Source organism: Cupriavidus sp. FW305-26, from assembly GCF_058787975.1.
In genome coordinates, this window is record NZ_JBYTAH010000020.1 from 1 (window position 1) to 55,539 (window position 55,539).

At 66.3% G+C, this 55,539-nt stretch carries 55 protein-coding genes and 1 other RNA gene (1 of these 56 only partly in view); 13 read left to right on the forward strand and 43 right to left on the reverse strand.

What is annotated here, in order from left to right:
• The 4 genes from ruvB to AC3WQZ_RS13440 form a co-directional block, all read left to right on the forward strand.
• Positions 1-1,024, forward strand: a 1,024-nt coding sequence (gene ruvB / locus AC3WQZ_RS13425; RefSeq protein ID WP_492300709.1) for a Holliday junction branch migration DNA helicase RuvB, incomplete at its 5' end; no start/stop codon positions are given.
• Positions 1,025-1,226: 202 nt separating this feature from the next.
• Positions 1,227-1,820 carry a hypothetical protein gene (locus AC3WQZ_RS13430; protein WP_010813893.1) on the forward strand — a complete coding sequence of 198 codons (594 nt, stop codon included), beginning with the start codon at positions 1,227-1,229 and terminating at the stop codon, positions 1,818-1,820.
• A 44-nt stretch (positions 1,821-1,864) separates the two neighbouring features.
• The gene (locus tag AC3WQZ_RS13435; protein ID WP_010813894.1) at positions 1,865-2,449 is read left to right on the forward strand and encodes a BPSL1445 family SYLF domain-containing lipoprotein; all 585 of its coding nucleotides are present in this window, start codon (positions 1,865-1,867) and stop codon (positions 2,447-2,449) included.
• A gap of 166 nt (positions 2,450-2,615) precedes the next feature.
• Positions 2,616-3,341 (forward strand): queuosine precursor transporter, encoded by a 726-nt coding sequence (locus AC3WQZ_RS13440; RefSeq protein ID WP_010813895.1) that lies wholly within the window; start codon positions 2,616-2,618, stop codon positions 3,339-3,341.
• A gap of 2 nt (positions 3,342-3,343) precedes the next feature.
• On the opposite strand, the gene AC3WQZ_RS13445 is transcribed toward AC3WQZ_RS13440, so the two are convergent.
• From AC3WQZ_RS13445 to tyrS, 4 genes are all read right to left on the reverse strand, one after another.
• Positions 3,344-4,018, reverse strand: coding sequence for a histidine phosphatase family protein (locus AC3WQZ_RS13445; protein ID WP_010813896.1), 675 nt, complete (start codon positions 4,016-4,018; stop codon positions 3,344-3,346).
• A gap of 62 nt (positions 4,019-4,080) precedes the next feature.
• Positions 4,081-4,728, reverse strand: coding sequence for a YbhB/YbcL family Raf kinase inhibitor-like protein (locus AC3WQZ_RS13450; RefSeq protein ID WP_010813897.1), 648 nt, complete (start codon positions 4,726-4,728; stop codon positions 4,081-4,083).
• Positions 4,729-4,779: 51 nt separating this feature from the next.
• The gene (dtd, locus tag AC3WQZ_RS13455) at positions 4,780-5,241 is read right to left on the reverse strand and encodes a D-aminoacyl-tRNA deacylase (protein WP_010813898.1); all 462 of its coding nucleotides are present in this window, start codon (positions 5,239-5,241) and stop codon (positions 4,780-4,782) included.
• Between the two features lie 10 nt (positions 5,242-5,251).
• Positions 5,252-6,493, reverse strand: coding sequence for a tyrosine--tRNA ligase (gene tyrS, locus AC3WQZ_RS13460; RefSeq protein ID WP_010813899.1), 1,242 nt, complete (start codon positions 6,491-6,493; stop codon positions 5,252-5,254).
• Between the two features lie 245 nt (positions 6,494-6,738).
• Here tyrS and AC3WQZ_RS13465 point away from each other — a divergent pair, with 245 nt between their 5' ends.
• Both AC3WQZ_RS13465 and AC3WQZ_RS13470 read left to right on the forward strand, forming a co-directional pair.
• Complete coding sequence (locus AC3WQZ_RS13465; RefSeq protein WP_011614541.1) at positions 6,739-8,130, forward strand: M23 family metallopeptidase; 1,392 nt, start codon at positions 6,739-6,741, stop codon at positions 8,128-8,130.
• Between the two features lie 11 nt (positions 8,131-8,141).
• A complete protein-coding gene (locus AC3WQZ_RS13470; protein ID WP_492300710.1) occupies positions 8,142-9,272 on the forward strand; it encodes an anhydro-N-acetylmuramic acid kinase in 1,131 nt (376 codons plus the stop codon).
• Here AC3WQZ_RS13470 and AC3WQZ_RS13475 read toward each other — a convergent pair.
• Entirely contained in the window at positions 9,269-10,174 is a 906-nt protein-coding gene (locus AC3WQZ_RS13475) for a LysR family transcriptional regulator (protein WP_011614539.1), read from the reverse strand. The genes AC3WQZ_RS13470 and AC3WQZ_RS13475 overlap by 4 nt on opposite strands.
• 90 nt (positions 10,175-10,264) lie before the next feature.
• On the opposite strand from AC3WQZ_RS13475, the gene AC3WQZ_RS13480 reads away from it, so the two are divergent.
• Entirely contained in the window at positions 10,265-11,062 is a 798-nt protein-coding gene (locus AC3WQZ_RS13480) for a phytanoyl-CoA dioxygenase family protein (RefSeq protein WP_058697883.1), read from the forward strand.
• A gap of 60 nt (positions 11,063-11,122) precedes the next feature.
• On the opposite strand, the gene erpA is transcribed toward AC3WQZ_RS13480, so the two are convergent.
• The 4 genes from erpA to rplM all read right to left on the reverse strand — a co-directional run bounded on the left by erpA (position 11,123) and on the right by rplM (position 13,170).
• Positions 11,123-11,491: an iron-sulfur cluster insertion protein ErpA gene (erpA, locus tag AC3WQZ_RS13485; RefSeq protein ID WP_010813904.1), complete on the reverse strand. Its 369-nt coding sequence runs from the start codon at positions 11,489-11,491 to the stop codon at positions 11,123-11,125.
• Positions 11,492-11,592: 101 nt separating this feature from the next.
• Positions 11,593-12,081: a bactofilin family protein gene (locus tag AC3WQZ_RS13490; RefSeq protein WP_436220829.1), complete on the reverse strand. Its 489-nt coding sequence runs from the start codon at positions 12,079-12,081 to the stop codon at positions 11,593-11,595.
• A 255-nt stretch (positions 12,082-12,336) separates the two neighbouring features.
• Positions 12,337-12,729: a 30S ribosomal protein S9 gene (rpsI, locus tag AC3WQZ_RS13495; protein ID WP_010813906.1), complete on the reverse strand. Its 393-nt coding sequence runs from the start codon at positions 12,727-12,729 to the stop codon at positions 12,337-12,339.
• A gap of 12 nt (positions 12,730-12,741) precedes the next feature.
• Positions 12,742-13,170: a 50S ribosomal protein L13 gene (rplM, locus tag AC3WQZ_RS13500; protein WP_010813907.1), complete on the reverse strand. Its 429-nt coding sequence runs from the start codon at positions 13,168-13,170 to the stop codon at positions 12,742-12,744.
• A gap of 722 nt (positions 13,171-13,892) precedes the next feature.
• On the opposite strand from rplM, the gene AC3WQZ_RS13505 reads away from it, so the two are divergent.
• On the forward strand, positions 13,893-14,315 hold the full coding sequence (locus tag AC3WQZ_RS13505) for an OsmC family protein (protein ID WP_010813908.1): 423 nt from the start codon (positions 13,893-13,895) through the stop codon (positions 14,313-14,315).
• 54 nt (positions 14,316-14,369) lie between these two features.
• On the opposite strand, the gene rnpB is transcribed toward AC3WQZ_RS13505, so the two are convergent.
• From rnpB to AC3WQZ_RS13530, 5 genes are all read right to left on the reverse strand, one after another.
• Positions 14,370-14,710: RNase P RNA component class A (rnpB, locus tag AC3WQZ_RS13510), an RNA gene on the reverse strand.
• A 34-nt stretch (positions 14,711-14,744) separates the two neighbouring features.
• Positions 14,745-15,572 (reverse strand): DUF3025 domain-containing protein, encoded by an 828-nt coding sequence (locus AC3WQZ_RS13515; RefSeq protein ID WP_454749232.1) that lies wholly within the window; start codon positions 15,570-15,572, stop codon positions 14,745-14,747.
• A 20-nt stretch (positions 15,573-15,592) separates the two neighbouring features.
• The gene (pyrC, locus tag AC3WQZ_RS13520; protein WP_011614536.1) at positions 15,593-16,627 is read right to left on the reverse strand and encodes a dihydroorotase; all 1,035 of its coding nucleotides are present in this window, start codon (positions 16,625-16,627) and stop codon (positions 15,593-15,595) included.
• Between the two features lie 44 nt (positions 16,628-16,671).
• Entirely contained in the window at positions 16,672-17,979 is a 1,308-nt protein-coding gene (locus AC3WQZ_RS13525; protein WP_492300711.1) for a glycerate kinase type-2 family protein, read from the reverse strand.
• Positions 17,976-19,049 carry a tartrate dehydrogenase gene (locus tag AC3WQZ_RS13530; protein WP_492300713.1) on the reverse strand — a complete coding sequence of 358 codons (1,074 nt, stop codon included), beginning with the start codon at positions 19,047-19,049 and terminating at the stop codon, positions 17,976-17,978. Before AC3WQZ_RS13530 ends, AC3WQZ_RS13525 begins: the two co-directional genes overlap by 4 nt.
• A gap of 138 nt (positions 19,050-19,187) precedes the next feature.
• On the opposite strand from AC3WQZ_RS13530, the gene AC3WQZ_RS13535 reads away from it, so the two are divergent.
• Complete coding sequence (locus AC3WQZ_RS13535; protein WP_010813913.1) at positions 19,188-20,018, forward strand: class II glutamine amidotransferase; 831 nt, start codon at positions 19,188-19,190, stop codon at positions 20,016-20,018.
• A gap of 61 nt (positions 20,019-20,079) precedes the next feature.
• Here AC3WQZ_RS13535 and AC3WQZ_RS13540 read toward each other — a convergent pair whose 3' ends face one another.
• From AC3WQZ_RS13540 to AC3WQZ_RS13620, 17 genes are all read right to left on the reverse strand, one after another.
• The gene (locus tag AC3WQZ_RS13540; RefSeq protein ID WP_010813914.1) at positions 20,080-20,814 is read right to left on the reverse strand and encodes an amino acid ABC transporter ATP-binding protein; all 735 of its coding nucleotides are present in this window, start codon (positions 20,812-20,814) and stop codon (positions 20,080-20,082) included.
• Complete coding sequence (gene gltK / locus AC3WQZ_RS13545; RefSeq protein WP_010813915.1) at positions 20,811-21,494, reverse strand: glutamate/aspartate ABC transporter permease GltK; 684 nt, start codon at positions 21,492-21,494, stop codon at positions 20,811-20,813. Before gltK ends, AC3WQZ_RS13540 begins: the two co-directional genes overlap by 4 nt.
• Positions 21,495-21,503: 9 nt before the next feature.
• Complete coding sequence (locus tag AC3WQZ_RS13550) at positions 21,504-22,232, reverse strand: amino acid ABC transporter permease (RefSeq protein WP_010813916.1); 729 nt, start codon at positions 22,230-22,232, stop codon at positions 21,504-21,506.
• A 63-nt stretch (positions 22,233-22,295) separates the two neighbouring features.
• A complete protein-coding gene (locus AC3WQZ_RS13555; RefSeq protein ID WP_010813917.1) occupies positions 22,296-23,195 on the reverse strand; it encodes a glutamate/aspartate ABC transporter substrate-binding protein in 900 nt (299 codons plus the stop codon).
• 266 nt (positions 23,196-23,461) lie between these two features.
• On the reverse strand, positions 23,462-24,769 hold the full coding sequence (locus tag AC3WQZ_RS13560) for a Glu/Leu/Phe/Val family dehydrogenase (RefSeq protein ID WP_010813918.1): 1,308 nt from the start codon (positions 24,767-24,769) through the stop codon (positions 23,462-23,464).
• A gap of 103 nt (positions 24,770-24,872) precedes the next feature.
• Positions 24,873-25,856, reverse strand: a complete 984-nt coding sequence (locus AC3WQZ_RS13565; protein ID WP_011614535.1) for a LysR substrate-binding domain-containing protein — start codon at positions 25,854-25,856, stop codon at positions 24,873-24,875.
• A 60-nt stretch (positions 25,857-25,916) separates the two neighbouring features.
• The gene (locus AC3WQZ_RS13570; protein WP_492300715.1) at positions 25,917-26,375 is read right to left on the reverse strand and encodes a nuclear transport factor 2 family protein; all 459 of its coding nucleotides are present in this window, start codon (positions 26,373-26,375) and stop codon (positions 25,917-25,919) included.
• Between the two features lie 89 nt (positions 26,376-26,464).
• Entirely contained in the window at positions 26,465-27,715 is a 1,251-nt protein-coding gene (locus AC3WQZ_RS13575) for a DUF1329 domain-containing protein (RefSeq protein WP_492300716.1), read from the reverse strand.
• A gap of 24 nt (positions 27,716-27,739) precedes the next feature.
• On the reverse strand, positions 27,740-29,332 hold the full coding sequence (locus AC3WQZ_RS13580; protein WP_492300717.1) for a DUF1302 family protein: 1,593 nt from the start codon (positions 29,330-29,332) through the stop codon (positions 27,740-27,742).
• Between the two features lie 49 nt (positions 29,333-29,381).
• A complete protein-coding gene (locus AC3WQZ_RS13585) occupies positions 29,382-31,775 on the reverse strand; it encodes an efflux RND transporter permease subunit (RefSeq protein WP_492300718.1) in 2,394 nt (797 codons plus the stop codon).
• 40 nt (positions 31,776-31,815) lie between these two features.
• A complete protein-coding gene (locus tag AC3WQZ_RS13590; RefSeq protein WP_492300719.1) occupies positions 31,816-32,781 on the reverse strand; it encodes a YCF48-related protein in 966 nt (321 codons plus the stop codon).
• A gap of 138 nt (positions 32,782-32,919) precedes the next feature.
• Entirely contained in the window at positions 32,920-33,264 is a 345-nt protein-coding gene (locus tag AC3WQZ_RS13595; protein WP_492300720.1) for a YciI family protein, read from the reverse strand.
• Positions 33,265-33,354: 90 nt separating this feature from the next.
• Entirely contained in the window at positions 33,355-34,413 is a 1,059-nt protein-coding gene (locus AC3WQZ_RS13600; protein WP_492300721.1) for a maleylacetate reductase, read from the reverse strand.
• Positions 34,414-34,431: 18 nt separating this feature from the next.
• A complete protein-coding gene (locus tag AC3WQZ_RS13605; protein WP_492300722.1) occupies positions 34,432-35,091 on the reverse strand; it encodes an alpha/beta hydrolase in 660 nt (219 codons plus the stop codon).
• A 65-nt stretch (positions 35,092-35,156) separates the two neighbouring features.
• Positions 35,157-36,116 (reverse strand): VOC family protein, encoded by a 960-nt coding sequence (locus AC3WQZ_RS13610; RefSeq protein WP_492300723.1) that lies wholly within the window; start codon positions 36,114-36,116, stop codon positions 35,157-35,159.
• Positions 36,117-36,173: 57 nt separating this feature from the next.
• The gene (locus AC3WQZ_RS13615; protein WP_492300724.1) at positions 36,174-36,962 is read right to left on the reverse strand and encodes a citryl-CoA lyase; all 789 of its coding nucleotides are present in this window, start codon (positions 36,960-36,962) and stop codon (positions 36,174-36,176) included.
• Positions 36,959-38,458 carry a class I adenylate-forming enzyme family protein gene (locus tag AC3WQZ_RS13620; RefSeq protein WP_492300725.1) on the reverse strand — a complete coding sequence of 500 codons (1,500 nt, stop codon included), beginning with the start codon at positions 38,456-38,458 and terminating at the stop codon, positions 36,959-36,961. The genes AC3WQZ_RS13615 and AC3WQZ_RS13620 overlap by 4 nt, the downstream gene beginning before the upstream one ends.
• A gap of 203 nt (positions 38,459-38,661) precedes the next feature.
• Here AC3WQZ_RS13620 and AC3WQZ_RS13625 point away from each other — a divergent pair, with 203 nt between their 5' ends.
• Positions 38,662-39,432, forward strand: coding sequence for a GntR family transcriptional regulator (locus tag AC3WQZ_RS13625; RefSeq protein ID WP_492300727.1), 771 nt, complete (start codon positions 38,662-38,664; stop codon positions 39,430-39,432).
• 7 nt (positions 39,433-39,439) lie between these two features.
• On the opposite strand, the gene AC3WQZ_RS13630 is transcribed toward AC3WQZ_RS13625, so the two are convergent.
• From AC3WQZ_RS13630 to AC3WQZ_RS13645, 4 genes are all read right to left on the reverse strand, one after another.
• Positions 39,440-40,213, reverse strand: coding sequence for an ABC transporter permease (locus AC3WQZ_RS13630; protein ID WP_010813920.1), 774 nt, complete (start codon positions 40,211-40,213; stop codon positions 39,440-39,442).
• Between the two features lie 12 nt (positions 40,214-40,225).
• Positions 40,226-41,080 carry an ABC transporter ATP-binding protein gene (locus AC3WQZ_RS13635; RefSeq protein WP_492300729.1) on the reverse strand — a complete coding sequence of 285 codons (855 nt, stop codon included), beginning with the start codon at positions 41,078-41,080 and terminating at the stop codon, positions 40,226-40,228.
• A complete protein-coding gene (locus AC3WQZ_RS13640) occupies positions 41,077-42,219 on the reverse strand; it encodes an ABC transporter substrate-binding protein (RefSeq protein ID WP_010813922.1) in 1,143 nt (380 codons plus the stop codon). Before AC3WQZ_RS13640 ends, AC3WQZ_RS13635 begins: the two co-directional genes overlap by 4 nt.
• Before the next feature lie 204 nt (positions 42,220-42,423).
• Complete coding sequence (locus AC3WQZ_RS13645) at positions 42,424-44,322, reverse strand: ABCB family ABC transporter ATP-binding protein/permease (protein WP_011614532.1); 1,899 nt, start codon at positions 44,320-44,322, stop codon at positions 42,424-42,426.
• A gap of 108 nt (positions 44,323-44,430) precedes the next feature.
• Here AC3WQZ_RS13645 and AC3WQZ_RS13650 point away from each other — a divergent pair, with 108 nt between their 5' ends.
• Positions 44,431-44,835, forward strand: a complete 405-nt coding sequence (locus AC3WQZ_RS13650; protein WP_037025319.1) for an acyl-CoA thioesterase — start codon at positions 44,431-44,433, stop codon at positions 44,833-44,835.
• Positions 44,836-44,925: 90 nt separating this feature from the next.
• On the opposite strand, the gene AC3WQZ_RS13655 is transcribed toward AC3WQZ_RS13650, so the two are convergent.
• The 6 genes from AC3WQZ_RS13655 to AC3WQZ_RS13680 form a co-directional block, all read right to left on the reverse strand.
• Complete coding sequence (locus AC3WQZ_RS13655) at positions 44,926-45,702, reverse strand: enoyl-CoA hydratase (protein WP_492300731.1); 777 nt, start codon at positions 45,700-45,702, stop codon at positions 44,926-44,928.
• A 31-nt stretch (positions 45,703-45,733) separates the two neighbouring features.
• Positions 45,734-46,690 carry a DegV family protein gene (locus AC3WQZ_RS13660; protein WP_492300733.1) on the reverse strand — a complete coding sequence of 319 codons (957 nt, stop codon included), beginning with the start codon at positions 46,688-46,690 and terminating at the stop codon, positions 45,734-45,736.
• 117 nt (positions 46,691-46,807) lie between these two features.
• A complete protein-coding gene (locus tag AC3WQZ_RS13665; protein ID WP_037025321.1) occupies positions 46,808-48,007 on the reverse strand; it encodes an acetyl-CoA C-acyltransferase in 1,200 nt (399 codons plus the stop codon).
• Between the two features lie 21 nt (positions 48,008-48,028).
• Positions 48,029-50,452, reverse strand: coding sequence for a 3-hydroxyacyl-CoA dehydrogenase/enoyl-CoA hydratase family protein (locus tag AC3WQZ_RS13670; protein ID WP_492300734.1), 2,424 nt, complete (start codon positions 50,450-50,452; stop codon positions 48,029-48,031).
• Between the two features lie 76 nt (positions 50,453-50,528).
• Positions 50,529-52,316, reverse strand: coding sequence for an acyl-CoA dehydrogenase C-terminal domain-containing protein (locus tag AC3WQZ_RS13675; protein WP_010813929.1), 1,788 nt, complete (start codon positions 52,314-52,316; stop codon positions 50,529-50,531).
• A 76-nt stretch (positions 52,317-52,392) separates the two neighbouring features.
• On the reverse strand, positions 52,393-52,983 hold the full coding sequence (locus AC3WQZ_RS13680; protein WP_026201385.1) for a TetR/AcrR family transcriptional regulator: 591 nt from the start codon (positions 52,981-52,983) through the stop codon (positions 52,393-52,395).
• Positions 52,984-53,075: 92 nt separating this feature from the next.
• On the opposite strand from AC3WQZ_RS13680, the gene AC3WQZ_RS13685 reads away from it, so the two are divergent.
• Positions 53,076-53,351 (forward strand): hypothetical protein, encoded by a 276-nt coding sequence (locus tag AC3WQZ_RS13685; protein WP_144062269.1) that lies wholly within the window; start codon positions 53,076-53,078, stop codon positions 53,349-53,351.
• Here AC3WQZ_RS13685 and clsB read toward each other — a convergent pair.
• The gene (gene clsB / locus AC3WQZ_RS13690; protein WP_037025323.1) at positions 53,345-54,688 is read right to left on the reverse strand and encodes a cardiolipin synthase ClsB; all 1,344 of its coding nucleotides are present in this window, start codon (positions 54,686-54,688) and stop codon (positions 53,345-53,347) included. The genes AC3WQZ_RS13685 and clsB overlap by 7 nt on opposite strands.
• A gap of 92 nt (positions 54,689-54,780) precedes the next feature.
• On the opposite strand from clsB, the gene mobB reads away from it, so the two are divergent.
• Positions 54,781-55,296 (forward strand): molybdopterin-guanine dinucleotide biosynthesis protein B, encoded by a 516-nt coding sequence (mobB, locus tag AC3WQZ_RS13695; RefSeq protein WP_010813932.1) that lies wholly within the window; start codon positions 54,781-54,783, stop codon positions 55,294-55,296.
• A 2-nt stretch (positions 55,297-55,298) separates the two neighbouring features.
• On the opposite strand, the gene AC3WQZ_RS13700 is transcribed toward mobB, so the two are convergent.
• Positions 55,299-55,539: the 3' portion of an endonuclease/exonuclease/phosphatase family protein gene (locus tag AC3WQZ_RS13700; RefSeq protein ID WP_011614527.1), read on the reverse strand. 542 nt of this gene lie beyond the right edge of the window; the window shows 241 of its 783 coding nt (coding positions 543-783); its start codon lies off the right edge, out of view — the gene reads right to left on this strand; the stop codon is at positions 55,299-55,301.

Sequence of the window (55,539 nt, forward strand, 5' to 3'; positions counted from 1 at the left end):
CGTAATTGCCGCCACCCCCGCCTCGTCGCAGGAGGAGGCGTTCGAGCGCGCGCTGCGGCCCAAGCTGCTGGACGAGTACGTCGGCCAGGAAAAGGTGCGCGGGCAGCTCGATATCTTCATGCACGCCGCGCGCAACCGGCGCGAGGCGCTGGACCACGTGCTGCTGTTCGGCCCGCCGGGCCTGGGCAAGACCACGCTGGCCCACATCATCGCGCGCGAGATGGGCGTCAACCTGCGCCAGACCTCGGGCCCCGTGCTGGAGCGCCCGGGCGACCTGGCCGCGCTGCTGACCAACCTGGAAGCCAACGACGTGCTGTTCATCGACGAGATCCACCGGCTCTCGCCGGTCGTCGAGGAGATCCTGTACCCGGCGCTCGAGGACTACCAGATCGACATCATGATCGGCGAGGGCCCGGCGGCGCGCTCGGTCAAGCTCGACCTGCAGCCGTTCACGCTGGTGGGCGCCACCACGCGTGCCGGCATGCTGACCAACCCGCTGCGCGACCGCTTCGGCATCGTGGCGCGGCTGGAGTTCTATACCGCCGATGAGCTGGCCCGCATCGTCACGCGCTCGGCGCAGCTGCTGCATGCCCGTATCGACCCGCAGGGCGCGCTGGAGATCGCCCGGCGCGCGCGCGGCACGCCCCGTATCGCCAACCGGCTGCTGCGCCGGGTGCGCGACTACGCCGAGGTCAAGGGTGACGGGAACATCACTCGCGCCATGGCCGACGCGGCGCTGGCCATGCTGGACGTGGACAGCGTCGGCTTCGACCTGATGGACCGCAAGCTGCTGGAAGCCGTGCTGCACAAGTTCGGCGGCGGCCCCGTGGGCGTGGACAACCTGGCCGCGGCCATCGGCGAGGAGCGCGACACCATCGAGGACGTGCTCGAGCCCTACCTGATCCAGCAAGGCTACCTGCAGCGCACGCCGCGCGGGCGCGTGGCCACGGCTGCCGCCTACCGGCATTTCGGCCTGGCCAACCCGCAAGGCAGCGGCGCCAGCGAACTGTTCGGCGACGCCTGACAGCACGAAGCAGCAACAGCGCCTTGGCAGGGCCCCGGCGCAGCACCAATTAAACGTTTTAATTTCGCGCTCCAAATTTTTTCGAAGTGGATTGCTGGCCCGTGGCCGATTGTCCACAATGGCTTTATCGGCACCGGCCCGGTGCTGCGATGGCCGCGCCCCGCCAGGCACGGCACCTTCACAAATACGTCAAGGAAAGCCAATGATTCGCCATTCGTCCAGCCTGCTCGCCGCAGCCCTCGCCGCCACCGCGTTCGCCGCCGGCAGTGCCAACGCCCAGCGCCCGCCGGCGCCGGTCGGCGTGGCCGAAGAGGCGGTCATCAGCGGCAAGATCGTCGATATCGATCCCGAATCCAAGGCCGTGCTGGTCCAGGGCCCGCGCGGCAACGTGGTCGAACTGGTGGCTGGCGACGAGGCCCGCAACTTTGGCCAGATCCGCAAGGGCGACATCCTCACCGTGGCGCGTGGCGCCGCGCTGGTCGCCGCGCTTGAGCCGGTCGACAGCAAGGCCACCGCACTGGCCGAATCGGTCGACCGCACCACGCGCGCCGCCGAGGGCGGCAAGCCCGGCATCATGCGCGAGATCACCACCACAGTGACCGCACAGATCACCAAGGTCGACCCGGCCAAGCGCCTGATCACCTTCCGCGGTCCGCGCGAGACGCTGCGCACCGTGAAAGTGCAGGATCCGGCCATCGACCTGAACGGCATCAAGCAGGGCCAGATGGCCAAGATCGTCTACCGTGAAGTCGTGGCCATTACGGTCAAGGCACCCGCGGCAGCCGCAGCCAACTGAGCCACTGAGCCAGACGCGGTACTTTTCCCATCAGGAGGTTACCTATGAATCGTCGCCACTTTGTTACCCGGGTTGCCGGATCGGGCCTGCTCGTTGCCACCGCAATGGCGGCAGGCTGCACCACCACCGGCACCAGCGCCTCGAAGGACCCGGTCGCCAAGAAGCAGGAAATCGATGCAGGGGTGGACGGAGCGCTGAACCGGCTGTTCTCCGCCAACCCCGGCGCACGCGACCTGGCGCAGCGTGCGCAAGGAGTCCTGGTGTTCCCGCGTGTCATCTCGGCCGGCCTGGTGGTAGGCGGCGAGTACGGCGAGGGTGCGCTGCGATCGAAGGGCGCGACGGTCGGCTACTACAGCACGACGCAGGCCTCGGTCGGGCTGACCGCCGGCGGGCAGTCCAAGGCCGTCATCATCATGTTCATGACCCCGGAGGCCTACAACAAGTTTGTTGCCAGCAAGGGCTGGACCGCCGGCGCCGATGCCAACGTGGCGGTGGCCAAGGTCGGCGCGGACGGCAGGCTCGACACCCTGACCAGCCAGCAGCCGGTGATTGCCTTCGTGCAGACCAATGCCGGCCTGATGTTCGACGTCTCGGTAAACGGCTCCAAGATCAGCAAGCTGGATATCTGACCCGGCCACCGGCTGCGCCGCTCCACCTGAAATTCCCGGCTTCGGCCGGGAATTTTCATTTCAGGCGGCCGCAGCAACGCTTGCGCATGCCGCGGCAGAATCCGGGGTCCGCTGGCATAATCGCGCCCAAAACACCGCGCGCCAGCGCGTCCGACCGGGAGCCCCCATGTCCGCCATCCCCGCCAGCGCAGGCCCCGCTGGCCGCGTCTACCGTTACTATGACTTCGTCATGGTGGCCTTTGTCACCGTGCTGCTGTGCTCGAACCTGATCGGCGCGGCCAAGGCGGCACAGGTGACGCTGCCCGTGATCGGCACGGTGACCTTCGGCGCCGGCGTGCTGTTCTTCCCGATCTCCTACATCTTCGGCGACGTGTTGACCGAGGTCTACGGCTACGGCCGCGACCGGCGCGTGGTCTGGGCCGGCTTTGCCGCGCTGGCTTTCGCCACCTTCATGAGCCTGGTGGTGCTGAACATGCCGGTGGCGCCCTTCATGGCGGACTACCAGAAAAGCCTGCAGGACGTGTTCGGCAACACCTGGCGGATTGCGCTCGGCTCGCTGATCGCCTTCTGCTGCGGCAGCTTCACCAACAGCTACGTGCTGGCCAAGATGAAGCTGTGGACCTCGGGGAGGTGGCTGTGGACGCGCACGATCGGCTCTACGCTGGCCGGGGAGCTGGTCGACTCGTCGCTGTTCTACGTGATCGCGTTCTACGGCATCTGGCCGCTGGAGAAGGTGATCCAGGTGGCAGTGGCGCAGTACGTGCTGAAGACCGGCTGGGAAGTGGTGATGACACCGGTGACGTACAAGGTGGTCGGGTTCCTGAAGCGGGCCGAGAACGAGGATTATTTCGACCGCAATACCGACTTCACCCCGTTCCGCGTCCGCGTGTAGCGCTAAGGCACGCGCCGGTCCACCTCGTCCAGCGCCAGGTTTTCAAGGTGGCTGACATCGCCCCACTGCGCCAGCGTCAGGTGGCTGCTGTCGCTGCGTAGCCGGTTGACGCTGGCATTGAGCAGTTCATGCTGGCGCGGTGCTTCCAGCGTCATGCCGGTGGCCTCGCGGTACAGGCAGTCAAGCACGCCACCGTGCGCCACCAGCGCGATGCGCTCGCCGGGGTGCCGGCGCGACAGCGCCAGCACCACCTCGACCGCGCGCTCATGGAAGCCCAGCAGCGACTCGCCTTCAGGCGGCGCGTAGTCCGGCACGCGCGCCTGCCAGCGGGCGAAATCCTCGGGCAGGTGCTCGGCTACTTCGGCGTAGGTCTTACCCTGCAGCGTGCCGTAGCTGCGCTCGCGCAGGCGCGCATCGGGGCGCACCTGCAGCCCGAGCACCTCGGCCAGCGGCGCAGCGGTTTCCATCGCACGCGACAGGTCGCTGGCATAGACCGCATCGATCGGCTCGCCCGCCAGCGCCGTGGCCAGCGCGCGCGCCTGGGCGCGGCCGGTCTCGTTCAGGGGAATGTCGAGCTGGCCCTGCAGCCGGCGCTCCCGGTTCCAGGCCGTTTCGCCGTGGCGGATCACGATCAGGTGGGTATAGGCCAGCGAATGCGGCCCGGGGCTTTGCGACATGCCGTTTCCTTCGGGATTTCCTTTGAGGCCGGCGCCCCGCGGCGGGCGCCCCCGGCCAGACGTTATTTCGCCAGATTAGGGTTCAGCGTATAAGTGCCGGTGAGGCTGGCCTGCGCCAGCACATGGCCCTGGATCGCCTCGCGCACCTGCGCGCCGGTGAAGGTGCCATCGAGCGGCAGCCGGTCGATGTCCAGCGCATACAGCGTGAACACGTAGTGGTGCAGCAGCGTGTCGTTCCACGGGGGGCACGGGCCGTCATAGCCGTAGTAGTCGCCCTTCATGTCGGCATCGCCGGCGAACCAGCCGGTGTAGTCGTTGATGCCGTGGCGCAGGCCGCCCGCGGTGGCGGTGCCGCCGGTGGCTTCGGGGCCCGGCTTGCCGCGCGCGATCACGCCGTCGCTGTGCGAGCCCGCCGCGATCGAGGTCAGGCCCGGCGGGATGTCGACCAGCACCCAGTGGAAGAAGTCAACGCGCGGCAGCGCGGCCGGCACTTCGCGGCCTTCCTGGTTGACGTCGTCGCCCTTGCTGGGCACGTCGCGGTCGTGGCAGATCAGCACGAACGAGCGCGTCTCGGCCGGGGCGTCTTCCCAGCGCAGGTCGGGATTGCGGTTATTCGACAGGGCCACGTGGGCGGCGGCGTCGGGCACGCAGAAGGCGAACTCGCCGGGAATCGGCGCGTTGTCGTTGAAGGACTTGCTCCAGAGTTTCATTTGTCTCTCCTGTCTTGGTACCGCGCCGGGGCGCGGCAGCTTGGAATCTGTTCAGGCCGGCGGCACCCGCAGCCAGAAGGTGACCGGGCCGTCGTTGACCAGGCTGACCTGCATCATCGCGCCGAACTCGCCTGTCTGCACCTGCGGATGGGCGGCGCGCGCCTGCGCCACGAAATGCTCGTACAGGCGCCGGCCGTCCTCGGGCGAGGCAGCGGGCGTGAAACTCGGCCGCGTGCCGCTGTTGGTATCGGCCGCCAGCGTGAACTGCGACACCACCAGCAGCCCGCCGGCGTTGCCGTTGCCGTCCATGTTCTGAACCGGCAGGTTCATCTTGCCGGCAGCATCGGAAAACACCCGGTACGACAGCATCTTGGCCAGCAGCCGCTCGGCCTGCGCCTCGGTGTCGCCGCGCTCGGCGCAGACCAGCGCCAGCAGGCCGGCGCCGATTTCACCGGTGGTGCGGCCTTCGACCGTGACGCGGGCCTGGGCCACCCGCTGGATCAGCGCGATCATCCCGGCCGCCTCAGGCCAGCGTCACGCGCGCGAAACGGCGCTTGCCCACCTGCACGACATAGGTGCCCGCTGCCACCCTGGTGGCCTTGTCGCTGACCGTGGCGCCGTCGATCTTGACGCCGCCCTGCTCGATATTGCGGTTGGCTTCCGAGGTGGACGGCACCAGGTTGGCCTGCTTGAGCAGCTGCGCGATGCCCAGCGGCGCGCCAGTCAGGCTCACTGCCGGGATATCGTCCGGCACGCCGCCGCGGGCGCGGTGGTTGAAGTCTTCCAGCGCCTTCTCGGCATCGGCCTGGCTGTGGAAGCGCGCCACGATTTCCTGCGCCAGCAGCACCTTGCAGTCGCGCGGATTGCGGCCCAGCGCGATTTCCTGCTTCATCAGCTCGATCTCGGCCAGCGGGCGGAACGACAGCAGCGTGTAGTACTGCCACATCAGGTCGTCCGAGATGCTCATCAGCTTGCCGAACATCTCGTTGGGCGCTTCGGTCACGCCGACGTAGTTGCCCTTGGACTTGGACATCTTCTCGACGCCGTCCAGGCCCACCAGCAGCGGCATGGTCAGGATGCACTGCGGCTCCTGGCCGTATTCCTTCTGCAGCTCGCGCCCGACCAGCAGGTTGAACTTCTGGTCGGTGCCGCCGAGCTCCAGGTCTGACTTGAGCGCGACCGAGTCATAGCCCTGCATCAGCGGGTACAGGAACTCATGCACGGAGATTGGAATCCCGGAGCGGAAGCGCTTGGTGAAGTCGTCGCGCTCCATCATGCGCGCCACGGTGTACTTGGCCGCCAGCTGGATCATGCCGCGCGCGCCCAGCGGATCGCACCACTCGCTGTTGTAGCGGATCTCGGTGCGGGCCGGGTCCAGCACCAGGCTGGCCTGGCGGTAGTAGGTCTGGGCGTTGGCCTCGATCTGCTCGCGCGTGAGCGGCGGGCGCGTGCTGTTGCGGCCCGACGGATCGCCGATGGTCGAGGTGAAGTCGCCGATCAGGAAGATCACCTGGTGGCCGAGGTCCTGCAGCTGGCGCAGCTTGTTCAGCACCACGGTATGGCCGATATGGATGTCGGGCGCGGTCGGATCCAGGCCCAGCTTGATGCGCAGCGGCACGCCGGTGGCCTCGCTGCGCGCCAGCTTCTGCGCCCATTCGGATTCGATCAGCAGTTCGTCGCAGCCTCGCTTGGAGACTTCCAGGGCCTGCATCACCGACGGCGTCAGGGGGTATTTGGCCGTGGGGCCCGTGGCAACTTCAGTCATGACGTAAGTCTTTGAAATACTTGAAATTTTAGGAAATTTCCTGACAGCCGCCAGGGCCGGATTTTGGTATAATCCACGATTCCCGGCGCCTACGGAAGCCTTTCCAGTGCGCCACCCGCCACTTTATGCAGCAATGCAGGCGGCCAAATAACAGTGAAGAGCCCGCGCCGCACCTCGGGGGAGGAAGGCAGACGAGACACATCGTCCCCGGCAGCGGTGCTCAGACCAAGGTTGAATTTTACGTGATGTGGTCCAGACTCCGCGAAGTTTTCGCGCGTGAGCTGGTGGTTCTTGTCGATCCGACCAACCCCCAGCACGCGCGGCGGCGCAAACAACTGACGGCCTCGGTGGGCGCAATCTTCACGCTCGGCATGGCCGCGGCGATGGGCGTTGCGCCGCGCAGCGCCTTTGACGATCCGCTCGCACCGCGCACGCAGCAGGCGCTGCGCATGCCCGACGTGCGCGAGCAACTTGAACAGCTTACCGACAGCCAGGCCGTCTACGTGCGCGAAGAACGCATGCAGCGCGGCGACACCATCGCCAGCCTGCTCAAGCGGCTGGGCGTGGACGATGCCGACGCGCAGGCGTTCATCGTCAAGAACCCGACCGCGCGCGGCCTGTTCAACCTGAACCCCGGCCAGGCGGTGCAGGCGGAGATCGACGAAAGCAACACGCTGGTGTCGCTGCAGGCCAACCTGGGCGGCGACGCAGCCGCCTCGCGCGAGCTGGTGATCGAACGCGTGCGCGCGGCCAGCGACAACACCGCCGCCACCTACAAGGCCAAGGTGCAGCGCGTCGACAATGACGTGCACTATGAGATGGCCTCGGGCGCGATTTCCGCGGGCGGTTTCTTCAAGGCCATGGACGCGGCCAACGTGCCCGACGAAGTCGTGCAGCAGATGCTGTCGATCTTCTCCGGCGTGATCGACTTCCACCACGACATCGCCAGCGGCGACCGCTTCCGCATCATCTACGAAGCGGGCTTCCGCGACGGCACCTTCGTGCGCAACGGCCGCGTGGTCGCACTGGAGCTGATCAACCGCAACCAGCTGCACCAGGCGCTGTGGTTCGCGCCCGAAGACAGCAAGGACGGCGGCGCCTACTACACCTTCGACGGGCGCAGCATGAAGCGGCCGTTCCTGCGTTCGCCGGTGGAATTCTCGCGCGTGTCGTCGGGCTTCGGCGGCCGCGAGCATCCGCTGCATCATGACTGGGCGCAGCACAAGGGCGTGGACTTCGCCGCCCCGACCGGCACCAAGGTGCTGGCCACCGGCGACGGCGTGGTCGAGTTCGTGGGCCAGCAGAACGGCTACGGCAATATCGTCATCCTGAACCACGCCAACGGCTACTCGACCTACTACGCGCACCTGTCCGGCTTTGCCGGCATGCGCCAGGGCCAGCCGGTGCGCCAGGGCCAGCTGATCGGCTATGTCGGCTCGACCGGCTGGGCCACCGGCCCGCACCTGCACTATGAGTTCCGCTTCAACGACGTGCCGCAGAACCCGCTGACCATCACGCTGATGGAATCGCCGACGCTGACCGGCAAGTCGCGCCAGGAATTCCTGACCTACACCAGCGGGCTGCTCAGCCGCATCAATGCGCTGCGCACCTACAACGTGCTGACCGCCTCCAACTGACCGCGCCCATCGTGACCCAGCCCGTGCCTGGCAGCGAACGCTATATCGGCATCATGTCCGGCACCAGCATGGACGGTGCCGACGCAGTGCTGGTGGATTTCAGCGGCGCGCGGCCCGCCGTGCTGGCGGCCGCCAGCCGGCCTTTCCCCGACACGCTGCGCGCGGCATTCTCTGCCCTGCAGCAGCCGGGCGAGGACGAGATCCATCGCGAGGCGCTGGCAGCCAATGCACTGGCGCAGGTCTACGCCGACTGCGTGGCGGCACTGCTGAGCGAGGCCCAGGTCGACGCGGCCGCGGTGGCCGCCATCGGCGCCCACGGCCAGACTATCCGCCACCGGCCGGGCCTGTACGACGGCATCGGCTACACCCGCCAAAGCCAGCATCCGGCGCATCTGGCCGAGCTCGCCGGCATCGACGTGGTGGCGGACTTCCGCAGCCGCGACCTCGCCGCCGGTGGCCAGGGCGCGCCGCTGGTGCCGGCGCTGCACCATGCGCTGTTCGGCAGCGACGCCGAAACCCGCGTTGCCTGCAATATCGGCGGCATCTCCAATATCAGCATCCTGCCCGCGGCGGGCGGCGCCGTCAGCGGCTTTGACTGCGGCCCGGGCAATGCGCTGCTCGACTACTGGGTCGGCCGCCACCGCGGGCTTCCCTTCGACAGCAACGGCGACTGGGCCGCCAGCGGGCGGGTCGACGCCGCGCTGCTGGCGCAGTGCCTGGCCGAGCCCTACTTCAGCGCAGCACCGCCCAAGAGCACCGGGCGCGACCTGTTCCATCCTGGCTGGCTCGAAGCCCGTCTCGCCTCGTTCCAACACCTCGCGCCTGCCGATGTGCAGGCGACACTGGCCGCGCTGACTGCCGAGGCCATCGCGCGCGACATGCGCACCCATGCGCCTGATGCGCGCCGCCTGATCGTCTGCGGCGGCGGCGCCCGCAATGCGTTCGTGATGGCACGACTGACGCAGGCATTGCCCGGCGTGGCCATCGAGACCTCGGATGACTACGGCGTGCCGGTGTCGCAGGTCGAAGCCATCGCCTTTGCCTGGCTGGCACGCCAGTGCCTGCTGCGCCTGCCCGGCAACGTGCCCACCGTGACCGGCGCCGCCGGGCCGCGCGTGCTGGGCGCGATCTATCCGCGCTAAGGCAGGCGCATCGCGCCGCCCGCCTCCACCCAATCCATGAACGCTTGTGCCAGTGGCGAGGCCCGCATGGCCGGCGAGCGCGCCAGCACCACGCGCTGCGGCGTCACCGGCTCGCGCAGCGGCAGGCACGCGATCGGCACGCCGTCGTAGCTGTGGTCGCCGGCCGGGCGCGTGCACGACAGCGCCACGCCATAGCCGTGCGCCACCAGTCCGCGCTGCATCTCGAAGGTCTGCGTGTACTGGTGCAGCACCGGGTGCAGGCCATGCGCCCAGAACAGCGACAGGAAGTACTCGCGCGTCTGCGGGATGTCCTCGAGGATCAGCCGTTCGCCGGCCAGGTCGGCCAGGCTCACATCGGTGCCGCTTGCCAGCGGATGGCCGGCGGGCAGCAGCGCATAGGGTGCCAGTTCCGCAAGCGTGCGGCGCTCGGTGCGGGCATCGAGCCCCAGTTCATAGGTCAGCGCCAGTTCGGCCTTGCCCGCCTGCAGCGTGCGGTGGACGGTCGCCAGGTCGGCCTCGAACAAGGTCACCGAGATGCCCGGATGGTGCCGGCGCAGCCCCGCCAGCAGACGTGGCACAAAGTACGGCCCGAGGTCCTGGAAGCAGGTCAGCGAGAGCTGGCCGGTCAACCCCCGGCCGGTGGCGTCGTCCACGGTGAGGCCGGCCGCCAGCGCAAGGATGTCTCGTGCCCGCCCCAGCAGGCGCTGACCGGCGGGCGTCAGCGACAACCCACGGCTGACCTGGCGCCTGAAGAGAGGCTCGCCCAGAGTGTCTTCCAGCTGCGCGATCGCGGTGGAGACAGACGGCTGCGACACATGGCGCGCGCGAGCCGCCGCGCTGATGCTGCCGTGCTCGGCTGCGGCGACAAAGTATTCGAGCTGGCGGAAAGAGAAGGGGATCATGATTTCCTATATCGCAACATAGGAAATATATGCTTTTCCTATCCCCAATGCATGGGGATACTGGGCACATCGCCCCCACACAATATCGCCATGAACATCACCCAGGAACACATCGACACCTACCAGCGCGACGGCGTGCTGGTGCTGCGCGGCGCTTTCACCGACTGGGTCGAACGGCTGCGCGACGGCTTTGCGCAGAACCTGGCCGAGCCGGGCCCCTTCGCCATCGAGAACGTACGGCCCGGCGAAAGCGGGCGCTTCTTCGAGGACTACTGCAACTGGCAGCGCATTACGCCGTTCGATGACTTTATCCGCCAGTCGCCGGCGGCTGCCATTGCCGGGCGCATCATGCAGTCGCAGGCGGTGCAGGTGTTCCACGAACACATCCTGGTCAAGGAGCCCGGCACGGCCAAGCCCACGCCGTGGCACCAGGACCTGCCCTACTACTGTGTCGACGGCACCCAGACCGCGAGCTACTGGATCCCGCTGGACCCGGTGACGCAGGCCAATACCCTGCGCGTGGTGGCCGGCTCGCACCGCTGGGCGCGGCTGGTGCGGCCCAAGCGCTGGGCCAGCAACGAGAACTTCTATGGAGGTAACGACGCCTTCATGGAGATGCCGGACGTGGAAGACGGCAGCTACACCCTGCTCGCACCGGAACTGGAGCCAGGCGATGCCGTGGTGTTCGACTTCCGTACCGTGCATGGCGCTGCCGGCAATACCGGCAGCGGGCGCCGGCGAGCGTTCTCGGCGCGCTTCCTGGGCGACGACGTGCGCTTCATGCAGCGGCCCGGGCGCACCTCACCGCCCTTTCCCGGCATCGATCAGCAGACCGGCGAGCGCATGCGCGAAGACTGGTTTCCCGTGGTCTGGCGCGCCGCGCGGTAAGCCATCGCGGAAAAGAAAAAACGCACCCGAAGGTGCGTTTTTTTTCTGGGCCGGTGCCGGTCAGACCGAGAACGACGAGCCGCAACCGCAGGTGGTCGAGGCATTCGGGTTCTTGATCACGAACTGCGCGCCGTTGATGTCTTCCTTGTAGTCGATCTCGGCGCCGACCAGGTACTGGTAGCTCATCGAGTCGATCAGCAGGGTGACGCCGTTCTTGACCATGGTGGTGTCGTCTTCGTTGACTTCCTCATCGAAGGTGAAGCCATACTGGAAGCCGGAGCAGCCGCCGCCCTGCACGAACACGCGCAGTTTCAGTTCGGCATTGCCCTCTTCCTCGATCAACTGCTTGACCTTGTCGGCGGCGCTGTCGGTAAAGACGAACGGTGCCGGCACGTCCTCGGTAACGGGTGCCTCTGCGACTGCGTTCATGGGGGGTTCTCCTGTTTAGATACGCCTGTATTCTAAGCGCTACTGAAAGATCGTGCCGAAACCCTGTGTTTTCAAGGGGTTCCCGGCATGGCGGGTGCCGCTCAGGCGGCCTTTTCAGTGGGTTGGGTGTCGGCAGCGGGCGTTGCGCGGTCCGTGACAGCAGCCTCGTCCGCCGCTTCCGTCACTTCGACCGCCGGCGCCGCCTCGACCAGGTTCGGCAGCGCCTTGATCTCGCCTTGCACCAGCGGCATCAGGCGGCCTTCGACCAGCGCGCCCTGGTGCATTTCCAGCGCCGCATAGCGCACGTCGCCCAGCACGCGGGCATGCGGCTGCAGTTCGAGCAGGTCGGTGGCCTGCACCGGGCCCTTGACGGTGCCGTTGAGCACCAGGTGGCCGACGCTGATCTCGCCCTCGACCATGCCTTTTTCGCTGACCACCAGCATGCTCGGCTTGCCCGGCGCCGCAGTGACGTTGCCGCGCACGCGGCCGTCCAGGCGCAGGCCGCCCGCAAATACCAGGTCGCCGTCGACGGCGGTGTCTTCGCCGATCAGAGTATCGATCGAAAGGCCCTTCTTTTTCGAAAACAGCATCACTCTCACTCCTCTCTCGTTCGTGCCGAACCCTCCGGCCGTGGCGCATTCGCGCCGGCAAGCAGCACTTGCCGATGGCGACAGGGCGTGATTGTAGCCGCGCGCAGCCCATACCCCACAAAAGTATGGCTGCCCAATCGCTTTTTCGGCAGGCCAGAGTATTTCCGTACCCTGCAGGCGAAAAAAAACCGCACGGCCAGCGTGCGGTTTCTTTGGTCTCGCAAGATCCGGCAGTACCGGACCTGCGAAAACGCATCAGCGCTTCGAGAACTGCTTGCGACGACGCGCCTTGTGGAAGCCGACCTTCTTACGCTCGACTTCACGTGCATCGCGCGTGACGTAGCCAGCCTTCGACAGGGCCGACTTCAGGGTCGCATCGTAGTCGATCAGGGCGCGGGTGATGCCGTGGCGCACTGCGCCGGCCTGGCCGGTTTCGCCACCGCCGGTCACGTTGACCTTGATGTCGAACGTTTCAGCGTGAGCGGTCAGTTCCAGGGGCTGGCGCACGATCATCAGCGAGGTTTCGCGAGCGAAATACTCTTTGATGGGCTTGCCGTTGACGATGATATCGCCCTTGCCCGACTTGATGAAGACACGAGCCACAGCGCTCTTGCGGCGGCCAGTACCGTAATTCCAGTTACCGATCATGGATTGGCCTCCTTAGATTTCCAGCGCCTTGGGCTGCTGCGCTTCATGCGGATGCTCGGCTTCGGCGTAAACCTTCAGCTTCTTGATCATCGCGTAGCCCAGCGGACCCTTCGGCAGCATGCCCTTGACAGCCTTTTCCAGGGCACGGCCCGGGAAACGCTGCTGCATCTTGCCGAACGTCGTTTCGTAGATACCGCCCGGGTAGCCCGAATGGCGATAGTACTTCTTGTCCGTTTCCTTGGTACCCGTGACACGCAGCTTGGCTGCATTGACGATGATGATGTAATCACCCGTGTCGACGTGCGGAGTGAATTCCGGCTTGTGCTTGCCGCGCAGACGGCGTGCCACTTCGCTGGCGACACGGCCGAGGACTTTGTCCGTCGCGTCAATCACGTACCAGTCGCGCTTTACCTCATGAGGCTTGGCGGAAAAGGTCTTCATGATTTTTCCTGACTATTAGTTCGTACCCGAAATCCGACTCGCGAAGGCTTGTACTCGCCCCTGCAAGTCTTGTGGCTGGCCCGTGAGGGCTGGCCTGATCCTGCTCTTTCTTCCGCGGGTATGACGGAAAGCCTTCCATTATACTGGCGGCTACCGGAACCGCACAAGCAAAGACTGACCTTTTCGTCAAGGTCGCCGCCATCGCGGGCCCAAACCAGGGCAGCGTCGCGCGCTTTTCAGTGCTTAGCGCGCCAGAACGCAGGGGCGAAAAAAAACCCAAGCGGTTGAGCTTGGGTTTGAATCCACCAAAGGAGGAGGGTGGAGGAGACACTGGGAGATCGACGGAGGGACTGGCGGGCGGTGCGGCTTGCCCTGGGGCTTCGCTTTCGCACTCTGGCGCGCTGTCAGTGCCGTCGTTCAATGATTCAAATTATACATGGGGTTTTCCCCAGTGCAAGGAAAATTTGTACTGCGAAATGCAATTTCGTATTGCGGAAAGAAAAACGTGACGCACCAGACAGGGTATTTCTATTAAAAATCAATGATTTACGAAAAATCAAGGCATGTCATTGAGCTGTCATACTAGAGGAAACCCTCAGATTTCATAGGGATTTGGGCGTCAGCAACCCAAGCTGGGCGATGCCATATACTGAGAATTGCAAGATTCGAGATCATGCGTCTGTGATCGGAAGCACACAATATAAACGACAGGAACGAACAAAATGGAATGCAAAGTGACATGGATGGGTGCCGACGGCATGAGCTTCGTGGCCCAGACCGGCAGCGGCCATATCGTGGCGATGGACGGTGCGCCCGACGGCGGCGGCCATAACCTGGCACCGCGGCCGATGGAGATGGTGCTGCTCGGCACCGGCGGCTGCACCGCCTATGACGTGGTGCTGATCCTCAAGCGCGGCCGCCAGGACGTTTCCGGCTGCAGCGTGCAGCTGCAGGCCGAGCGCGCCGGCGAGGACCCCAAAGTCTTCACCCGCATCAACTTCCATTTTGTGGTGACCGGCAAGAATCTCAACCCCGCCACGGTCGAGCGTGCCATCAAGCTGTCGCACGAAAAGTACTGCTCGGCGTCGATCATGCTGGCCAAGACGGCCGAGATCACGCACACGATGGAAATCGTCGAAGCCTGAAAGGAAGATGCAGACCCGGTACGCCGTGGTGGCGCCGGGTCATGCCGGAAGAAGAAGCAAAGCAGGCCGATAAGCCGGATTCTGTGCGCCCCGCCCGCCTTGCGGCAAACGGTGCGTGACAACCATTCCTCTAGGCCGGCTGTTACCAGCCGGCTCCAGCTCCCTACCCGCAGACTCAGCGGGCCGCTTCATCGCCTGCCTATTTGGGATTGCTCCAGGTGGAGGTTACCGCGTTTCACCCTTCCCGCCGGGCGAACCCGGCGGCAAGACTCGTCTCTGTGGCCCTATTCCGCACGTTGCCGTGGATGGCTGTTAGCCAACACCCTGCCCTGTGGAGTCCGGACTTTCCTCCCCCTGCACCTTGCGGTGCAGGCAGCGGTTGCCTGGCCTGCTTTGCGGCCCGCAGTCTAACACCGATTGGCGGCGCCTTCAGCCGGCGCGCCGTCCTGGGCGGAACACAGAGGTATCGGCGTAGAAGCCAGGTTCGGCGTTATCGTCGCACCAGCCCGGAATACCCATCACCGGCAGCGGCGCAAAACTGCGCCCGCCGCGCAGCGCGCCAGCCTGGGCCGCAGCGGCAAGGGATTGCGCCAGCATGACGTCCAGCCACGGGCCTGCCGCCTGCTGCGGCGCCAGCGGCAGCACCCATGCATGGGCAGTGACCGACTTGTACGGCTGCACCAGTTTTTCGAGTAGCGCATGGCCGAACGGCACCACCGTGCAGGCCCTGCCCCACGCCGGCCTGGATTCGACCAGCAGCCGCTGCCACGCAAACCCCTTGAGCGCATCCGCCAGGTCCTGGTCGGTGCTGACAAACAGCACCGCATTTTCGTCGAACAGGGTCGCCGCATCGCGCACGCTGCCGCGCGTGGTCTGCACGCCTTCGCGCGCAATGACCTCGGCCTGGATCTGGTTGAGCACGCGCTTGGCTTGCGGGAAATGCAGCCAGGTCAGCGCGTTGAAGAAATCGTGGAGATTGTCGCGGGTCGGGATCTCGCCGGTGGCATGGATATGCGCCTCATAGGCGCTGCCTTCCGGCAAGGCATGCTGGGCAATGAAACGCAGCGGCAGGCCGCGGGCATTGCACAGGCGGAGTTGGGCTGCATGCGCACTTAGCAGCGCGCGCAGATCGGCGCCGCCCTGCACCGCCGCAGCGAGCGCGGCACCCTGCGCAGCAAACAGCTGGAACCACGGCCGGGACCAGTCGATCCCGGCCAGCGCGGCGACGAAGGGCTCGTCGCCCGCTTGCGCCTGCATGGGCAAGGCCGCAGCAGGGTTTAGCGGGCCTTCCAGCGCAGCGTCTCGCCGCCGCGCAGCGGCACCAGCGTGGTGTCGCCATAGGGCAGCTCGGCCGGCAGTTCCCAGTCCTCGCGCTCCAACGTCAGCGTGCCGGTGTTGCGCGGCAGGCCGTAGAAGGCCGGGCCGTTGAAGCTGGCAAAGGCTTCCAGCTTGTCCAGCGCGCCGGCGGCGTCGAAGGCCTCGGCATACAGCTCCATCGCGTGCAGCGCGGTATAGCAGCCGGCGCAGCCGCAGGCGTGCTCCTTCAGCCCGCGCGCGTGCGGCGCGCTGTCGGTGCCCAGGAAAAAGCGCGGGCTGCCCGAGACCGCGGCCGCCACCAGGGCCTCGCGATGGGTCTCGCGCTTGAGCACCGGCAGGCAGTAATAGTGCGGGCGGATGCCGCCGGTGAAGATGGCGTTGCGGTTGTAGAGCAGGTGGTGCGCGGTGATGGTGGCGCCGACCGGGCCGCTGGCGTCGCGCACGTATTCGGCCGCATCCTTGGTGGTGATGTGCTCGAACACCACCTTCAGCTCGGGCATGTCGCGGCGCAGCGGCGTCATCACGCGGTCGATAAAGACGGCTTCGCGATCGAAGATGTCGATGCTGGGGTCGGTCACCTCGCCATGCACCAGCAGCGGCAGGCCCGCGCGCTGCATCGCTTCCAGCGCCGGGTAGCAGCGGCGGATATCGGTCACGCCGGCGTCGCTGTTGGTGGTGGCGCCGGCCGGGTACAGCTTGACGCCGTGCACAAAGCCGCTGGCCTTGGCCGCGGCGATCTCTTCGGCCGTGGTGTTGTCGGTCAGGTACAGCGTCATCAGCGGCTCGAACTGCAGGCCGGCCGGCAGCGCCGCCAGGATGCGGGCACGGTAGGCCTGCGCCTGCGCCACCGTGGTCACGGGCGGCTTCAGGTTGGGCATGATGATGGCGCGGGCGAACTGGCGCGCGGTGTCGGGCAGCACGGCGGCCAGGGCCGCGCCGTCGCGCAGGTGCAGGTGCCAGTCGTCCGGGCGGGTGATGGTGAGCTTCTGGGTCATGGCTAGCTTGGGCCTGCCGCGGCGGCGGCTGGCGTTCGTCGAAATCAGAGAATCAGGATGGCGCGGTAGTCGTTCACATTGGTGCGCGTCGGGCCGGTGACTACCAGGTCGCCGATGGCATCGAACAGGCCCCAGGCGTCGTGCCCGTCCAGCTGGCGCAGTCCCGGCAGGCCGGCGGCCGCGGCGCGCGCCAGCGTGGTCGGATCGGCCAGCGCACCGGCATTGTCTTCCGAACCGTCGATGCCGTCGGTGTCGGCCGCGATCGCATGCACGCCGGGCATGCCGTCAAGCTCGACCGCCAGCGACAGCAGGAATTCGGAGCAACGCCCGCCCCGTGCCTTCGTGGCGCCACCGCCGGCAGGCAAAGTGACCGTGCACTCACCTCCGGAAATCAGCGCCACGGGCGCGGCAAACGGCGCATTGTACGCGCGAATCTCGCGCACCAGCGCGGCGTAGACGCGGGCCACTTCGCGCGCTTCGCCGGTCACGGTATCGCCCAGCACCACCGGGGTGATGCCGCGTTCGCGGAACAGCGCCGCGGCCGCCTGCAGGCTGCCATGTGCAGTGGCGATCATGCGGTGGTCGACCCGGGCGAACAGTGCATCGCCCGGCTTGGGCGTCTCCGGCACGTCGCCGCGGGCGCCGCACTCCAGGTGTGCCTGCACGCTGGCCGGCACCTGCGCGCCCCAGCGGCGCAGGATCTCCAGCGCATCGGCAAAGGTGCTCGGGTCGGCCACGGTCGGGCCCGAGGCGATCGCACTGGGATCGTCGCCGGCCACGTCCGAGACGATCAGCGTGGTCACCGGCGCACGGCTTGCCTGCGCCAGCCGCCCGCCCTGGATGCGCGAGACATGCTTGCGCACGATATTCATCTCGGTGATCGGTGCGCCACAGCGCAGCAGTTCCCGAGTGGCGGCCTTCAGGTCAGCCATCGGGATGCCTTCGGCCGGCAGCGACAGCAGGCTGGAGCCGCCGCCTGACACCAGCACCAGCAGCCGGTCCTGCGGCGTCAGCGACTGCACGCTGGCCAGGATATCGGCGGCGGCCTGCTCGCCGGCCTCGTCGGGCACCGGATGGCCGGCCTCGATCACGCGGATATGGTCGGTCGGCAGCCCGTGGGCGTAGCGCGTGACCACCAGCCCCTCCAGCGTGGCCTTGCCAGCGTAGGCACGCTCGACCGCCGCGGCCATCGACGCCGCGGCCTTGCCCGCGCCCACCACCAGCGTGCGGCCGCCCGCGTGCGGGGGTGGCAGGTGCTGCGCCACGATCTGCAGCGGATCGGCCGCCGCCACCGCCGCGTGGAAGCTGTCCAGCAGCAAGGCGCGGGGATCGCCCGCGACCGCCGCGCTCACAGCGCCTCCGCGATAGCCAGGCCCAGGTCGGCAGTGCCGGCCTTGCCGCCGATGTCGCGCGTCAGCGGCGCGTGTTCGGGGCCCGCGGCCAGCACCTTTTCGATCGCGCCCAGTACGGCGGTGCCGGCTGCTTCATGGCCCAGGTGCTCCAGCATCATGGCGCCGCACCAGATCTGGCCGATCGGGTTGGCCACGCCGCGCCCGGCAATATCCGGGGCCGAGCCGTGCACCGGCTCGAACAGGCTGGGAAAGGTGCGGTCGGGGTTGATATTGCCCGACGGCGCGATGCCGATGGTGCCGGTGCAAGCCGGGCCCAGGTCGGACAGGATGTCGCCGAACAGGTTGCTGGCCACCACAACGTCGAACCAGTCCGGATGCTGGACGAAATGCGCGGTCAGGATGTCGATGTGGTACTTGTCGACCTTGATGCCGGGGTAGCTGGCCGCCATCGCCTCGACGCGCTCGTCCCAGTACGGCATGGTGATCGAGATGCCATTGGACTTGGTCGCCGACGTCAGGTGCTTCTTCGGCCGCTTCTGTGCCAACTCGAAGGCAAACTTCAGGATGCGGTCGACGCCGGTGCGGCTCATCACGGTTTCCTGCACCACGATCTCGCGCTCGGTGCCCGGGAACATGCGCCCGCCGATGCTGGAGTATTCACCCTCGGTGTTCTCGCGCACCACATAAAAGTCGATATCGCCAGGCTGGCGGCCGGCCAGCGGGCTCCTGATGCCGGGCATCAGCCGCACCGGGCGCAGGTTCACGTACTGGTCGAACGAGCGCCGGAACTGCAGCAGCGAACCCCACAGCGAGACGTGGTCAGGCACGGCATCAGGCCAGCCCACCGCGCCGAAGTAGATGGCGTCGTACTTGACCAGCGTGTCGAACCAGTCGTCCGGCAGCATCTTGCCGTGGCGGGCGTAGTAGTCGCAGCTGGAAAAGTCGAAGTGGTCCCACTGGAAGTCGATGCCGAAGCGCCGCGCCGCGGCGTCCATCACGCGGATGCCCTCGGGCATGACTTCCGTGCCGATTCCGTCTCCGGGAATCACGGCGATCTTGTATTGGCGCATGGTTATTGGGGAGATACGTGCAGGATGGCCGGTCGCCGCGCGCGGCCGGCCGACGCTGCTTGGCAGCGGCCCGGGTGCGCGGGATAATGTCTGCATTCTATTGCAAAGCGGCAGCCCGCTGCCGACCGGTGCCCCGATATGTGCCAGCTGCTAGGCATGAACTGCGCCACGCCGACCGACGTGACGTTCTCCTTCACCGGCTTTGCCGCGCGTGGTGGCCTGACCGACCATCACGCCGACGGCTTCGGTGTGGCCTTCTTCGAGGACAAGGCCTGCCGCCTGTTTATCGACAACCAGTCCGCCGGCACCTCGCCGGTGGCAGACCTGATCAAGCGTTACCCGATCAAGTCCAAGAACGTCATCTCGCATATCCGCAAGGCCACGCAGGGCACCGTGCTGCTGGAGAACTGCCACCCCTTCATGCGCGAGCTGTGGGGTCGCCACTGGATCTTTGCCCATAACGGCGACCTGAAGGGCTTCACCCCGTTCCTGTCCGGCGTCTACCAGCCAGTGGGCGATACCGACAGCGAACTGGCCTTCTGCACGCTGATGCAGGGCCTGCGCAAGCGCTTCCCGGGTTCGCAGCCGCCGCTGAACGAGCTGTGCCATGCGCTGGCCGACATCACCCGCGAGATCACGCTGCATGGCGTGTTCAACTACCTGCTGTGCAACGGCCAGGCCCAGTTCGCGCACTGCTCCACGCACCTGTACTACATCGTGCGGCAGTGGCCGTTCTCGACCGCGCACCTGATCGACGCCGACCTGTCGATCGACTTCGCCCAGGTCACCACACCGGACGACCGCGTGGCGGTGATCGCCACCCAGCCGCTGACCGACAACGAGACCTGGACCCGCTTCGCCCCGGGCGAGCTGATCATGTTCGAGGACGGGCACCCGACCATGACGCTGACGGTGCCGATCCCGCCTGAAGTGCAGGCGAAGAACGCGGCCAACACGGCCTGCACCTGAGCCATCGGGAACGAAAAAAGGGACGCCGAGGCGTCCCTTTCTGCTTGCCCTGCCAGGCCGGTCAATGATGCAGGATCTTCGACAGGAACTGCCTGGCGCGCTCGGAGCGGTGTTCGATATTGCCGAAGAACTCCTCCTTCTCGCAGTCCTCGACGATCTTGCCCTGGTCCATGAAGATCACGCGGTTGGCCACCTTGCGCGCGAAGCCCATTTCGTGGGTCACGCACATCATGGTCATGCCTTCCTGCGCCAGCTGCACCATCACGTCCAGCACTTCGTTGACCATCTCCGGGTCCAGCGCCGAAGTCGGCTCGTCGAACAGCATGCAGATCGGGTCCATCGACAGCGCACGGGCGATCGCCACGCGCTGCTGCTGGCCGCCCGACAGCTGGCCGGGGTACTTCTCCGCCTGGCTCTTCAGGCCCACGCGGTCCAGGTACTTCAGGCCCTTGGCCATCGCCTCGTCCTTGGAGCGGCCGAGCACCTTCATCTGCGCGATGGTCAGGTTCTCGGTGATCGACAGGTGCGGGAACAGCTCGAAGTTCTGGAACACCATGCCCACGCGCGAGCGCAGCTTGGGCAGGTTGGTCTTGGGATTGCCCACCGAGGTGCCGTCGACCAGGATATCGCCCTTCTGGAACGGCTCAAGCGCGTTGACGGTCTTGATCAGCGTGGACTTTCCCGACCCGGACGGGCCGCATACCACCACCACTTCACCCTTGGCGACCTTGGTGGTGCAGTCGGTCAGCACCTGGAAGGCGCCGTACCACTTGGAGACATTGTTGATTTCGATCATACAGCCACCTTTTTCTGGTAACGCTTGACCAGCAGCGAAGCGGAGAAGCAGATAACGAAGTACACCACGCCGGCGAACAGCAGCATCTCGACGATGCGGCCGTCACGTTCGCCGATGCCGTAGGCCTGGCCGAAGAAGTCGGCCAGCGCGCTGACGTAGACCAGCGACGTATCCTGGAACAGGATGATGCCCTGGGTCAGCAGCAGCGGCACCATGTTGCGGAACGCCTGCGGCAGGATCACCAGCCGCATCGACTGGCCATAGGTCATGCCCAGCGCCTGCGCCGCGAACATCTGCCCGCGCGACACGCTCTGGATGCCCGCGCGGATGATTTCCGAGTAGTACGCGGCCTCGAACAGCGCAAAGGCCACCAGCGCGGACGTCATGCGCAGGTCGGTCGCCGGCGACAGGTTGAACAGGTTCTGCAGCACCTGCGGAATGATCAGGAAGAACCACAACAGCACCATCACCAGCGGGATGGAGCGGAAGATGGTCACGTACCCCTGCGCAAACCAGTTCAGCAGCCTGAACGACGACAGCCGCATCATCGCCAGGATGGTGCCCCAGACGATGCCCACCACCACCGCGGTGACGGTGATCTTGAGCGAGACCATCATGCCCTCGCCCAGGACCTCGAGCGTGGCAGGGGTGATGGAAGTGAAATCGAAGGAATAAGCCATGGCGCCCCCTTACTTGCCGCCGATAAAGCCGGGCACGCGCGTGCGGGCTTCCACCCAGCGCATGATCAGCATCACCGTCACGTTGATCAGCGCGTACATCAGCGTGACCGCGATGAACGATTCATACGGGCGCGCGGTGTAGTCCACCAGTTGCCGGCCCTGCGCCGCCAGTTCCAGCAGGCCGATGGTCGAAGCCACCGCCGAATTCTTGAAGATGTTCAGGAATTCGGAAGTCAGCGGCGGCACGATCACGCGGAACGCCATCGGCAGCAGCACGTGGCGGTACGTCTGCGGCAGCGTGAAGCCCATCGCCAGGCCGGCATTCTTCTGCCCGCGCGCCAGCGAGTTGATGCCCGAGCGCACCTGCTCGCAGACCCGCGCGGCGGTGAAGGTGCCCAGGCACAGCATGGCGGCCAGGAACTGCTGCGCGAACGGGTTCATCTGCTTGATCGCCTCGCCACCGGGCAGCAGCTCGGGCGCGACGAAATACCAGATGAACAGCTGCACCAGCAGCGGGATGTTGCGGAAGATTTCCACATAGGTGGCGGCGATGCCCGCCAGCCACTTGTTGGGCACGGTGCGCAGCACGCCGAGCACCGAACCGATGACCAGGGCGATGACCCAGGACGAGAGTCCCAGGGCGAGCGTTACCTTCAGGCCCGAGATCATCCAGTCCAGGTAGGTCTCGTTCTGGGCGGCCTGTTCGAGGAAAACTGCCCAATGCCAGTTGTAGTTCATGTTGCGTCCTCAAAAAGAAACGGAAGGACATGCCTTCCGTTTCACACTGCTGTCAACGGCAGGTCAGTCCAGCGCCTTGTCGTTCGGCGTCTTGAACAACGCCTTCATGTCTTCGGACAGCGGGAAGTCCAGGTTGAGGCCCTTCGGCGGCACCGGCGTCATGAACCACTTGGTGTACAGGGTGTTGATCGAACCGTCCTTCATCATGCCGGAGATCACGGTATCGGACAGCTTCTTGAACTGCGGATCGTCCTTGCGGATCATACAGCCATAGGACTCGCGCGATTGCGGCTTGCCCACCACGATCCAGTCGGCCGGGTTCTTGGCCTTGGCGCGCTCGCCGTACAGCAGCGCGTCGTCCATCATGAACGCGACCGCGCGGCCCGATTCCAGCGTCAGGAACGACTGGCCATGGTCCTTGGTGCTGATGATGTTCACGCCCAGCTTCTGGTCGTCGTTCATCTTGCGCAGCAGGCGCTCCGACGTGGTGCCGGCGGTGGTGACGACGTTCTTGCCCTTCAGGTCGGCCCAGTCCTTGATGCCGGCGTCCTTCTTCACCATGATGCGCGTGCCGATGATGAAGATGGAGTTGGTGAACCCAACCTGCTTCTGGCGCTCCAGGTTGTTGGTGGTGGAGCCGCACTCGATGTCGATGGTGCCGTTCTGCAGCAGCGTGATGCGGTTCTGCGAGGTGATCGGGATTTCCTTGACCTGCAGGTTCGGCAGCTTGAGCTGGTCCTTGATGGCTTCCACGATCTTCATGTTGATATCGTAGGAATAGCCGACCTGACGCACGCCGCCCAGGTTGTAATTGAACGGAATCGACGACTCGCGCACGCCCAGCGTGATGACGCCGGTGTCCTTGATCTTCTTCAGCGTGCCCGTCAGTTGTTCAGCTGCCTGTGCCGTCCCGCACATCACGCCCCCGGCAATCATCAGGGCAGCCAGCTTGGCGAAATTCATAACATCTCCTTGACCATGAAGAGAAAGCGGGATTCTAGAGATAAAACCCCCACTGGTGAAACAGTATTGCGCAGCATCCGCCGCAATACAACTGGGTTTTCTCCTAGAACCCCACTTCAGGGCAATCACTGCGCACGGCGTCCGGATACGACAACGCGGTCTCCGGCGCTTGCCGGAGACCGCGTCTGACGGTCATGAGCCATGGGGAGCGGGACGATTATTGCATTGCACCATGGCAGTGCCTTATCCCGTTTCCCGTGCCCGGATCAGGGATACAGGCCGCGCATCTCGCGCGCCTGCAGGATCCGCGTACAGGCCACGATAAACGCCGCCGTGCGCAGCGTCACCTTGTTGTCCTGTGCCACTTGCCAGATTGCCCGGAAGGCTTCTTGCATGATCCGTACCAGGCGCTGGTTGATTTCTTCCTCGGTCCAGAAAAAGCTGGAGAAATCCTGCACCCATTCGAAGTAGGACACGGTCACGCCGCCGGCGTTGGCGATCACGTCGGGACAGACCAGGATATTGCGCTCGCGCAGGATATCGTCGGCTTGCGGCGTGGTCGGGCCGTTGGCGCCTTCAATCACCAGCTTTGCCGTGATCTTGGGCGCGTTCTGCACCGTGATCTGGCCTTCCAGCGCGGCCGGGATCAGGATGTCGCAGTCGACTTCCCAGAACTGCTCGGTGCGCAGGACTTCGCCGCGGAAGCCTTCGATGGTGCCGCTGTGCGAGGCGTATTCCATCATCGCCGGCACGTCCAGGCCGGCCGGGTCGAACAGCGTGGTGCGGTGGTCCTGCACCGCCACCACCTTGGCGCCGGCCTCATGGAACAGCTTGGCCGCCACCGCGCCCACGTTGCCGAAGCCCTGTACCGCCACGCGCGCGCCCTTGATCTCCAGGCCGATATTGCGCGCGGCCTCGGAGCCGACCACGAACACGCCGCGGCCGGTGGCTTCGTGGCGGCCGAGCGAGCCGCCCAGCGAGATCGGCTTGCCGGTCACCACGCCGGTGGCCGTGCTGCCGGAGTTCATCGAGTACGTGTCCATCATCCAGGCCATGACCTGGGCGTTGGTGTTCACGTCCGGCGCCGGAATATCCTTGCTCGGCCCGATGATGATGTTGATTTCGCTGGTGTAGCGGCGCGTCAGGCGTTCCAGCTCGGCGTGCGAGAGCGTGCGCGGATCGACGCGGATGCCGCCCTTGGCACCGCCGTAGGGCACGTTGACCGCGGCATTCTTCACCGACATCCAGGCCGACAGCGCCATCACCTCGGACAGGGTCACGTCCTGGTGGAAGCGCACGCCGCCCTTGCCCGGGCCGCGCGACAGGTTGTGCTGCACCCGATAGCCCTCGAAATGGGCAATGGTGCCGTTATCCAGTTCGATGGGAACGTCGACGATCATCGCGCGCTTGGGGCGCTTGAGGGTTTCGACCCAGCGTGCCAGCGAGCCCAGGTAAGGCGTGACACGGTCGACCTGCTGCAGGTAGATGCCCCAGGGGCCGAGATGGTCGGCATTGAGGTAAGACGGGAGTGCGTGCTTTTGGCCAGCAATATTGGTCGGTGCTGCGGAAGACATCGGTTGGTTCCGGTGTGAAGAATGCCCGCAAGCTTAGGGCTGGCGCCCCGCCCGAATCCAATGCCGTTTGCTCATCCGGTCATGCAAAACCTGCATAACGTTGTCATCTGGCGGAAACCGGGGAGCCGGCCGGCTGGGCGGACTGGGCCGCCGACAAGGTCGACCACACCTGGTCGACCAGCTGGCGCTTGCGCCGTGCCCCGGCGCGGCGTTCGTTGCCGTTCTCGCCCGGGCGCTCGCGGTACAGGCGGATTTCCATGTCGATCGACAACGGCAGCCCGCGCGCCGACTCGGCCCGCACCAGCCGGCCCGCGGCCACGTCCTCGCGCACCGCGCTTTCGGGCAGGAAGGCCATGCCGTGGCCGGCCAGCGCCATCACCTTGAGCGCCTCGGCCATGTCGGTCTCGTAGCATTTGTCGAGCTTGAGCGCCTCGGAGGTGTCGGCCAGCAGCAGGTCGACCATGCGGCCGAGGAAGGCGTTGGGCGTGTAGCTGAGGAAGGGCACCGGCTTCTTGTCGGTGCCGGGCAGCCGGAATTGCGGCTTGCCGGCAGCGTCCGGCACGCTGTAGGGCGACAGCCGCTCGGTACCAAGTACCAGCATGTCGTACCGGGCCGGATCCAGCTGGATCGCCTGGCGCGCGTGGTGGTAGACCATCACCAGGTCGCAGCCGCCCTCCACCAGCATCAGCACCGCGTCGTGGACGTTGAGCGCGCGCAGCCGGCACGGCAGCGTGCCGATCCTGCGCTCCAGCGCCTTGAGCCATTCCGGGAAGAAGGTCAGCGACAGCGTATGCGGCACCGCGAACTCCAGCACCTGGGCGTTGGCCGAGCGCTGGCCGCGCATCAGCGCACGGGTCTCGCTGACCTGCGCCAGCATGGCCAGCGCCTGCTCGTAGAACACCTTGCCGGCCGGGGTCAGGCTGGTGGGGTAGCTCGAGCGGTCGATCAGCTCGGTGCCGACCCACGCCTCCAGCGACTGGATGCGGCGCGAGAACGCCGGCTGCGTGACGTGGCGCAGCTCGGCCGAGCGCGAGAAGCTGTGCGTCTCGGCCAGGCTGACGAAGTCTTCAAGCCATTTGATTTCCATGACGCGGATTATCCACCCGCGGCATGGGGGCCGTCACCTGGCCCCGGGGAGCACGGCGGACTACGCTGCCCCGCCCTTGCCCTCGTGCCGCTGGCGCAGCCACGGATAGCGCCCGACATCCTGCCCGCCGTAGTCAGGGTCCAGGTAGACATAGCAGCGCTGGATGCGGAAGTCGCGGATTTCGAACACATCGCACCAGCGCCCGGCGTGGGTGACGTCCGCGCGCCAGGTCTCGCCGCTCTTGAGGCTTCCGGCCGAAGTGCCCTCCACCACCAGCAAGTCGCCCTGCTGGATGAAGTTGGCATGGGCGATATCATGGCGGACCGACTCCAGGATTCCCATCAGGTCCCCGAACAGCTGCTCGATCTGCGCGCGGCCGTGCGCCACTCCCCATTTGGGAAAGCAGAACTCGGCATGCTCGTCAAAGAGATCGAGCACGCTCTCGCCGCGGTCCATGCGCTTGAAATACTCCAGCGCAACCGCCTTGCGCTGTTCATCCGTCATTGTCTTGATTTCCATGATCCCTGAATCCTTGGCCGGCACGCCCCCCCGGCGGGCCTGGCACCAGAAGAAGCGCGGTCCGGGCCGCGCTTGTGAAGGCCGGCTTGTTACTTGGCGATGGACTCCAACGCGCTGTAGGTCATGTCGCCTTCCTTGATCTTCGCTTCATTGAGCTTGTAGCCGCGGAACATGTAAATCGAAGCGTGGCGCGCCTTGAAATCGATGATGTCGCCCTGGATCGAAGAAGAGTACTTGGTACCGTCCTCGCCCACTGACGGGGTCATATGGAAGTTGATGAACTTCCAGAACTCGCCCTTCTTGTCATAGGCTTCGCCCATGTAGACGCGCGGATAGTTCACGTCCATATAGACCACCTTCTTGCCGTACGGGTGCTCGCCCGGCGGCGTGCCTTCGATCACCCACACCTCGCGCGGTTGCCAGGTCTGCACCGGGTTCCAGTACGGCGCGTTCTTCAGGTCCACGGTCTTCCATTCGTCCGGCGTCCCCTTCTTCGAAGGGGTGTAGCCGAGCCTGGCATCCGAAATCGCCAGGATCCAGCGCTTGCCCACCAGCTTGATCTTCGGATACCACGAGGGCCTGGCGTTCCAGACGTAGATGTCGTCGTTCAGCACATCGAGCCCGCCCACCGGGTCCATCCACGCACCCCCGGACAGGCGCCGCGTGCGCCGGGCCGACTTGATATAGGCCCAGCTGTCTTCCACCTTCGGGCTGTCATAGCGGATGGTGAACGTGCCCAGCCCGCGGATATCCTCCGGCGCGGTCGCGGCGAACAGCGTCTTGCTGAGCACGCTGCCATCCCCCAGCACCGGCTTGTCGCCGCTGAGCCGTCCCTTCATGTAATAGCGCTGGAACACCCAGTCCTGCGTCGACTCCAGGCCCTTGTCGCCGCTGATCATCAGGAAGGTGACCTTGTTGTTGATGACGTCCCCTTCCGGTGAGGCGTAATAGAAGTTCCAGATCAGCTTGTCGCCGGCAAAGGGGTCGTTCTGGCTGACTTGCGGGAAGGGAATGCCGGCCTCCCAACCCGTGACCTCGCGCGTCTTTTCATCGAACTGCGCCTTGCCCGCGTTCTTGCGGGTCGCCTCAAGGTACTTGGGATCGAGCTGCACGGGCTTGGCGTGGCCAAGCGGAATCGTCAGGCCGGTATTGCGGATCTGCCATTCAAGCTTCTCGGTCAGCAGGCTCGCAATGGTGTGGCCGTCGAAGGTGTCGTTCTTGACCTTGTCGATGTTGGCCTTGTCGATCACCGTGCCGGCGGGCAGTTCAGCGGCGACGGCGCAAGTGCCGCCTAGCGCGGCAAGCATGCACAGCGCGAGTGTCTTCTGGATGCGATACATGATGTGTCTCCTTACTTGGAATTGTCAGAACTGTCGCGTCAGGCGAGCCAGGAACTGACTATTGTTGGCAAAGGTGCCGAACAGGCGCGTCGACCCCTCCACCTGGCCGGGCTGACGTTTGTTCTTGGAAAAGAACAGATCCGCCTCCAGCACCAGGCGCCAGTGGTCGCCGTAGACGAACTCCACGCTCGGGATCAGGAAGCCCCCGCGGCCCTGCAGGTCCACCCCCGCAGCAAGCTGCGGATTGATCTTGTCGTTCCTGTAGTTCAGCCCCAATATCACCGTGGCGATGGTGGAGTGCTCCTTGGCCGCCGCGCCATAGCCCACCAGGTTGACGATGTCGTCCGACCGCTTGTAGTTCTGGATCCATTTGTCGAACACCTGGACCGAGAAGAATGACGGCCGGCTGGTGCCCAGCAGCTTCGTCAGGTTCAGGCTCTTGTCGATCCGGAACATGGTCGTGACCACGTCCTTCTTGATGATCCCGCCAAAGCCCGGCAGGGCACCGCCAAAGAAGTTGGTGCCGATGTTGTAAGGCGCGTTGCGCGTGTAGACCAGCTCCGTGCTCAGCACGGAGTCGATGGCGGGCACATAGCCGCTGACGGTGGCGCCGAACAGGTCGATCTTGGGGAAGATGAAATCCCCGAGCGCGCCGGTCGGCGCGGCACCCGAGGGCGCGAATGCCGAGTTCACCACCGGGTCGTTGTTGAAAGTCTTCAGGTAGGCCAGCGAATAATTCACCGGTCCCGCGATCCCTTCCCAGCGTACGCCTCCGGTCTGATCGCTGACATTTGCTCCCGGGTGGCGATAGTTGTAGTTCAGCGCGCCGGGCGCCAGGAAGTCGACGCCCTTGTAAGGCTGCCCCGCCCAGCGGCCGCCGTAGAGATCGTAGCTGTTGCCGATGTCCCGGTTCCGGTCGATGCCTGGCCGATACAGCAATTGCAGGCTCCCTTCCGCCTCCGGCACATTGACCTTGGCCTTGACCAGGAACAACGGCTTGCGCAGTTCGTCACCTTCGCGCTCCAGGAAGGAGCGCCAGCGGTAATCGAAGCCGTTGACGAGATCCAGGGCGCGGAAGAAATCGGTCTCGCCCCAGACGACCTGCTGCTTGCCGATGCGGAAGTTGACCCGCTCAACGGGCGCGAACTCCATGTAGTACTCGCGCAGGTCGGCCCGGTCATACTGGTCCATCAGCCGGCTGCCCGGCCCGCCTGGCGAGTTTGACCGATTCAGTTGCTCCAGGTCCTTCAGGTATCGCGTCTTGTACTCCCCTTCGGCCCGCCCGACCACCTTCCATGTGACCGGTCCGGTTTTCGCGTCGGCATTGAGCAGCAGCGCCGCGCGCAGCATGGATGGCGAAAGCCGGTCATTGCGGCTGGTCTCCGGCGGATTCTGCAGATTGAAAGAGGCCCACGTGCGCGCATAGCCGCCCAGGCGGAAGCTGTAGTCATCTGATCTGCCGTCGCCGCCGTCGGCACTTTCCGCGCTGGCCGCGGCCGTCGCGCCAGCCTCTTCCGCATCCGCGGCGAGCGCGTTTGGCGACGCCGCCAGCAGCATCAGCGCCAGGCCTGCGGCGCCGGACTTCATGCGCCGCTCTCCCCAAGAATTCAATGTCACGGTCTCCTCCTGTTGGTGTTTGCTTTTATTTCTTATGCTGGCCGAGGCGCTAGGCCTCGGGCACTGCGCGCATGGCGAGATCCTGGCCGCCGGGCGCCGTTCGCTGGCTTGCCGCCTTCACGATGAATGCCGGCCGAAACACCAGCACCATCGCCGGCATGATGAACAGGGCACTGAGCGCCGAGACGAAAAGCCAGATCGCCATCAACACGCCCATATCGGCCTGGAACCGCAGCGAGGAGGCACACCAGAGCACGACGCTGGTGGTCAGCGTCAGCGCGGTCACGACCACGCCACGGCCGGCGCCCAGCAGCGAGGCGATGGTGGCCGCGGACAGGTCCTTGCCCTCGGCGATCTTTTCCTTGATGCCGTCGACGATGTAGAAGGCGTAGTCGACCCCGAGGCCAATACCCAGCGCGGCCACCGGCAGCGTGCTGAGATTCATGCCGATGCCTTTCCACGCCATGTAGCTGAAGGTGATGGTGTTGGACAGGATCACCGGCACCATGAAGAAGATGCCCGCCGTGACCGAGCGGTAGGCGACCGCGCAGCAGATCACCAACACCAGCAAGGCCAGTGCGATGCTTTCGATCTGGCCGGCGAGAATCACCTCGTTGACCGCAGCCAGCACCCCGACCAGGCCGCCCGCCAGGCGGTAGCTGCCCTCTGCCAGCGGATGGGCATCGACGTAGGCCTTGAGCCGCGCCATTGCGGTGCGGATGCTCTCGCCCTGGTGGTCGCGGAAGTGGAACGTCACCGATGCATCCCGGGCCTGGGCATCAGTGAAGCGCGCCATGTCGCCGGGATCGGAACCCGACACGAACATGTACATCAGCTCGCCGTTCTCCTGTGCCGTGCGGCCGAGCTCCTGGTAGCGCGGGTTGTTCTCGTTCAGTACGCGGCGCACCATCGGGATCACGTCCGCGATCGACGCGCTGCCGCCGATCTCTGGCTGGGCCGCCATGTAGCGCTGCATGCCCGCCATGCTCGCGAGCACCGCGGGCGACTTGACCGCGTTGGGCTGGTGCCCCGCGAACACCGCGTACAGCCGGTCAGCGCCCTGGAACTGCCGGTTGATGGCCGCCGCATCGCGGTTGTAGGCAGAGTCCTGCCAGAGGATGGGTGAGCCAGGCTGGGCATCTCCCACCTGGATACGGGTCGCGTACCACGCCGACACGCCAAACACCGCCGCCGCCCCGGCCAGCACTGCATAGCGCCAGCGCGAGGTGGCGCTGCGCACGCAGACGCCCAGGATGCGGTCGATGCCGGGCCCGAGATCCAGCCGATGGGCATACCCGCGCGGGTAGTGCACCCACGAAAGCAGCACCGGCGTCATCACGCAGGCACTCAATGCGATCGTCATCACCCACACCGTGCCGATGATTGACACCTTGTGCATCAGCGGAATCGGCGTCAGCACCACCACGATCATGCAGCCCGCGTCGGCCACCACGCCCAGCATGCCTGGCTTGAACAGCTGCAGCATGCTGGCCTTGGCCGCCGCGCGCGTGGTATCCGCCCCGGCGGCAAGCTCTTCGTCGAAGCGCGATACCAGTTGCACCGAATGCGAGATGGCGCGCGCGGTGATCAGGAAGGCGATCACGATCACCAGCGGATCCAGGTTATAGCCCAGCAGGCGCGCGGCACCGAGCGCCCAGATGGCACTGCTCAGGCCCGCCAGCAGCGGCAGCAGCGTGCCGCGCCAGGTACGGGCGATGACGAAGAGCAGCAGCACCAGGCAACCGATCGTCAGCAGGAAGATGTGCAGCGTCTCCGGCAGGAAGTGGTTGACCCAGCCGTAAAGGATGGGCTCGCCGGTCACGCGCACCCGCACGCCGTCGCCGCGCGCGGCATCGGCGATCGCCTTCACCTGTGGAAAGATCTTGTTGTAGTCGGCGGCGCCTTCATAGAAGTCCACCGTGACCAGCGCAGCCTTGAGGTCCTTCGAGACATAGGCGCCATACACCAGGGGATTATTCAGCACGGCCTGCTTCAGGGCCTCCAGCCCCGACTGGTCCTGCGGGACATCGGGCCACATCAGCGGGCTGGAATCGATGGCCTCGGTCGAGCCGCGGATTTCCTTGAGCTTGCGCGATGCCAGCGAAACGATCTGGAACTGGTTCGCCCCGTCCACCTGTTGCAGGGCAGACGTGACCGACTTCACCTTGGTGAGGAACGCGGTGTTGAAGATGTCGCCCTGCTCGGCCTCGAGCACGAGGCTGACCACGTTCGAGCCGCCGAACGCTTGCTTGTACTGCTCATGGACCTGGATATAAGGATGGCTGCGCGGCAGCAGGTCTTCGAAGACCGTCCTGACCTCCACCCGCAGCGCGGCCACCAGCATCACTGCCGTGACCAGCAGGAAGATGCCGGTTACGTAGGCCCGCCGGCGTATGCAGGACTCGACGAAGCGTTCGAGTCTGCCCTGTTCTGTCGTATTCATGTTCTCCTCCATATTCTTCGGTCGTCCCTGGACCATGCGTCTACAGGGCTGCCGCTTCCTTGACGGCAAGGCGCGAGCCCGCGGCGTAGTACTTGCCGCCGTGCGGCTGCACGCGCGTGTACCAGCGGCGGTCCAGCGGCTCGAACCGCGTCAGCCGCCAGCTGCCTGCATCCGGGCCGGCCACCAGCACCACCCCCTTGTCTCCCACGGCGATCCATTGGCTGCCGTCCCAGGCGACGTCGAGAAGGTCCTCGTCGGTGGCCCTGGCGGCCTGCGTCCAGCTGGCGCCGCCGTTGTCGCTGACCAGCACGGCTCCGCCGAGGCCCACGGCAATGGCGTGGCTGGAATCCCTGAACCTGACCGACATCAGGCTGTGCTTGACCGGGCTGGCGACGCTGGTCCAGCGCTCGCCGGCATCGCCGGTGATGCGGATGCGGCCGAACTCGCCCACCACGCAGCCGCGCGGCCCGTCGAAGGCGATGCCGTTCCATGCGGTGTCCTCGCCCTGCGCCGCGGACTCCCAGCGCTTGCCGTAGTCCCGCGAGCGCAGCAGCACGCCGCCGCTGCCGACCGCCCACGCACTGCCGTCCTGGCTCACATGGACGCGCATCAGCTTGTTGCTGATGGCTGACCTGGGTGCCTGCGCCGGGGTCCAGGTCAGGCCGGCGTCGGCCGTGGTCAGGACCACGCCCTCATTGCCGACCGCCACCGCGCGACGCGCATCCCAGGCGGCGATGTCCTGCAAGGTCTCCTGGCTGGCGGTGCGCTGCATGTGCCAGCCCTGTCCCGCATCGTCGCTGTGCAGGATCTTCCCGTTCGTGCCCACGGCCCACATGCGGCCATCGGGCAGCACGGCGAGGCCGTAGAAGGCGTCGCCGCGCTCCACCAGCGGCTGCGCGACGGGCTTGCCTGCCGGCTTGGGCTTGACGAACAAGCCGGCATAAAGAAGCCCGCCGATGATGGCCACGGGCAAGCCGGATAGCAGGATGCGTTTGATACGTTGCATGGTTCAGGTCTTCTCTCTGAATAGGCCGCGCTAGGCTGCGCCGGCCGCGGGCGAATTCCGCCCCGCAGGGTTTCACTGCATGGCAGGCTCAAGGGGATACGCAGCGGCTACGCGGACGCTAGCCGGCGCCGGGCAGTTTTATCGCGCAGCCATGGTTGCGCTCTGCAGCGCGCGCTCCAGTTCCTCGTGCAGGATGCGCGGGTTGGGATGCGGGACGAATTGCAGGAAGGGTTCGATCTCGATCCGTTCGAACAAGCCTGCGCGGCAGTACGGATCGTCCGAGATCAGTAATTGCGCCTGCTCTCTGCCAGTGCAGCCGACGGCGAGAAACAGGCCTTGCGGACGCTGATCCTCCCCGCACAACGCACCGGCGCAGACAATCTCCGGCAACCTGGACAGGATGTGGCGGATATGGTCAGGGCGAAGCTTGAGGCGCGCCTGCGCAACGTCCTGCCGGAAGTAGCCGCGAATGATGTATGGCATGGCAAGTAACTCCACTGCGGCGCCCGGTCATCGGACCCTGCGCGCTGGTATGGGATCAGGATGGGTGTCCTCTTTCAGCCGGCTCGCCGGTCAGGCCGGATCGGCACCTTCGTAGGCTCGCTGCAACAGCTCCCGGACCTGCCCGCGTTCGATCGGGCGCGGATTGGGATATGGCGTCTGCACTACCAGGTCCGCGGCATGATCGAGGCCGTGCGCCGGCATGCCGATCTCGCGCAGGCACCGTGGCACGCCAAGCGCCGCGCCCAGCTCGCGCAGTCCGGCGGGGGCGGGCCCGCGACCCAGTGCGCGGGCAATGCGCGCCATCGCCTGCGGCGCCGATGCGGCGTTGTAGGCCAGCACGTAAGGCAGCATGACGGTGTGGACTTCCGCATGCGGCAGGTTGAAGCTGCCACCCAGCGTATGGCACAGCTTGTGGTGGAGACCCATCCGCAGGTTGCCCAGCACGGTGGCGCACAGCCAGGCGCCGTACAGCGCGTCGCCGCGCGCATCGGCATCCGTGGGAGCGCGCTTCAGGCATGTCAGCGCACTGGCCAGGGCGCGGATGCCCTCCTCCGCCATCAGGCTGTAAACCGGGTTGCCGTCGCTTGCGTACAGGCCTTCGGCCGCATGGGCGATGGCATTCATGCCGCTGGTCATGGTGAGGCCCTGGGGCAGCGTCAGCGTCAGGTCCGGATCGTAGATAACGCTGCGCGGCGCCACGCGCCAGTCGCGGCCGGCGTGTTTCAGACCGCCCTCGGTGATGGCGTAGAGCGGCGTCATCTCGGAGCCGGCATAGGTCGTCGGCACGGCGATGATCGGCAAATCCGCGTTGAGCGCGATCGCCTTGGCCAGGCCGATGGTGGAGCCGCCGCCAACGGCCACGCAGCCATCGCCGCCAGCCCGATGCACGGCTTGGACCGCGGCGCGGGCGACGTCTGCGGGCACATGCATCACGGCTTCGTCGTAGACGCCGACGCAACGGTCCCCGAGGAGATCGGCGATTTGCTGGCCGAGCGCCACCTGCTCCGGGGTGGTCAGCACCAGCACCCGCCGCAGCCCCAGTTGCTCCAGTTCGCGCGGAAGGTGTTGCCGTGCGCCGCGGCCGAAGACGACGCGGCAAGCGCGGGATTCATGCACGAATGACTGCATGGTGACTGCTCCAGATGATCAACAGGTTCCCGGCGCGCAAGCCGCCAGGAGGGTATTGGCATAGGCGATTTCCGCGTCGCGGATGCCATGCTCGCTGCCCGGCTCCACCTTGAGGGTGACGTCGGCGCCGACCGCGCTGAACCATGAGGCCGACTCGCGCACGCTGTCAGCGGGCACATGCGGATCCTGGTCCCAGGTGGAGAACAGCACCGGCATACCTTCGAGTTCGCGATGCGAGCCGTCGCGGGGCATGCCGGGTGGTCCGATCAGTCCGCCGGTAAAGGCGATCAGCCCCGCATACCTGCGGCGCTGGCGCCAGAGGAACTCGCTGCAGAGGCAAGCGCCCTGTGAAAACCCGACCAGCACCTGGGATGCGTAAGGAAAGCCCATGGCCAGTAGCGCCTCGGATAGGACGTCGATGCGCTCCAGCGCCTGCGAGAGCCTCGGCTCATTGGTGTCGAGGGGGGCAATGAAGCGCTCCGGGTACCAGGAATTGTCCGCCGCCAGCGGCGCGAACCATGCGACCCCGGGGTGGCTGATGCGGCTGACCAGCAGCTCGCGCATCAGCGCGGGGGACTGGCCGCGCCCATGCACCAGGATCGCGGCGAGCGTCGCGTTGCCGGCCGGCGCGTCGAACACGCTCAGCGGCGTCTGCATGTGGGGATTGATGTCAGGCATAGTCTTCCCGGCATAACGGGCGATGGGCGAGCGGCAGGGCGTTGGCCCTGCCATGGCCCGTTCTCTCAATAGTTCAGGGTTTCCAGCGACTGCAGGATGCTGGCGCGCTGGCTCTCGAACTGCGGTGCGATTTTCAGCTCCGAGCCCAGGCGTTCGTAGGGCTCGTCGATCAGGAAAGCTTCCGGCTTGGATACCGTGGCCTCGAACATCGCACCGCTGGGGGTGCGCACGTAGATCGACTCGAAATACCCACGGTCCTTGCGCTCCGAGGTATCGGTCAGGCCCATCCCCTCGAGACGGGCCTTGACCAGGTCCTGGACCATGCGGTCCTCGACCTGGAACGCGCAGTGGTGCACCGTACCCTCGCCGTAAGTCCAGCTCGCCTGGGGCATGGCGGGTTCGAGCGCATAGTCGACGAACTTGCCGGAGCCGCCATCGCCAAATGCGTAGCGTGTGTACTTGCCGTCGCGTGCCACCTCGCGGCCCGACCAGCCGGTCTGCATGAACTCCTGCGAAGTCTCCATTTCCCGCACATTGACCGCGATCGTATGCAGGCCGCGGACGGCCAGCTCCGCCGGCACTTCGCCGTTGGAGTAAGGCTTGCGAGCATCGTCGGCAATGCCGATCAGCTCGTACTCGACACCGCAGGGATGCGCGAAGGCCAGCACCGTTTCCCCGAACCGTTCCGAACGGCGGACCTCGAAGCCATGGTCGGCCAGGCGCTTCTCCCAGAACGGAATCGCCGATACCGGCACCGACAGCGCCAGGCTGCCGATCTGCCCCGTGCCACGCTTGCCCTTGCGCCCGAAATGCGCCACCGGGAAGCAGGTGATCAGGGTGCTCTCCTCGCCGACGTCGTTGCCGTAGTACAGGTGATAGAACGGCGTACCGCCGTCATAGATCAGCGTCTTCTTCACGCTCTTGAGCGACAGCACCTTGGTGTGGAAGTCATAGTCGTCCTGTGCGGTACCCACGCTCAGCGTGATGTGGTGATGGCGCTGAATGGACTGGTCCGTTTGTGTCATGTTGTCTCCTCTTGCTGTTTTCTGATGGAAAAGGTGCGCAAGGCCGTACCGGGATCGTCAGCGTGGCTGGTCCGCGGGATGTGGGGGCGTCATCGCGTGGTCAACGAGGTCCCAGATGAACCGCCCCGATGGCTCGCGCTGCTCTTCGGCAATATGGGCGATCAGGCCAGCGGTGCGGCTGAGCACGGCGAAACCGCGCATCAGCCTGGCCGGGATGCCGATGTCGCCGAGCACGGCGGCGATCGCACCGGTGGCGTTGATGGTGATATGGCGCCCGGCGGCAGCATCCACCTCGGCGGCAAGCAGCGCCAGCGCGGCGCAGCGCGAGCCATGGGTGCCAAGCTCGCGCGCCAGCGCCAGCAAGGCCAGGGCGCGTGGATCGTCCGGGCGGTGCAGGTGGTGGCCAAAGCCAGGCACCGCCTCGCGCCTGGCGCGGTAGTCCCGGGCAATGCGCTGCGCCTCGGCAGCGCCCGCCTCGCCGGCAGCCGCGATCTGGTCAAGCAGGCCGGCGGCCGGCTCCATGGTGCCGATGAACTGGCTGGCCACCGCAAGCAAGCCGGCCGCCACACCTGCCTGCAGGTTTTCCGGCGAGCTCGCATAGATCATGCGCGTGGCGATGGCACTCGGCGTCATGCCATGCTCCATCAGCGTGACCAGCACCGCTTCGACGATGCGGCGCTGGGCTGCGGTCGGCGCGCTGCCGAAGGTCTGCTTCATGAAGACATCGACAAAGCTGGCCTGGCCGAGCAGGTCGCCCACCAGGTCATCGTCGCCGTAGTAGACCGCCTGCGTGGTGTAGTGGCAGAGCTTGGTGCGTGGCGCGGCGCCCGCTTGCGCCTGGCTCATGATGCGCTCCCGGTGCCCACGATGGTTGCCCGGACCGCGGGCTTCAGCACCTTGCCCACCGCACTGCGCGGCAGCGCATCGAAGAGGTGTACTTGCTTGGGCGTCTTGACCGAGCCCAGCTCGCGCTTGACCAGCGCAATCAGGTCGGCGGCGTCGACGCGCATGCCCGGGCGCAGTTGCACGGCCGCGTGGACGGCCTCGCCCCACTTGGCATCGGGGATGCCGACCACCGAGCAGTCGGCGACGGCGGGGTGCGCGGACAGCACCACCTCGACATCGCTGGGGTAGACATTGAAGCCGCCGGTGATGATCACGTCACGGATACGGTCGCGCAGGAACAGGTAGCCGCGCTCGTCGAAGACCCCGGCGTCGCCCGTGCGCAGCCAGCCGTCGACCAGCGTCTTGCGGGTCTCTTGCTCCGCCTTCAGGTAGCCGCTCATCACCAGGTCGCCGCGCACGGCGATTTCACCCTCCTCCCCGGCCTTGAGCACGTTGCCGTGCTTGTCGACGATGGCAACCCGGGTCAGCAGCGATGGCTTTCCGACGGAAGCCAGGTTGGGGCCGGTCATGTCGCCCGGCGGCAGGAAGGTGATGATCTGCGGCGCCTCGGTCTGGCCGAAGGACGTGCAGAGAATCGGACCGAACACCGCCTGGGCATCGCGGATCTGTTCCGGGCGCATCGGCGCGCCGCCGTAGACCAGGTAGCGCAGTGAATGCAGCCCACGGGGCGCGCGGCGCTGCTCTTCCACCAGCGACAGAATCAGCGTCGGGGGCGCGAAGAACAGCGTCGCGCCATGGGCCTGCGCCGCATCAAGCAATGCCGCCGCCTTGTTGTGCGCCGGAAAGATCAATGCGCCGCCAGCGCCCAGCAACGGCAGCATGTAGGTCGAGGTGCCGTGCGTGATCGGCGCGGCCACCAGGTAACGGTCATCCGGCGTCAGGCCCAGTTCATGGATCTGGGTGGCGATGTTTGCGTTCCAGGCGCGCAGCGGCTGGATCACGCCCTTGGGGAACCCCGTCGAGCCGCCGGTGAACTTGATCGCCTGCGCGGCGTCGAGGGGGACACCACCGCGCCCGTGGGGTCCCATCATGACCGTGTTGACGTCACCCGCATGGCAAGCGAGGTCTGCCAGCGGACGCACTGGCGCGGTGATGCCCACCAGCCGCGCCGCCATCTCGGCATCGGCCAGCACTAGCGACGGCTCGACGAAATCAACGATGCGGTGCAGCTCGGGATCGCCGTTGCGCGGGTTCAGCGGTATCCACACCTTGCCGGCGGCCAGGATTGCCAGGATCGCCACCAGGTGGTCAACCGTGTTCGCGGCCCCGACGCAGACCCGGCTGCGCGGCGCCGGGTCGATCGCGGTGAGTGCGGCGGCGCGCTGCAGCACCATGTCTGCCAGCGCCCGGAACGACAGCTCGCCGGCGGGGCCGATGATGGCCACCCGGCCGGGATAGCGGTGGGCGGCGCGCCACAGGAAGTCGATGGGATACATGCTTGGGAATCTCCAGGGAACAAGGACGGCATCGAGGCGAAAAACGGCTCGCCCGCCCTTCAATGGCTCGAACTATAGAAGTTTGTTCGAACATTCGAATATTAGGAAAAACCCTGCCGCCCGTGCTAGCATTGGCAAAAGGCTGGAGGCAGCCAGTTCCGCTGCCTCCCGACCATGAAGCGACTCTGAAAGCGCCTGAAAGCATGCAAGACGACACCGACGCCTACGCGGCCGCGCTGGCCGCCAACACCCCGCGCCACCTGGACCTGGCACGCACATTGATGCAGGAAATCATCGGCGGCCGCCCATCGGTCGGCGAACTGCTGCCGACCGAGGCCGAATTGTGCGAAAGGTGGAATCTGAGCCGGTACGCGGTGCGTCAGGCCGTGCAGAAGCTGACCAGCCTCGGCATGGTGACCCGGCAAGCAGGCGTGGGCACGCGCGTGATCGCGGACCGGCCGCAGAGCCGCTTCATGCAGGTCATGGACTCTCCGGCCGACCTGGTCAGCTACGCCAAGGGCACGACGCTGCGCACCTCAGGAAGCAGCACCATCCAGGCTGATGAAGCCCTGGCGGCACTGCTGCGCTGCGCGCCCGGCGCCGCGTGGCTCCACATTGCCGGCACGCGCTATGGCTGCCCGCCCGCCCTCGAGCCGATTGCGCTGGTCGACATCTACGTCGACGGCACATATGGTGCCCTGTCCCAGCTCGGCGAGACCCTGGACGTGCCGGTGTACACGATGGTCGAGAAGCAGTACGGGATCAAGATCACCCGCGTCGAGCAGAAAGTGGAAGGCTGGCTGATCGAAGGCGCTCAGGCAAAGGCCTTGCAGGTTCCCGACAAATCGGCCGGGCTGCGCATCACCCGGACTTATTTCCTGCGTGAACAGGCCATTGTCGTGACCACCGGTGTCCATCCGGCCAGCCGCTTCAGCTATTGCACGAGCTACCAGTTGACGCAGGCCGGCAGCTGAAGCATGGCTAGCCTCGGTGGGCCCAGCCGGTCATGCGCTTCTCGACCACCGCAAACAGCTCGTACATCGCCATCGCCATCACCGCGATCACCACCAGCCCGGCAAAGGCCAGCGGCATCTTCATAGCCGAGCCGGCCGACACCAGCAGGTAGCCGATGCCCTCGTTGGCGGCGTTCATCTCCGACACCGTGGTGCCGACAAAGGCCAGCGTGATCGCCACCTTCAGCGAGGCGAAGAAATACGGCATGGCGCGTGGCAGACCGACCTTGAACAACACGTCGCGCCGTTTGGCGCCGAGCACGCGCAGCACGTCCTCCAGTTCCGGCTCCAGCGTGGCCAGCCCGGTGGCGATATTGACCATGATCGGGAAGAACGAGATCAGGAACGCGGTCAGGATGGCCGGACCCGCGCCCAGGCCGAACCACACCACCAGGATCGGCACGAAGGCGGCCTTGGGCAGCGCGTTGAAGGCCGTCATCAGCGGATAGCTGGCGGCATAGAGCAGCCGTGACGAGCCCATTGCCAGCCCCAGCAGCACGCCCACGGCGATGGCCACGCCGAAGCCCACCATGGTGGTCCAGAAGGTGCGCCACGCATGGCCGGCGATCACGTCGGCATATTCCACCAGCGAGGCCACGATCGCCGATGGTGTCGGCAGGATAAAGTCGGACACGCCGAAGGCCATGCACGCGCCCTGCCACAGCAGCAGCACCGCGGCCAGCAGCAGCCAGGGCGCCACGCGCTGCACGCGGCGCTCCTGCGCGGAAGTGAGAGTCATCATGGTAGCTTTGCCTCAGTGTTGGCGCACATGGCCGATCTTCTCGCGCAGCACGTGCACCAGGTCGGAAAATGGCTCGGTATAGGTCAGTTCCAGGTCGCGCGGGCGCGGCAGGTCGATCTCCTTGCGCATCAGGATGCGGCCCGGGCGCTGGCTCATCACGTAGACGGTGTCGGCCAGGAACACGGCCTCGCGCAGGTCGTGCGTGACCAGGATCACGTTGAAGCGCTGTGCCTGCCACAGGTCGCGCAGCACGCACCAGAGCTCCTCGCGCGTAAAGGCGTCGAGCGCGCCGAAGGGCTCGTCCAGCAGCAGCATGCGCGGCTCGTGGACCAGCGCGCGGCAGATCGAGGCGCGCTGCTGCATGCCGCCGGACAGCTGCCACGGGTACTTGTCCTCGTAGCCGGCCAGGCCCACCGTATGCAGCAGCTTGCGCGCGCGCTCGACGTACTCGTCGCGACGTGCGCGCAGGGTGGAGCGATATGGTTCGACGATCTCCAGCGGCAGCATCACGTTGTCCAGCGTGGTGCGCCACGGCAGCAGCGTGGGCGCCTGGAAGGCCATGCCGACCTGCTTGAGCGGGCCGGTCACCTTCTCGCCGGCAATCCTCACGACGCCGCGCGTGGCCGCCTTGAGCCCGGTCGCCAGCTTCATGAAGGTGGACTTGCCGCAGCCGGACGGGCCGACGATGGCAATGAACTCGCCCGGCGCCACCTGCAGCGAGATGTCCTCGACCGCGAACTCGCCCTTGTGCGCGAGCTCGTCGTTATAGGCCAGCCAGACCCGGTTGAAATCGACAAAGGGCTCCGCGGCCACGGGTGCGGCGCTCCCGCCGGAGGCGGGCATGAAGGCAGCCTGGCGCGTCATCATCGCAGCACATCCAGTTCGGCCGCGCTGGGCAGGAACGCGTCGGTCCACAGCGCATCGGGGTTGATGCGGCCCTTGGTGCCGAAGGCATCGGCCACCTGCGAGGCCATCAGCGACAGGCGCGGCTTGCTGACGCGCCCGAAGCCCTCGGCCTTCGCGTCCGGCGACTTGACCACGCTGTCCAGCGCCAGCTTGAGCCGGCGCACTTCCAGCTTCTCATCGATGATGCCGTCGCGCGCCTTGACCGCCTTGATGCCCTCTTCCGGCCGCGCGATCACGTCGCGCGCCGACTTGCTGAAGGCGCGCAGGAAGGCCTTCACCGCCTCGGGGTTCTTCTTCATGAAATCCTCGGAGGCGATCACTGCGTTGCCGTACAGCTTCACGCCGAACTGCGGGTACGGCAGCACCACGATGTCTTCATCCTTCACGCCGCGCGCGTTCAGGTTCAGGATCGATGTGAACGAGAACCCGGTGATGGCATCGAGGTCGCCGCGCGTGAGCATGGTCTCGCGCAGCGTCGGGTCCATTGCCTGCCAGTTGAACGAGGACGCCTGCAGGCCGTTGGCCCTGGCGAAGATCGGGAAGGCGCGGCGGCCGGCGTCGAACACCGGCGCGCCCATGCGCTTGCCGGCGAGGTCCTTCGGCGCGCGGATGCCGGACTTCTTCAGCGCGAGGACGGCGGCGGGCGTGTTGTTGTAGACCATCATCACGGCCACCGGCTTGTTCTTCGCGTCGGGGTTGTTGCCGTAGAACTCCATCACCGACGACATATCGGCGAAGCCCATGTCGTACGTGCCCGAGGCCACGCGGTTGACCACGTTGCCCGAGCCGTTGCCGGCATCGATCGAGACGTCGAGCTTCTCGGCCTTGTAGTAGCCCTTCTGCTCGCCCAGCAGGAACAGCGCCGCCGGCCCTTCGAAGCGCCAGTCGAGCTGGAAGCGGACCTTGGTTGGTGCAGCCTGCGCGTGGGCCGCGCCGGCGAACTGTGTCGACAGCACCAGGCTGGTGCCGATCATCACGCCGAGCTTCAGCAGGCGGCGCCGTGCCGCAGTGCGGGACGCGCGCGTGCCGGTATGTTCATGGTTCTCGGCGGCAGCAGCGCAAACGCCGGGGGACGCTAGCGCAGCGTGGAAATGAGGCATGGAATCTCTCCGTTGATCGTGATCTCGGAGGGATTCGTCCGCAAGGGACGTGCCAGGTTTTTCAGCCCCGTTTCAGGGCGTGCCCGCAAGCGATTGCCGAACCAAAAGTGTGCGAGGCGATTGCCGCAGCGCCATCGTCGGCAATGATTGTCGACAATGCCCGCCGCCCCTTGGTGCATGCGGATACAGGAGAATGCAGTCCCGTCAGGCGTCCTGCGTGGCGTCGCCCACGTCGAGTGCCAGCGCATCCGCGCCCACGGCTTCGCCGCCCTTGGCGGCGGCGCGCGCCTGGATGTCCCACATCTCGGCGTAGCGGCCACGCGCGCGCATCAGCTCGGCATGGGTGCCGCGCTCGACGATGCGGCCGTGGTCCATCACCAGGATCTGGTCGGCATGCACGACGGTGGACAGCCGATGCGCGATCAGCAGCGTGGTGCGGTTCTGCGCCAGCCGCATCAGCTCGGCCTGGATCGCCTGCTCGGTGCGTGAATCCAGCGCCGAGGTGGCTTCGTCGAAGACCAGCACCGGCGGGTCCTTCAGCAGCGTGCGCGCGATCGCCACGCGCTGCTTCTCGCCGCCGGACAGCTTCAGGCCACGCTCGCCCACCGGGGTGTCGTACCCCTGCGGCAGCTCGCGGATGAAGCTGTCGATCTGCGCGGCGCGCGCGGCGGCGATGACCTCGTCGCGGCTGGCGTCTGGCCGGCCGTAGGCGATGTTGTAGAAGATGCTGTCGTTGAACAACACCGTGTCCTGCGGCACGATGCCGATGGCGCGGCGCAGGCTGTCCTGCGTGATCGCGCGGATGTCCTGGCCGTCGATCTCGATGGCGCCGCCGTTGACGTCGTAGAAGCGGAACAACAGCCGCGCCAGCGTCGACTTGCCCGAGCCGCTGTGCCCGACCACCGCGGTGGTGGTGCCCGCCGCGATGGTGAAATCCACGCCATCCAGGATCAGCCGGTCCGGCTCATAGCTGAAGCGCACGTCGCGGAAACGCACCTGCGCGCCGCTGACCTGCAGCGGCTGCGCGCCGGGCGCGTCGGCCACCTCCTGGTTGGTGCCCAGCAGCACGAACATGCGGTCCATGTCGGTGGTGGCCTGCTTGATCTCGCGGTAGATCACGCCGAGGAAGTTCAGCGGGATATAGAGCTGGATCATCAGGGTGTTGACCAGCACCAGGTCGCCCAGCGTGAGCTTGCCGTCGACCACGCCCACGGTGGCGCGCCACAGGATCAGGATCAGCCCCAGTGCGATGATGGTCTGCTGGCCGAAGTTCAGGAACGACAGCGAGTTCTGCGAGCGGATCGCCGCGGTGCGGTACTTGCGCAGGTTCTCGTCGTAGCGCTGCGCCTCGTACTCTTCATTGCCGAAGTACTTGACGGTCTCGAAGTTGAGCAGCGAATCGATCGCTTTCTGGTTGGCGCGCGAATCGAGCTCGTTCATGCGGCGGCGGAAATGCGTGCGCCATTCCGTCACCACGATGGTAAAGACGATATAGCCCACCAGCGCGCAGCCGGTGATGGCCGCGAACCAGATGTCGTAGTGCAGGATAAAGAAGCCGATCACCAGCCCCATCTCGACCAGCGTGGGCAGGATGCTGTACAGCGAGTACGAGATCAGCGACTGGATGCCGCGCGTGCCGCGCTCGATGTCGCGGCTCATGCCGCCGGTCTGCCGGTCCAGGTGGAAGCGCAGCGACAGCGCATGCAGGTGTCGGAACACCTGCAGCGCGATCTCGCGCACGGCGCTCTGCGTGACCTTGGAAAAGAGCATCTCCCGCAACTCGGTGAACAGTGTCGCCGACAGCCGCAGCAGCCCGTAGGCGACGATCAGCCCGACCGGCACGGCCAGCAGCGCGCGCGGATCGCCCGGCTGCAGGTTCATGCTGTCGATCAGCTGCTTCATCAGCACCGGCACGCCCAGGTTGGCCACCTTGGCGGACACCAGGCACGCCAGCGCCAGCATCACGCGCCACTTGTAGTGCCAGACATAGGGCAGCAGGTTGCGCACCGTCTGCCAGTCGCTGCGGGGCGCGCGCTGACCGGGAAAGAGCGTGTTTGAAGCAGGAGCGGGGGCCGGCTCGGCGGTCGTGGAATAGCGGCGCATACGTTAGAATTCGGGCCAATGCGCGATTGTCGCAGAGTTCGCATTACGTGGCAGGCGAAGGGTCTTTCGCCGCGCCCCGCCTCCTTCCGCAGTCCACCACACACCGTCATGAACGCTCCCCACACCGTCCCCGCCCTGCCCGCCGGCAAGAATCCCGCTCTGCGCGTGGTGCCCATGCCCGCCGACGCCAATGTGCACGGCGACGTGTTCGGTGGCTGGATCATGGCGCAGGTGGATATCGCCGGCTCGATCCCGGCGGTGGAACGCGCCCAGGGCCGCGTGGCCACCGTCGCGGTCAACTCCTTCCTGTTCAAGCATCCGGTGTTCGTTGGCGACCTGGTCAGCTTTTATGCGGACATCGTCAAGACCGGCCGTACCTCGATCACGGTGTCGGTCGAGGTCTACGCGCAACGGATGCGCCACAGCAATGAGATCGTCAAGGTGACGGAGGCCACGCTGACGTATGTGGCGACGGATGAATCGCGGCAGCCGCGGATGCTGCCGTCGGCTTGAAGGGATAAGCCAGCGCTTGCTGGCTGTTTTCTCCCCTCTCCCACGAGCGGGAGAGGGGAGAGAACAAGCGGGATTGGACGGACGTAGGCCTTACTCGAACTTCGTAAAATCCGGCTTGCGCTTCTGGAAGAAGGCAGCAAACGCCTCTTTCGCCTCCGGCGCCACCAGCATCCTGCGGAACACCGCGCCCTCGTCGGCCATCTGCTTTTCCACCACCGCCACATCGCCCGCCTTCATCAGCCGCTTGGTCTCGCGCAGTGACGACGCCGGGAGGGCCGCCAGCTTGCGCGCCTGCTCCAACGCAAAGTCGTGCAGCTCGGCCACCGGCAGCACCCGCGTCACCAGCCCGATCTCCAGCGCCTCCTGCGCGCTGAAGGCTTCGCCCAGCAGCAGCTTCTCGGCCGCGCGCTGGTAGCCGACCAGCCGCGGCAGCAGCAGGCTCGAGGCGGCCTCCGGGCACAGGCCCAACTGCACGAACGGCAGCGACAACTTGGCCGTATCGGACGCATAGACCAGGTCGCAATGCAGCAGCATGGTGGTGCCCACCCCGACCGCGGCACCGCTGACGGCTGCCACGACCGGCTTGGTGGCGTGGCTGATCTGGTAGAGGAAATGGAACACCGGCGCCTGCTCCGCGCCTTCGCCGGCGGTGGGCGGGCGCTGCATGAAGTCTTCCAGGTCGTTGCCGGCGGTAAAGATCTCGGGCTTGCCGCGCAGCAGGATGGCGCGCACGTTGCGGTCGGTCTCGGCCGCGCGCAGCGCGTCGGCCATGGCCTGGTACATCGCCGCGGTGATGGCGTTTTTCTTGTCGATGCGGTCGAACTCGATGGTCAGGATGCCCTGCTCGATGCCGGTGCGGATGCTCATGGTGTCCTCATCTGTGGATGCATTGCTGGGTTTATTCAAAAGGCGGCGGCGATTCGGAAAGATAGCTCAGCCCGAACGCGCGCGCGCCGACATTCAGCGCCACCGTCAGGCTCATCGGCGCCAGCATCAGTGCCACGCCCTGTCCGCGCGCGGTGCGCTCCAGCGACTGGAACGCCGGCATCTCGCGCACGTCATCGAGCGGGCCGGCATAGCAGACCGAGATCGCCGGCACCATCAGGTCGCCGCCGCGGATGCACTGCTCGGCATGCTGCAGCACGCGCCGCGCACCCTCCTCGGAGCCGCGTGCCCTGGCGATGGCCTCGGTGTGCCCGCGGTGCATGCGCACCACCGGGCGGGTATTGAAGGCGCTGCCCATCACATAGCGCCCCCAGGTAATGCTGCCCTCGCCCTTCTGGCGCGCGCGCGTGTACATGTAGAGCAGCTCGTCGGGCACCAGGAACATATGGGCGGCATCGCGCAGGCGCGTCTCGACCGCTTCCCGCACCGCCTGCGGGCTGGCGCCGGCGGCGGCCATGCGCGCGGCTTCGCGCACGATCAGCGCCTGGCCCGGCCCGATCGCGCCGGTGTCGACCACGGTCAGGTCGAACAGGCCCGTGCGCCCGGCTTCCTTGCGCAGGCGCACGCTGCGCGCCACGGTGCCGATCACCGCGCCGGTGGCATGCGCATACAGCTTGCTGCGCGAACTGGCAATGGTGAAGAGGATGGCGCGGTCGCAGTGGGCCACCACGTTGCGCAGCAGGTGTTCTTCCAGCTCGCGCTCGAGCAGCGGGATCGATTCGGCGTAGTGGTCCTGGCGGCCGATCAGGTATTGCTGGTAGAGCGTGGGCAGCGCGTCTTCATCGCGCGTATCGGCGACAAAGTGTTCGCCCGCGCGGATGCGGAACGGAATCGTGTGGACCTTCAGCTGGGCCATGACGTCGCGCGGCAGATCGCACGCGGCATCGGCCAGGATGGCTGTCTCCTGCATATTATTGTCTCCTCCCTACCTGGTGACCCGCGTCGCGGGCGGCAGCCCCCGGTTACTGCTTTCTTCACCTGATGCAGAAGGGCGGGACAGTCCCGAGGGACCGTCCCGCAGGCGCGTTCAGACGCGCTCGAAGATACCTGCGGCGCCCATGCCCGTGCCAACGCACATGGTCACCATGCCGTACTTCAGGTTGTGACGGCGCAGCGCGTGCACCACCGTGGCCGAACGGATTGCACCGGTGGCACCGAGCGGGTGGCCCAGCGCAATCGCGCCGCCCATGCGGTTGACCTTGGCCGGATCCAGTTGCAGATCGCGCATCACCGCCAGCGACTGCGCGGCAAAGGCCTCGTTCAGTTCGATCCAGTCGAGCTGGTCCTGGGTCAGGCCCGCGGCCTTCAGCGCCGCCGGAATCGCTTCCTTGGGGCCGATGCCCATGATCTCGGGCGGCACGCCGCGCACCGCGAACGAGACGAAGCGCGCCAGCGGCACCAGGTTGAACTGCTTGAGGATCTTTTCCGAGACCAGGATCAGCGCGCCGGCGCCGTCGGAGGTCTGCGAGCTGTTGCCGGCGGTGACGCTGCCCTTGTTGGCAAACACCGGGCGCAGCTTGCCCAGGCCTTCCAGCGAGGTCTCCGGGCGCGGGCCTTCGTCCAGCGAGATCGTGCGCGACTTCACGTTCACCTGGCCGCTGGCGAGGTCGGGGAAGCGCTCGACGATCTCGATCGGCGTGATCTCGTCCTTGAACTCGCCGGCCTGCTGCGCCGCGATGGCCTTCTGGTGCGAAGCCAGCGAGAACGCATCCTGGTCCTCGCGGCTGACCTGCCATTGCTGCGCCACCTTCTCGGCGGTCAGGCCCATGCCGTAGGCGATGCCCACGTTCTCGTCGCGGGTGAAGATCTCCGGCGACATCGACGGCGAGTTGCCCATCATCGGCACCATGCTCATCGATTCCACGCCGGCGGCGATCATCACGTCGGACTCGCCCACGCGGATGCGGTCGGCAGCCATCGCCACCGCGCTCACGCCCGAGGCGCAGAAGCGGTTGACGGTGATGCCGCCCACGGTATTGGGCAGGCCCGACAGCAGCGCACCGATGCGCGCCACGTTCAGGCCCTGCTGCGCCTCAGGAATCGCGCAGCCGACGATGGCGTCTTCGATCAGCTTCGGGTCCAGGTCCGGCACCTGCGCCACGGCAGCCTTCAGGATGGTTGCCAGCAGGTCGTCCGGGCGCGTGTTCTTGAACGCGCCCTTCGGGGCCTTGCCGATCGGCGAGCGGGTGGCCGCAACGATATATGCGTCTTGCAGTTGTTTCATGATGTCGGTTCCTCGCTTGCCCTGTTAGTTACGCACCGGCTTGCCGGTCTGCAGCATGCCCATGATGCGCTCCTGCGTCTTGCCGGTGCCGAGCAGGTCGACAAAGGCCTTGCGCTCCAGCGCCAGCAGCCAGTCCTCGCTCACCAGCGAGCCGGCCTCGACGTCGCCGCCGCACACCGCCTCGGCGATGCGGCTGGCGATCAGGAAGTCGTGCGTCGAGATAAAGCCGCCGTCGCGCATATTGACCAGCGATGCCTTGATGGTGGCAATGCCCGAGCGGCCGGCCACCGGGACCAGCGTCGGCAGCGGCGCGCGGTAGCCGGCGCTGGCCAGCGCGCGCACTTCGTTCTGCGCCACGTAGAGCAGCTCATGCACGTTGAAGACGATCTTGTCGGACGGCTGCAGGTAGCCCATCTGGCGCGCTTCCAGCGCCGAGGCCGAGACCTTGGCCATGGCCGCGCTCTGGAAGCGGCTGGTCAGGAACTGCAGGATGTTGGTGCTGCCCGCGGCCTGCGCCGCGCGCGCGGCCGCCAGCGCGGCTTCCTTCAGGCCGCCGCCGGCCGGCACCAGGCCCACGCCCACTTCGACCAGGCCGATATACGTCTCCAGCGCGGCCACGCGCGAAGCCGAATGCAGCATCAGCTCGCAGCCGCCGCCCAGCGCAATGCCGGACGCCGCGGACACCACCGGCACCGAGGCGTACTTCACGCGCATCATGCCGTCCTGGAACTTCTTCACGAACGGTTCGATGCCCTTGGCGCCGCCCATCATGAAGGCGGGCATGGCCGCTTCCAGGTTGGCGCCGGCGGAGAACGGGCCACCCGGTGCGCCCAGCTGCAGCGAAGTCGGCTGCCACACCACCAGCCCCTTGTAGCCGGTTTCGGCCAGGTCGATGGCGCGGGTCAGGCCGTCGATCACGTCCGGCCCGATGGTGTTCATCTTGCTCTTGAACGAAACCACCAGCACGTCGTCCTGGCCTTCGCTCACCCAGATGCGCACGGCGTCGTTCTCTTCGACGGTGCGGCCGGCCTTGCGCGGATCGGCCGCGGCAGTGCCCTTGATCGCGGCACGGAATGCCTGGCGCTGGTACACCGGCAGCTTGCTGCGCGCGACGAAGGACTGCGTCGCCGGCGACCACGAACCGGCAGCGGCGTGCACGCCCTGGTTCTCTGCCACCGGGCCCTGGAATACCCATGCCGGCAGCGGCGCGGCCGACAGCGCCTTGCCGGCTTCCACGTCTTCCTTGACCCACTCGGCCACCTGCTTCCAGCCGGCCGACTGCCAGTCTTCGAACGGACCCGAGTTCCAGCCGAAGCCCCAGCGGATCGCCAGGTCGATGTCGGCGGCGGAGCCTGCGATCTGCTCCAGGTAGACGGCGATGTAGTGGAACACGTCGCGGAACACCGCCCACAGGAACTGCGCCTGCGGGTTGGTCGACTCGCGCAGCAGCTTGATGCGCTCGGCCGCATCCTTCTTCAGCATGCGCACCACGATCTCGTCGGCCTTCTTGCCGGCATCGACGTACTGGCCGGTCTTGGCGTCGAGCACCTTGATGGCCTTGCCTTCCTTCTTGTAGAAGCCGGCACCGGTCTTCTGGCCCAGCGCGCCCGCGTCGACCAGGCCCTTGAGTACGGCCGGGGTCTTGTACACCGGCGCGAACGGGTCGTCGTGCAGGGTGTCCTGCATGGTCTTGATCACGTGCGCCATGGTGTCCAGGCCGACCACGTCCGCGGTGCGGAAGGTGGCGGACTTGGCGCGGCCCAGCTTGGAGCCGGTCAGGTCATCGACCACGTCGAACGGGATGCCGAACTTCTCGGCTTCGGCAAACACGGCCAGGATCGAGAAGATGCCGACGCGGTTGGCGATGAAGTTGGGCGTGTCCTTGGCGCGCACCACGCCCTTGCCGAGCGTGGTGGTCAGGAATGCTTCAAGCTGGTCGAGGATCTGCGGCTGCGTGGTCGCGGTCGGGATCAGTTCCACCAGGTGCATGTAGCGCGGCGGGTTGAAGAAGTGCACGCCGCAGAAGCGCGACTTCAGGTCCGCATCAAACCCGTCGGACAGCGCTGTGATCGACAGGCCCGAGGTGTTGGTCGCGAAGATCGCGTGCGAGGCCAGGTGCGGCGCGACCTTCTTGTACAGGTCGTGCTTCCAGTCCATGCGCTCGGCGATCGCCTCGATCACCAGGTCGCATTCCTTGAGCAGCGCGATGTCGTCCTCGTAGTTGGCCGCCTGGATCAGGCCGGCCTCTTCCTTAATGCCCAGCGGCGCGGGCGAGAGCTTCTTCAGGTTCTCGATGGCGCGCAGCGCGATGCCGTTCTTGGGGCCTTCCTTGGCGGGAAGGTCGAACAGCACCACCGGCACGCGCGCATTGATCAGGTGGGCGGCGATCTGCGCCCCCATGACGCCGGCACCCAGCACGGCGACCTTCTTGACGATGAAATTGGACATGCTCGCTCCTGGATTAGTGAGCGTTAGACAGATGCGAAGCCGTCGTTCCCGGCCGGGAACGACGGGTAGAGTCGACTCAGAACAGGTCTGCGTCCAGCGCCATCAGCGTGGCCGAACCGGCGCGCGCCTTGCGGATCTCGGCGGCGGTTTCCGGCAGCAGCCTGGCAAAGTAGAAGCGTGCCGTGGCCAGCTTGGCGGTGTAGAACTTGTCGCCGCTCGCTTCCTTCTCCAGCGCGATCTTGGCCATGCGGGCCCAGAAGTATGAGAACACCAGGTGGCCCACCACGCGCAGGTACGGCACCGCGGCAGCGCCAACCTCGTCGGCATTGCCCATCGCCTTCATGCCGATTTCCATGGTCAGCTTCTGCACCTTGTCGCCAATGTCGGCGAGCGGGTTGATGAACTCCTGCATGGCTTCGTTGGTGCCTTCGGCTTCAACGAATTCCTGCACGATCTTGCCGAAGGCCTTCATCCTGGCGCCCATGTCGCCCAGGATCTTGCGGCCCAGCAGGTCCAGCGCCTGGATGGTGTTGGTGCCTTCGTAGATCATGTTGATGCGCGCATCGCGCACATACTGCTCCATGCCCCACTCGGCGATATAGCCGTGGCCGCCGAACACCTGCATGCCCTCATTGGTGGACGTGAAGGCGTTGTCGGTCAGGAAGGCCTTGATCACCGGCGTGAGCAGCGCGACCAGGTCGCCGGCCTGCTTGCGCACGGCTTCGTCAGGGTGCGACAACTCGCGGTCGATCTGCAGCGCGGTCCAGTAGCTGAAGGCGCGGCCGCCTTCGGCGTAGGCCTTCTGCGTCAGCAGCATGCGGCGCACGTCCGGGTGCACGATGATCGGGTCGGCGGGCTTGTCCGGCGCCTTCGGGCCGGTCAGCGCGCGCATCTGCAGGCGGTCCTTGGCGTAGGCCAGCGAGTTCTGGTACGCCACTTCGGTCAGCCCCAGGCCCTGCGCGCCCACGCCCAGGCGCGCGGCGTTCATCATCACGAACATGGCGTTCAGGCCCTTGTTGGGCTCGCCCACCATCCAGCCGCGCGCGCCGTCCAGGTTCATCACGCAGGTGGCGTTGCCGTGGATGCCCATCTTGTGCTCGATCGAGCCGCACTTGATGCCGTTGCGCTCGCCCGGGTTGCCGTTGGCATCGGGGATGAACTTGGGCACCACGAACAGCGAGATGCCCTTGGTGCCGCCCGGCGCGTCCGGCAGGCGTGCCAGCACCAGGTGGATGATGTTCTCGGCCATGTCGTGCTCGCCGGCCGAGATGAAGATCTTGGTGCCCGAGATCAGGTAGGAACCGTCGGCCTGCGGCTCTGCCTTGGAACGCAGGATGCCGAGGTCGGTGCCGCAGTGCGGCTCGGTCAGGCACATGGTGCCGGTCCACACGCCGGAGACCAGCTTGGGCAGGTAGGTCTGCTGCAGTTCTGGCGTGCCGTGCGCGTGCAGCGCCTCGTACGCGCCGTGCGACAGGCCCGGGTACATGGTCCAGGCTTGGCCGGCCGAGTTCAGCATCTCGTAGACCACATTGTTGATCACGATCGGCAGGCCCTGGCCGCCGAACTCGGGATCGCACGCCAGCGCCGGCCAGCCGGCCTCGACATACTGCTGGTAGGCTTCCTTGAAGCCGGTGGGAGCCTTGACCACGCCGTCGCCGACGTAGGTGCAGCCTTCGCGGTCGCCCACCTGGTTGAGCGGGAACACCACGTCCGAGCAGAACTTGCCGGCTTCTTCGATGACCTGGTTGATGGTGTCCGCGTCGATGTCCGCGTGCGGCGGCATCGCCTTGAGTTCGGCTTCGGCGCCGAGCAGTTCATGGAGCACGAACTGCATGTCGCGCAACGGTGCGGTGTACTGGCCCATCTGAGACTCCTTGGAGTTGTGCGATGCCGCCACGCCGCCCGTCCCGCTTGCGCGATACGGTCCGACCGGGGCGACCTCAGGTACGGTAAGACTGAATCAGCTTGTTGAGCGCGACCATGGCAAGCTCGGCACTGTCAGGCAGGCGCAGGAAACGGGCGTCATGATGCAAGCCTAGTTCAAGGCTGTACATCTCGAACAGCATCAGGCGCGGATCGCAGTCCGCGCGCAGGTGCCCTTCCTCCCGCGCCTGGTTGATGGCGCGCGTGAGCGCTGCCCGCCAGATGGTGACGCTCTTGACCAGCTCGTCACGCACCAGGCTGCCGGCACGGTCGTCGTACTCCACGGCGCCGCTGATGTAGATGCATCCAGTCGTCACTTCCTGGATGCGCTTCTCCATCCAGCGCCGCACCATCGACCATAGCCGGGGCAGGCCGCGCGGCTCCTGCAGCGAGGGATAGAACACCTCCTGCTCGAACCGGCGGTGATACTCCCGCACCACCTCCACCTGCAGGTCTTCGCGCGAACCGAAATGCGCGAAGACACCGCTCTTGCTCATCTGCATGCGTTCCGCGAGCAGCCCGATGGTCAGACCTTCGAGCCCGTCGCGGGACGACAATTCCAGTGCGGCATCCAGAATCGCCACGCGCGTCATTTCACCCTTGCGCATTGGCGCGGGGGAGGCGGCGGCGGATTCGAGACGGGCTGACTGGTGTCGCATGTTTTTTCTCCGTTCTGCGGGGCCCTGCTGCGGCCCCGCGTATGACCCTGACGTTGCATTATTTGCTTGCGGCCGAACCGGCGGATTTGCCGGTGCATACCGTGAATGCACGCAGTCTAAGCCAAAAAAGAACGGTCGTTCAGATTATTCTGGCGCAGCAGCCGACCATCAAGCTTTTAATTAGACCGCTGTTTCTAAACGGACTGCAATGCAGCATGTCCGTCATGTCGGTCATGGCTTGCGCCGCGACCGGTTGCAGCGAACGCCCTGCCGCATGGCAGCAAACGCACACCGCGTTCGCGGCTGTCGTTCAGTAGCGCCCCGCGACACCGGCAATGACGACACCCAGGCGCAGCAGCATATAGGCCGCCCAGTTGGCCAGCCGGTGCAGCGGCGAGCGGCGCGCATGCACCTCGGGCATCACGCGCACGCTGCGGTGCGCAATGGCGTATTCCAGCGCGGTGCGCAGTTCAGCGGCGAAGGCCGCATCATAAACGGCGACGTTGGCTTCGCGCGCGAGCAGCAGGCTGAACGGGTCCATATTGCTCGACCCGACCGTGGCCCAGGTCTCGTCGACCACACCCACCTTGGCGTGCAGGAAGCTCTCGGCATACTCGTAGATCTCGACGCCGGCCTCCAGCAGCGAGGCATACAGCGCATGGGTGGCGTAGTGCTGCAGCCGGTATTCGACCCGCCCCTGCAGCAGCAGCCGCACGCGCACGCCGCGCGCGCGGCAGGCCAGCAGCGCGCGCCGCATCTTGTGGCCAGGCAGGAAGTAGGCGTTGGCAAGGATCACGTCGTGGCGCGCGGCGCCCAGCGCGCGCAGGTATTCGCGCTCGATGGTGCGGCGGTTGCGCAGGTTATCGCGCAGCAGCAGCGCGGCGCGTACGCCGCCCGCGGCTTCCGGGCGCGGCGGCAGGTCGGTGACCAGCGGGTAGTCGGCCACCGCGGCGGCGCGTTCGGTGCCGTGCATATCGCGCAGCGACAAGCGCCACCAGAGCCGCTCGGCGGACAGCGCGATGCCGTCCACCAGCGGGCCGCCGACCTGCACCGCGAAGTCATAGCGCGGCCCCAGGTTGGCGCCTTCGAACGGGCCGTGGTTGTGGTCGTCGATGATATTGATGCCGCCGACAAAAGCCACGCGCCGGTCGATCACCGCCAGCTTGCGGTGCAGCCGGCGCAGGTGGCGCCGCGCCAGCCGGAAGCCGCGCAGCATGCGGAATACGCGCAGTTGCACGCCGCCGGCGCGCAGCCGCGCGGCCAGCTCGGCGGGCATGTCGCCGGCGCCGAATCCGTCCACGGTCACGCGCACGGTCACGCCGCGCGCGGCGGCGCGGATCAGCGCGTCGCTGACCGCGCGGCCGACCTCGTCATTGGCATAAATGTAGGTTTCCAGCATCACCTGGAACGCGGCCTGGTCGATGGCGGCGATCAGCGCGGGGAAGAAGTCCTGGCCGCCGTGCAGCAGCCGCACCGCATTGCCGGTGGTGGGCTTGCCGCGGCGCCAGGTCCAGCGCAGCATGTGGCGGCGCGGCGCGTGGTCGCCGGCCGCTGCGGGGTCGTGCGCGCGGGTGTCGGCATGAGCGGAGTGGGAGATCCGTGACATGCCGTGATTATCGGACAGATTGCCGGGCGCAAGGCGCCGCGCGCACATTGGCAGGCGCATCTCTGCTATCGTCGAGACTGATGCTTGCCCGCGCAGCCAGCGACGGGCAAGCGACGACTGACGCCCCCACGGAACCCATTGTGAAGGTATTCGGCATTACCGGATCGTCCGGCAGCGGCAAGACCACGCTGCTGGACCAGCTCATCCCCTGTTTCGTCGCCGCCGGCCTGCGCGTGGCCGGCGTCAAGCATACCCATCACGGCTTTGACCCCGACACGCCCGGCAAGGACTCCTGGCGCATGCGCGAGGCCGGCTGCGCCAATGTCGTGCTGGTCGGCGCGCGCCACCTGACGCTGATGCGCCACTACCCGGAAGCGGTGCCCTCGCCCGAACTGGACGATGCGCTCGCCGTGCTGCCGGCCGACACCGAACTGGTGCTGGTGGAGGGCTACAAGCGCAGTGATTTTCCCAAGCTGGAGGTATATCGCCCGGCACTGGGGCGCACGCCGCTGTGGGACGAGGTGCCGGGCGTGGTGGCGGTGGCAAGCGACGACCCTGCCGCAGTGGCCGCCATGACCGCGCTGCCGGTGCTGGACCTGAACGACCCGCAGGCGGTGTTCGCCTTCATCCGCGACTATCCGGACAGCGCGCGCTGAATTCAGGCGGCCTTGCCGGCGGGCTCCGCGGGCATGGCCAGCTCGCCCCGCGGATGCCCCAGTTCCGCCACCAGCGGCACGTGATCCGAGCGCTGCGCCCAGTCGCGGCCGGTCAGCGCATGCGCGCGCTCGATCTCGTAGCCGCGCACATAGATGCGGTCGAGCTGCCACCACGGCATATGGCTGGGGAAGGTATGCAGCCGCGCACCGCGCGCGTGCGAGGCCTCGACCGCGCCCAGCGTA

Coding starts and splice junctions, on each gene's coding strand:
- AC3WQZ_RS13640 (WP_010813922.1), bottom strand. CDS start 42,219: ATGCCTCATTTCCACGCTGCGCTAGCGTCCCCCGGCGTTTGCGCTGCT.
- AC3WQZ_RS13555 (WP_010813917.1), bottom strand. CDS start 23,195: ATGAATTTCGCCAAGCTGGCTGCCCTGATGATTGCCGGGGGCGTGATG.
- AC3WQZ_RS13635 (WP_492300729.1), bottom strand. CDS start 41,080: ATGATGACGCGCCAGGCTGCCTTCATGCCCGCCTCCGGCGGGAGCGCC.
- tyrS (WP_010813899.1), bottom strand. CDS start 6,493: ATGACTGAAGTTGCCACGGGCCCCACGGCCAAATACCCCCTGACGCCG.
- AC3WQZ_RS13475 (WP_011614539.1), bottom strand. CDS start 10,174: ATGATCCCCTTCTCTTTCCGCCAGCTCGAATACTTTGTCGCCGCAGCC.
- AC3WQZ_RS13620 (WP_492300725.1), bottom strand. CDS start 38,458: ATGTATCCCATCGACTTCCTGTGGCGCGCCGCCCACCGCTATCCCGGC.
- AC3WQZ_RS13685 (WP_144062269.1), top strand. CDS start 53,076: ATGACCCTGACGTTGCATTATTTGCTTGCGGCCGAACCGGCGGATTTG.
- AC3WQZ_RS13670 (WP_492300734.1), bottom strand. CDS start 50,452: ATGTCCAATTTCATCGTCAAGAAGGTCGCCGTGCTGGGTGCCGGCGTC.
- gltK (WP_010813915.1), bottom strand. CDS start 21,494: ATGGCTTATTCCTTCGATTTCACTTCCATCACCCCTGCCACGCTCGAG.
- AC3WQZ_RS13540 (WP_010813914.1), bottom strand. CDS start 20,814: ATGATCGAAATCAACAATGTCTCCAAGTGGTACGGCGCCTTCCAGGTG.
- AC3WQZ_RS13675 (WP_010813929.1), bottom strand. CDS start 52,316: ATGGGCCAGTACACCGCACCGTTGCGCGACATGCAGTTCGTGCTCCAT.
- AC3WQZ_RS13560 (WP_010813918.1), bottom strand. CDS start 24,769: ATGTCTTCCGCAGCACCGACCAATATTGCTGGCCAAAAGCACGCACTC.
- AC3WQZ_RS13530 (WP_492300713.1), bottom strand. CDS start 19,049: ATGCGCCAATACAAGATCGCCGTGATTCCCGGAGACGGAATCGGCACG.
- AC3WQZ_RS13445 (WP_010813896.1), bottom strand. CDS start 4,018: ATGTCGCAAAGCCCCGGGCCGCATTCGCTGGCCTATACCCACCTGATC.
- AC3WQZ_RS13570 (WP_492300715.1), bottom strand. CDS start 26,375: ATGGAAATCAAGACAATGACGGATGAACAGCGCAAGGCGGTTGCGCTG.
- AC3WQZ_RS13660 (WP_492300733.1), bottom strand. CDS start 46,690: ATGCAGGAGACAGCCATCCTGGCCGATGCCGCGTGCGATCTGCCGCGC.
- clsB (WP_037025323.1), bottom strand. CDS start 54,688: ATGTGCGCGCGGCGCCTTGCGCCCGGCAATCTGTCCGATAATCACGGC.
- AC3WQZ_RS13595 (WP_492300720.1), bottom strand. CDS start 33,264: ATGCCATACATCATTCGCGGCTACTTCCGGCAGGACGTTGCGCAGGCG.
- pyrC (WP_011614536.1), bottom strand. CDS start 16,627: ATGACCCAGAAGCTCACCATCACCCGCCCGGACGACTGGCACCTGCAC.
- AC3WQZ_RS13440 (WP_010813895.1), top strand. CDS start 2,616: ATGTCCGCCATCCCCGCCAGCGCAGGCCCCGCTGGCCGCGTCTACCGT.
- AC3WQZ_RS13430 (WP_010813893.1), top strand. CDS start 1,227: ATGATTCGCCATTCGTCCAGCCTGCTCGCCGCAGCCCTCGCCGCCACC.
- erpA (WP_010813904.1), bottom strand. CDS start 11,491: ATGAACGCAGTCGCAGAGGCACCCGTTACCGAGGACGTGCCGGCACCG.
- AC3WQZ_RS13650 (WP_037025319.1), top strand. CDS start 44,431: ATGAACGCTCCCCACACCGTCCCCGCCCTGCCCGCCGGCAAGAATCCC.
- AC3WQZ_RS13505 (WP_010813908.1), top strand. CDS start 13,893: ATGGAATGCAAAGTGACATGGATGGGTGCCGACGGCATGAGCTTCGTG.
- AC3WQZ_RS13435 (WP_010813894.1), top strand. CDS start 1,865: ATGAATCGTCGCCACTTTGTTACCCGGGTTGCCGGATCGGGCCTGCTC.
- AC3WQZ_RS13575 (WP_492300716.1), bottom strand. CDS start 27,715: ATGTATCGCATCCAGAAGACACTCGCGCTGTGCATGCTTGCCGCGCTA.
- AC3WQZ_RS13605 (WP_492300722.1), bottom strand. CDS start 35,091: ATGCCTGACATCAATCCCCACATGCAGACGCCGCTGAGCGTGTTCGAC.
- AC3WQZ_RS13450 (WP_010813897.1), bottom strand. CDS start 4,728: ATGAAACTCTGGAGCAAGTCCTTCAACGACAACGCGCCGATTCCCGGC.
- dtd (WP_010813898.1), bottom strand. CDS start 5,241: ATGATCGCGCTGATCCAGCGGGTGGCCCAGGCCCGCGTCACGGTCGAA.
- rplM (WP_010813907.1), bottom strand. CDS start 13,170: ATGAAGACCTTTTCCGCCAAGCCTCATGAGGTAAAGCGCGACTGGTAC.
- AC3WQZ_RS13630 (WP_010813920.1), bottom strand. CDS start 40,213: ATGATGACTCTCACTTCCGCGCAGGAGCGCCGCGTGCAGCGCGTGGCG.
- AC3WQZ_RS13550 (WP_010813916.1), bottom strand. CDS start 22,232: ATGAACTACAACTGGCATTGGGCAGTTTTCCTCGAACAGGCCGCCCAG.
- AC3WQZ_RS13480 (WP_058697883.1), top strand. CDS start 10,265: ATGAACATCACCCAGGAACACATCGACACCTACCAGCGCGACGGCGTG.
- AC3WQZ_RS13585 (WP_492300718.1), bottom strand. CDS start 31,775: ATGAATACGACAGAACAGGGCAGACTCGAACGCTTCGTCGAGTCCTGC.
- rpsI (WP_010813906.1), bottom strand. CDS start 12,729: ATGATCGGTAACTGGAATTACGGTACTGGCCGCCGCAAGAGCGCTGTG.
- AC3WQZ_RS13655 (WP_492300731.1), bottom strand. CDS start 45,702: ATGAGCATCCGCACCGGCATCGAGCAGGGCATCCTGACCATCGAGTTC.
- AC3WQZ_RS13490 (WP_436220829.1), bottom strand. CDS start 12,081: ATGCTGTTTTCGAAAAAGAAGGGCCTTTCGATCGATACTCTGATCGGC.
- AC3WQZ_RS13465 (WP_011614541.1), top strand. CDS start 6,739: ATGTGGTCCAGACTCCGCGAAGTTTTCGCGCGTGAGCTGGTGGTTCTT.
- AC3WQZ_RS13680 (WP_026201385.1), bottom strand. CDS start 52,983: ATGCGCAAGGGTGAAATGACGCGCGTGGCGATTCTGGATGCCGCACTG.
- AC3WQZ_RS13590 (WP_492300719.1), bottom strand. CDS start 32,781: ATGCAACGTATCAAACGCATCCTGCTATCCGGCTTGCCCGTGGCCATC.
- AC3WQZ_RS13625 (WP_492300727.1), top strand. CDS start 38,662: ATGCAAGACGACACCGACGCCTACGCGGCCGCGCTGGCCGCCAACACC.
- AC3WQZ_RS13645 (WP_011614532.1), bottom strand. CDS start 44,322: ATGCGCCGCTATTCCACGACCGCCGAGCCGGCCCCCGCTCCTGCTTCA.
- AC3WQZ_RS13600 (WP_492300721.1), bottom strand. CDS start 34,413: ATGCAGTCATTCGTGCATGAATCCCGCGCTTGCCGCGTCGTCTTCGGC.
- AC3WQZ_RS13610 (WP_492300723.1), bottom strand. CDS start 36,116: ATGACACAAACGGACCAGTCCATTCAGCGCCATCACCACATCACGCTG.
- AC3WQZ_RS13535 (WP_010813913.1), top strand. CDS start 19,188: ATGTGCCAGCTGCTAGGCATGAACTGCGCCACGCCGACCGACGTGACG.
- AC3WQZ_RS13565 (WP_011614535.1), bottom strand. CDS start 25,856: ATGGAAATCAAATGGCTTGAAGACTTCGTCAGCCTGGCCGAGACGCAC.
- AC3WQZ_RS13615 (WP_492300724.1), bottom strand. CDS start 36,962: ATGAGCCAGGCGCAAGCGGGCGCCGCGCCACGCACCAAGCTCTGCCAC.
- AC3WQZ_RS13515 (WP_454749232.1), bottom strand. CDS start 15,572: ATGCAGGCGCAAGCGGGCGACGAGCCCTTCGTCGCCGCGCTGGCCGGG.